Annotated in this window: 36 protein-coding genes; 19 read left to right on the top strand and 17 right to left on the bottom strand. The window is 60.2% G+C overall.

Features of this window, described 5'->3' with window-relative positions:
* Window positions 1-62 precede the first annotated feature (62 nt).
* From pgsA to Q7W83_RS12870, 5 genes are all read right to left on the bottom strand, one after another.
* Window positions 63-623 (bottom strand): CDP-diacylglycerol--glycerol-3-phosphate 3-phosphatidyltransferase, encoded by a 561-nt coding sequence (pgsA, locus tag Q7W83_RS12890; protein WP_150630023.1) that lies wholly within the window; start codon window positions 621-623, stop codon window positions 63-65.
* 32 nt (window positions 624-655) lie between these two features.
* Entirely contained in the window at window positions 656-2,479 is a 1,824-nt protein-coding gene (gene uvrC / locus Q7W83_RS12885; RefSeq protein WP_150630025.1) for an excinuclease ABC subunit UvrC, read from the bottom strand.
* Between the two features lie 2 nt (window positions 2,480-2,481).
* Entirely contained in the window at window positions 2,482-3,123 is a 642-nt protein-coding gene (gene gacA / locus Q7W83_RS12880) for a response regulator transcription factor GacA (protein WP_008015884.1), read from the bottom strand.
* A gap of 126 nt (window positions 3,124-3,249) precedes the next feature.
* Entirely contained in the window at window positions 3,250-3,693 is a 444-nt protein-coding gene (locus tag Q7W83_RS12875; protein WP_150630027.1) for a GNAT family N-acetyltransferase, read from the bottom strand.
* Window positions 3,693-4,451, bottom strand: a complete 759-nt coding sequence (locus Q7W83_RS12870) for a carbon-nitrogen hydrolase family protein (protein WP_473656166.1) — start codon at window positions 4,449-4,451, stop codon at window positions 3,693-3,695. The genes Q7W83_RS12875 and Q7W83_RS12870 overlap by 1 nt, the downstream gene beginning before the upstream one ends.
* Before the next feature lie 628 nt (window positions 4,452-5,079).
* On the opposite strand from Q7W83_RS12870, the gene Q7W83_RS12865 reads away from it, so the two are divergent.
* The 11 genes from Q7W83_RS12865 (at window position 5,080) to Q7W83_RS12815 (ending at window position 19,360) form a co-directional block, all read left to right on the top strand.
* On the top strand, window positions 5,080-6,153 hold the full coding sequence (locus tag Q7W83_RS12865; RefSeq protein ID WP_150630030.1) for a 3-deoxy-7-phosphoheptulonate synthase: 1,074 nt from the start codon (window positions 5,080-5,082) through the stop codon (window positions 6,151-6,153).
* Between the two features lie 227 nt (window positions 6,154-6,380).
* The gene (locus Q7W83_RS12860; protein WP_458377343.1) at window positions 6,381-7,262 is read left to right on the top strand and encodes an esterase/lipase family protein; all 882 of its coding nucleotides are present in this window, start codon (window positions 6,381-6,383) and stop codon (window positions 7,260-7,262) included.
* An 84-nt stretch (window positions 7,263-7,346) separates the two neighbouring features.
* Window positions 7,347-7,628: a peptidylprolyl isomerase gene (locus Q7W83_RS12855; RefSeq protein WP_150630034.1), complete on the top strand. Its 282-nt coding sequence runs from the start codon at window positions 7,347-7,349 to the stop codon at window positions 7,626-7,628.
* Window positions 7,629-7,764: 136 nt separating this feature from the next.
* Window positions 7,765-9,633 carry an extracellular solute-binding protein gene (locus Q7W83_RS12850; RefSeq protein ID WP_150639056.1) on the top strand — a complete coding sequence of 623 codons (1,869 nt, stop codon included), beginning with the start codon at window positions 7,765-7,767 and terminating at the stop codon, window positions 9,631-9,633.
* Entirely contained in the window at window positions 9,633-10,694 is a 1,062-nt protein-coding gene (locus tag Q7W83_RS12845) for a microcin C ABC transporter permease YejB (protein WP_150639057.1), read from the top strand. Before Q7W83_RS12850 ends, Q7W83_RS12845 begins: the two co-directional genes overlap by 1 nt.
* Complete coding sequence (locus tag Q7W83_RS12840) at window positions 10,694-11,716, top strand: ABC transporter permease (RefSeq protein ID WP_473656165.1); 1,023 nt, start codon at window positions 10,694-10,696, stop codon at window positions 11,714-11,716. The genes Q7W83_RS12845 and Q7W83_RS12840 overlap by 1 nt, the downstream gene beginning before the upstream one ends.
* Window positions 11,717-11,730: 14 nt before the next feature.
* The gene (locus tag Q7W83_RS12835; protein ID WP_473656164.1) at window positions 11,731-13,311 is read left to right on the top strand and encodes an ABC transporter ATP-binding protein; all 1,581 of its coding nucleotides are present in this window, start codon (window positions 11,731-11,733) and stop codon (window positions 13,309-13,311) included.
* 141 nt (window positions 13,312-13,452) lie between these two features.
* Complete coding sequence (locus Q7W83_RS12830; protein WP_473656163.1) at window positions 13,453-14,868, top strand: sigma-54 interaction domain-containing protein; 1,416 nt, start codon at window positions 13,453-13,455, stop codon at window positions 14,866-14,868.
* A gap of 284 nt (window positions 14,869-15,152) precedes the next feature.
* Window positions 15,153-16,544, top strand: coding sequence for a GntP family permease (locus tag Q7W83_RS12825; RefSeq protein WP_150630045.1), 1,392 nt, complete (start codon window positions 15,153-15,155; stop codon window positions 16,542-16,544).
* Window positions 16,545-16,551: 7 nt separating this feature from the next.
* Entirely contained in the window at window positions 16,552-17,325 is a 774-nt protein-coding gene (gene hbdH / locus Q7W83_RS12820; protein ID WP_150630047.1) for a 3-hydroxybutyrate dehydrogenase, read from the top strand.
* Window positions 17,326-17,404: 79 nt separating this feature from the next.
* The gene (locus Q7W83_RS12815; RefSeq protein ID WP_473656162.1) at window positions 17,405-19,360 is read left to right on the top strand and encodes an acetoacetate--CoA ligase; all 1,956 of its coding nucleotides are present in this window, start codon (window positions 17,405-17,407) and stop codon (window positions 19,358-19,360) included.
* Window positions 19,361-19,406: 46 nt separating this feature from the next.
* Here Q7W83_RS12815 and Q7W83_RS12810 read toward each other — a convergent pair whose 3' ends face one another.
* Window positions 19,407-20,516, bottom strand: a complete 1,110-nt coding sequence (locus Q7W83_RS12810) for a PilT/PilU family type 4a pilus ATPase (protein WP_150630088.1) — start codon at window positions 20,514-20,516, stop codon at window positions 19,407-19,409.
* A gap of 119 nt (window positions 20,517-20,635) precedes the next feature.
* On the opposite strand from Q7W83_RS12810, the gene Q7W83_RS12805 reads away from it, so the two are divergent.
* Both Q7W83_RS12805 and Q7W83_RS12800 read left to right on the top strand, forming a co-directional pair.
* Window positions 20,636-23,173, top strand: a complete 2,538-nt coding sequence (locus tag Q7W83_RS12805; protein ID WP_473656161.1) for a PAS domain-containing hybrid sensor histidine kinase/response regulator — start codon at window positions 20,636-20,638, stop codon at window positions 23,171-23,173.
* A 64-nt stretch (window positions 23,174-23,237) separates the two neighbouring features.
* Entirely contained in the window at window positions 23,238-23,513 is a 276-nt protein-coding gene (locus Q7W83_RS12800) for a peptidylprolyl isomerase (RefSeq protein ID WP_007898282.1), read from the top strand.
* Between the two features lie 138 nt (window positions 23,514-23,651).
* Here the strand turns inward: Q7W83_RS12800 and Q7W83_RS12795 are convergent, their stop codons facing one another.
* From Q7W83_RS12795 to Q7W83_RS12760, 8 genes are all read right to left on the bottom strand, one after another.
* Window positions 23,652-24,584, bottom strand: coding sequence for a sugar kinase (locus Q7W83_RS12795; protein ID WP_150630051.1), 933 nt, complete (start codon window positions 24,582-24,584; stop codon window positions 23,652-23,654).
* 152 nt (window positions 24,585-24,736) lie between these two features.
* Window positions 24,737-25,954, bottom strand: coding sequence for an amino acid deaminase (locus Q7W83_RS12790; RefSeq protein ID WP_473656160.1), 1,218 nt, complete (start codon window positions 25,952-25,954; stop codon window positions 24,737-24,739).
* Window positions 25,955-25,995: 41 nt separating this feature from the next.
* Window positions 25,996-26,760 carry an IclR family transcriptional regulator gene (locus Q7W83_RS12785; RefSeq protein WP_008033782.1) on the bottom strand — a complete coding sequence of 255 codons (765 nt, stop codon included), beginning with the start codon at window positions 26,758-26,760 and terminating at the stop codon, window positions 25,996-25,998.
* 171 nt (window positions 26,761-26,931) lie between these two features.
* Entirely contained in the window at window positions 26,932-27,321 is a 390-nt protein-coding gene (locus tag Q7W83_RS12780) for a RidA family protein (protein WP_150630055.1), read from the bottom strand.
* 31 nt (window positions 27,322-27,352) lie between these two features.
* Entirely contained in the window at window positions 27,353-28,159 is an 807-nt protein-coding gene (locus Q7W83_RS12775; protein WP_150639063.1) for an amino acid ABC transporter ATP-binding protein, read from the bottom strand.
* The gene (locus tag Q7W83_RS12770) at window positions 28,156-28,818 is read right to left on the bottom strand and encodes an amino acid ABC transporter permease (protein WP_150639064.1); all 663 of its coding nucleotides are present in this window, start codon (window positions 28,816-28,818) and stop codon (window positions 28,156-28,158) included. The genes Q7W83_RS12775 and Q7W83_RS12770 overlap by 4 nt, the downstream gene beginning before the upstream one ends.
* A gap of 9 nt (window positions 28,819-28,827) precedes the next feature.
* A complete protein-coding gene (locus tag Q7W83_RS12765; protein WP_008033038.1) occupies window positions 28,828-29,490 on the bottom strand; it encodes an amino acid ABC transporter permease in 663 nt (220 codons plus the stop codon).
* 52 nt (window positions 29,491-29,542) lie between these two features.
* The gene (locus Q7W83_RS12760) at window positions 29,543-30,391 is read right to left on the bottom strand and encodes a transporter substrate-binding domain-containing protein (protein WP_145314551.1); all 849 of its coding nucleotides are present in this window, start codon (window positions 30,389-30,391) and stop codon (window positions 29,543-29,545) included.
* Between the two features lie 286 nt (window positions 30,392-30,677).
* On the opposite strand from Q7W83_RS12760, the gene Q7W83_RS12755 reads away from it, so the two are divergent.
* From Q7W83_RS12755 to Q7W83_RS12735, 5 genes are all read left to right on the top strand, one after another.
* A complete protein-coding gene (locus tag Q7W83_RS12755) occupies window positions 30,678-31,646 on the top strand; it encodes a hypothetical protein (protein WP_224787795.1) in 969 nt (322 codons plus the stop codon).
* A 455-nt stretch (window positions 31,647-32,101) separates the two neighbouring features.
* Complete coding sequence (wecB, locus tag Q7W83_RS12750; protein WP_150653521.1) at window positions 32,102-33,256, top strand: non-hydrolyzing UDP-N-acetylglucosamine 2-epimerase; 1,155 nt, start codon at window positions 32,102-32,104, stop codon at window positions 33,254-33,256.
* On the top strand, window positions 33,253-35,427 hold the full coding sequence (nfrB, locus tag Q7W83_RS12745) for a cyclic di-3',5'-guanylate-activated glycosyltransferase NfrB (protein WP_150653522.1): 2,175 nt from the start codon (window positions 33,253-33,255) through the stop codon (window positions 35,425-35,427). The genes wecB and nfrB overlap by 4 nt, the downstream gene beginning before the upstream one ends.
* Entirely contained in the window at window positions 35,424-38,588 is a 3,165-nt protein-coding gene (locus Q7W83_RS12740) for an NfrA family protein (protein WP_473656159.1), read from the top strand. Before nfrB ends, Q7W83_RS12740 begins: the two co-directional genes overlap by 4 nt.
* A complete protein-coding gene (locus Q7W83_RS12735; RefSeq protein WP_473656158.1) occupies window positions 38,588-39,466 on the top strand; it encodes a DUF4434 family protein in 879 nt (292 codons plus the stop codon). The genes Q7W83_RS12740 and Q7W83_RS12735 overlap by 1 nt, the downstream gene beginning before the upstream one ends.
* Window positions 39,467-39,580: 114 nt before the next feature.
* On the opposite strand, the gene Q7W83_RS12730 is transcribed toward Q7W83_RS12735, so the two are convergent.
* Window positions 39,581-41,140 (bottom strand): TerC family protein, encoded by a 1,560-nt coding sequence (locus tag Q7W83_RS12730; RefSeq protein WP_150630068.1) that lies wholly within the window; start codon window positions 41,138-41,140, stop codon window positions 39,581-39,583.
* 390 nt (window positions 41,141-41,530) lie between these two features.
* Window positions 41,531-42,397: a LysR family transcriptional regulator gene (locus Q7W83_RS12725; protein WP_150630070.1), complete on the bottom strand. Its 867-nt coding sequence runs from the start codon at window positions 42,395-42,397 to the stop codon at window positions 41,531-41,533.
* 165 nt (window positions 42,398-42,562) lie between these two features.
* Here Q7W83_RS12725 and Q7W83_RS12720 point away from each other — a divergent pair, with 165 nt between their 5' ends.
* Window positions 42,563-44,104, top strand: a complete 1,542-nt coding sequence (locus tag Q7W83_RS12720; RefSeq protein ID WP_150653525.1) for an MFS transporter — start codon at window positions 42,563-42,565, stop codon at window positions 44,102-44,104.
* Between the two features lie 150 nt (window positions 44,105-44,254).
* Here Q7W83_RS12720 and Q7W83_RS12715 read toward each other — a convergent pair whose 3' ends face one another.
* Window positions 44,255-45,901 carry a phospholipase D-like domain-containing protein gene (locus Q7W83_RS12715; RefSeq protein WP_150630072.1) on the bottom strand — a complete coding sequence of 549 codons (1,647 nt, stop codon included), beginning with the start codon at window positions 45,899-45,901 and terminating at the stop codon, window positions 44,255-44,257.
* Window positions 45,902-46,001: the final 100 nt, after the last annotated feature.

Raw genomic sequence — 46,001 nt, 5'->3', positions numbered from 1 at the left:
GTCTTGGTGTGGCGCATTCTATAGAATCCAGAAGCCCCGTCAACCCCTTGATTCAAAAAAGTTTATTTCTTTTCCACGTCGGTCTTCAGATGCGGCCATGCAGCCCGCAAATATTGAACCATGGACCACAATGTCAGGCCCGCAGAGATCAGCAACAAGGCGTACCCCACAAGGACCCAGAACGTGAAGTCCGACGGATTGGCCAGCAGGATCACCAGCGCGAGCATTTGCGCGGCGGTTTTCCATTTGCCCAGGTTCGACACGGCAACGTGAGCACGAGCACCGAGCTCGGCCATCCATTCGCGCAGCGCCGAGACGACAATCTCGCGCCCGATGATGACAGCGGCCGGCAGCGTGAGCCACAAATTACCATGCTCCTGCACCAGCAGCACCAGCGCCACGGCGACCATCAGCTTGTCGGCCACCGGATCGAGGAACGCCCCGAACGGCGTGCTTTGCTCCAAACGGCGAGCCAGGTAACCGTCCAGCCAGTCTGTGGCGGCGGCAAACGCGAAGACCGAAGCGGACGCCACGTAGCTCCATTGGTAAGGCAGGTAGAACAGTAAAATGAAGATCGGGATAAGCAGGACGCGTAGAACGGTAATCAGATTAGGGATATTCATCGGCACAACTGGCTACGAGGTGAGGTGGCATTCTACTCGCTGTGCAGATTTGCATAAATCAACTCTGCGAGCTTTTTACTGATCCCGGGTGCTTTGGCGATCTCGTCGATGCTGGCACGAGACAGCTCCTGCAATCCACCAAAATGTTTCAACAAATCGCGACGACGTGTCGGACCAACCCCGGCAACGCCCTCAAGCGTAGACGTGCGGCGCGTTTTGCCACGACGGGCGCGGTGCCCGGTAATTGCAAATCGGTGGGCTTCATCGCGGATCTGCTGAATCAAATGCAGCGCCGGAGAATCGCCGCGCAAGGTGAATTCGTGGGCGGCATCGTTGAGGTACAAGGTTTCGAAACCGGCCTTGCGCGTCGCGCCCTTGGCCACGCCCAGCAGAATCAGGTCCGGCACCGCCAGCTCGTTGAGCACATCGCGCGCCATGGACAGCTGCCCCTTGCCGCCGTCCACCAGCAGAATGTCCGGCAACTTGCCCTCGCCGTCCTTCAGTTTGCTGAAGCGTCGGGTCAGGGCCTGGTGCATCGCGGCGTAGTCATCACCCGGCGTGACGCCCTCGATGTTGTAACGACGATAATCGGACTTGATCGGCCCTTCGGGGCCGAACACCACACAAGACGCCACGGTCGCTTCACCACTGGAATGACTGATGTCGTAGCACTCCAGGCGCTGCGGCGGCTCATCCAGTTTCAGCACATCGGCCAGGGCCTCGAAACGTGCCGCCACGTGTTGGCGGTTGGCCAGACGCGCGCCCAGTGCCTGTTCGGCATTGGTCACGGCCAATTGCTGCCAGCGCGCGCGCGTGCCCCGAACCCTGTGGCTGATGGTCAGCTCACGACCGCGCAGCTCTTCGATCGCGGCGATCAGCGTCGGGAAATCTTCGTGAACCACGTTGACGATCAGCTCGCTCGGCAAGTCCCGTTCAGGGCTGCTGACGAAGTACTGACCGAGAAACGCGGCCATGACTTCGGCAACGTCTTCTTCAATGCCCACCTGCGGGAAGAAGTTCTTGCTCCCCAGCACCCGGCCGCCACGCACGCTGATCAGATGAACACAGGCACCGCCCGGGTTGACGAATGCTGCGATGACGTCGACGTCACCCGTCCCGCCTTCCATGCTCTGTTGATCCTGGACCCGGCGCAGCAACGAGATCTGATCGCGCAATTCGGCGGCACGCTCGAACTCGAGGTTGACCGCCGCCTCTTCCATGCCGGCGGACAATTCATCGGTCAGCGCATTGCTGCGCCCTTCGAGGAACATCACCGAGTGACGAACGTCCACGGCGTAGACCTCGGGTTCCACCAGCCCCACACACGGCGCCTTGCAGCGTTTGATCTGATATTGCAAGCATGGGCGTGTGCGGTTCTTGTAGTAGCTGTCTTCACACTGGCGAACAAAAAAGGTTTTTTGCAGCAGGCTCAGGCTTTCGCGAATAGCCCCGGCGCTGGGATAAGGGCCGAAATATTTGCCCTTGGCCTTTTTGGCCCCACGGTGAATGCTCAGGCGCGGAAACGGGCCGTCCGAGAGAAACACGTAAGGGTAGGATTTATCGTCGCGCAGCAGGATGTTGTAGGGCGGACGCCATTCCTTGATCAGCGTCTGCTCAAGCAGCAAGGCTTCGGTTTCGTTGGCCGTAATCGTCGTTTCGACCTGGGCGATACGTGCCACCAGCGCAGCGGTCTTCGGTGCGAGGCCGGACTTGCGGAAGTAACTTGACAGGCGATTCTTGAGGTTCTTGGCCTTGCCTACATAGAGCAGGCGAGCCTCACTGTCGAACATGCGATAGACGCCGGGGCGCCCGCTGACCGTCGACAGGAAAGCACTGGGATCGAAGGTGTCAGTCATTTTCAGAGGCTGGCATCAACCATGCCGTGACGAACCGCCAACAGCGTCAACTCGACATCGCTGCTGATCGAAAGCTTTTCGAAAATTCGGTAACGGTAGGTGTTCACGGTTTTGGGCGACAGGCACAGCTTGTCGGAAATGATCTGGACCTTCTGGCAGCCGACAATCATCAATGCGATCTGGATTTCCCGTTCCGACAGGGCATCGAAGGGCGAATCGTTGGTCGGCTGAAAGGATTTGATCGCCAGTTGCTGGGCAATCTGCGGACTGATGTAGCGCTGCCCGGCAAACACCAGGCGGATGGCCTGGACCATTTCCGGCAACCCGGCGCCTTTGGTCAGGTAGCCCGCGGCTCCTGCCTGCAACAACCGTGTAGGAAACGGATCTTCCTCGCACACGGTGACCGCGACGACCTTGATATCCGGATGACTGCGCAACAGTTTGCGCGTGGCTTCAAGACCACCGATACCCGGCATCTTGACGTCCATCAGCACCACATCGGGTTTCAACTCACGCGCCTTGAGCAGGGACTCTTCCCCGGACTCAGCCTGGCCGACTACTTGCAGGCCATCGATGTCAGCCAGCATTCGTGTAATGCCTGTACGAACGAGATCATGGTCATCGACTACTAGCACCCTAATCAAGCAGACACCTCGCGATATGGTCTTATTGAGTTGCCGACACCTTAGCAAAAAGCGACTGGCAGACCTAGCGGCAAGCGTCATATAAAAAGTATCAATACGTCTGGAAAGGCTTGTCTTATGCGTGTTTCAGCGATACGAGGTATCGACATCTCGCTGCATTCTCAGGAAACACTCATCTTTGCCTGCCACTGTCAGGCCCTTTCGCTCGTATAACGCTTTCGCCGGATTATTTTCAAAAACCGTCAGGCGCAATGCCGGGCGTCGCTCCTTGCGCGCCATTGCCAATACCTGATCGATCGCCCAGGAACCGGCACCCTGCCCCCGGAACGCTTCGAGCACATGCAACTCTCGGATGTACAACGCCCTCGCATCTCGACTCAGGCTCACATAACCCAGCCGCCTGTCACCCCGGACGATCAGCCAGTTTTCCCGCCCCGCCCAGGCCACATCGAAAGCCTCGTCCTGCCACAGCAGATCGTGCTGAATGTAATAGCGGAGCATGGTTTTACAGGTCAGTTCACGAGCAAAGTCGAGGTCCCGCGACGTCGCTGGACGTAATTCGAACCCCATCAAGCCTCCGCGACGGCGACGACTCGCCCCGTCCAGCCGTCAACATTGCGGCTTGCAACGACCAGAAAATTGCCAGTGCCGGGTGCGACGGCCATCAACGAACCGTCCGACGCCCAGATGGCGCTGCATCCTGCCGACTCCCAGCCCCCCGTCGCGCCGCCATGGTTGGCCATCAGTACCGCCATCGAGTGCGTGACGGCATAGCCTTGCAACAATGCAGTATCGGGGGCGTAACCGTTTCCGGTGATCAGCACGCCGGCGGCATAAATGTCCGCGCCCTGCTGTGCCGCTACGGCCGCATGGCTGGCGTGGGAAAAATCGGCGCACACCGCCAGGGCGACCGTGTCGTCGCCGAGGGTCAGGGTCGAACCGCCGGTGCCCGGTGAAAAAGCGACTTCCTCGCCGGGATGCAGATGCTGTTTGCTGTAGACACCGAGTGAACCATCGGCGCCCAGTACCAGTGCCCCAATCAACACTGGCGAATTCTCCGACAGACGAATAGGCATCCCGACCACAGTCGTTACGCCGATTTCCTGCGCAAAATCCCGTAGTGGTTGCAGCACAGTGTCCTCCGGAACAACGGCCAGTTCAGCCGCCAGCCCGCGCTCATACCCGGTCAGCGACAGTTCCGGAAACACCAGCAACTGTACGCCCTGCTCCACCGCCGCCTGCATGAAGCGTTGATGCCAGGCGAGATTGGCGGCCAGGTCCCCCGCGATAGAGATCGATTGAGCGGCAGCGATGGTCAGAGGCGTCATGGTTCGTCCTTGCGACGTGGTGTTTTTGTTTAAAGGGCGAGTGTGTCACAACCCTCGACGCACTCAAGCGATAGAAAACGCCACGACTGATCGATAGCAATTTGTGATTGAATCCGTGTACCGGCCTCTAGTAAGCTCGGCGCATCCATCGGAGACAGACCATGTTCAACACCCTCTCACAGCTTCGTTCCGTCAGCGCCCCGCGCTCGGTTGCGGCTGCCCGGGTGAATGACGTCTGCGCTCCGGTCAGCTTTTATTTTGGGTATTGGTTTAGCCACTGGCGCGCCTGATACCCACACGGCGCCCACTTTAAACGGGTCGCCACCAGAGAATTCTCAACCCCCGGTCGGCTTCCCGACCGGGGGTTTTGTTTTTTCAGCCCCGCACTTTTTAGCAACAGCCAGACACTTTGAGGATTTACGAAATGAACTACGCCACTTATTACCGTCACGACAGTTTTACCGCCTGGCGATTTACCAGCCTCCGCTCGGGACAGCCTGCCGCCTCCGATCGGTCACCCACAGGTGGCAAGCAGCACACACACGCAGCCAACCCGGCCAATTGTCGAACACCCCAGTAGGGCCGAGCGCGCGGGAACAAACCCGCCGCCCGCCCAGGAAGCCTGAACATGAACTCGTCCGTATCTGCTTTGCCGCTGTCCACCCTGAGCCCTGCCAATGAAGCGCTGACCCTGCGCCTGCCGAGCTCGTTGCAACTCAAACAGCAACTGCCCCTCAGCAACGCCCTGACCCGGCAAGTCGCTGCCCACCGCGATGCGGTCCGCGCGATTCTCAACGGTGAAGACTCCCGTTTGCTGGTCATCGTCGGCCCTTGCTCGATTCACGATCCGCAGTCCGCCCTCGAATACGCCAGTCACCTCGCCCGCCTCGCCGCCGACGTCAGCGATGAAATGCTCCTGGTGATGCGCGCCTACGTCGAAAAACCCCGCACCACCATCGGCTGGAAAGGCCTGGCCTACGATCCGCACCTGGACGGCAGCGATGACATGGCGGGTGGCCTGACCCTGTCCCGGGAGCTGATGCGCGAAATGCTTCGACTCGGCCTGCCGATTGCCACCGAACTGTTGCAACCGATGGCCGCCGGTTACTTCGACGACCTGCTCAGTTGGGTTGCCATTGGCGCCCGCACCACCGAATCGCAGATCCACCGAGAAATGGCCAGCGGCCTGAACATGCCTGTCGGCTTCAAGAACGGCACCGATGGCGGCGTCGGTGTTGCCAGTGACGCCATGCGCTCCGCTGCCCATCCGCATCGGCATTTCGGTGTCGACAGTCAGGGACATCCGGCGATCATTCAGACCCCGGGCAATCCCGATACCCATCTGGTACTGCGCGGCGGCCATCGCGGCCCGAACTACGATCGCGACAGCGTCGCCCAGGTGAACAGCGATCTACTCAAACTGAAGATCCCGGCCCGGATCATGGTCGATTGCAGCCACGCCAACAGCGGCAAAGACCCGTTGCGGCAGCCGGCGGTGTTCAACGATGTGCTTGAGCAGCGCCTTCAAGGTGATCGATCGTTGATCGGAATGATGATCGAGAGCCATTTGTTCGAGGGTTGCCAGCCGTTGAGCCCGACGATGAAGTACGGCGTATCGGTCACGGATGGCTGCCTTGGCTGGGACGGGACGGAGGCGTTGTTGCGTTCGGCGGCGGATCGGTTGCGGGCGGTACGCGGCTGATAGGCAAATGACATTTCGGAGGTAGGGCATTGCAGAACTCTGCGCTACCTCCGATTAAAGGACGTCCGGACATTCCGAAAAAAGCCTCCTGCTTATTCGAATATTCGTACCTTACCTATTCCGTTCTTCACCCATTTACAGCGGCTTTTTCATACATCGCGCAAACGTCCGAGTGCTTTAGAGTGAGGCCCAAGCACATCCACGAACTCCCGCGAAAAGGTAAGAACATGCAAAGGAATGCAAGCACTCTCTATCCCATCCTGCTGGTTCACGGCCTGTTCGGTTTCGACCGGATCGGCCCGTTCGAGCTCTTCCAGGACATCAAGCAAGCACTGCGCAGCGACGGCGCCAGGGTGTTCATACCTCACCTGTCGGCGACCCACACCAACGAAGCACGCGGTGAACAGCTTTTGGCCCAGATCGAACGGGTGCTGGAAGGCACCGGTGCAGAAAAAGTCAACCTGATCGGGCACAGCCAGGGGGCACTGGCCGCACGTTACGCCGCCGCGATAGCGCCGCAAATCGTGGCCTCGGTGACGTCGGTCAGCGGACCGAACCACGGTTCGGAACTGGCAGATTTCCTGCGTAAGACACTGACGCCCGGACGCCTGCCGGAACAGGCCGCCGAAGCGGTCGTCAGCTTGTTCGCCGATTTCCTGTCATTGCTGAGTGGCAACCCGCAACTGCCGCAGAACGCTATCGCTGCGTTGAATGCGCTGACCACCGAAGGTGTCTACGCGTTTAATGAGAAATACCCCCAGGGTCTGCCAAAAACCTGGGGCGGCAAGGGTCGGGAACGGGTCAACGGGGTTCGCTACTATTCCTGGAGCGGCACGTTGCAAGGGTCCGTTCTCGATGAAGGACTCAATGCACTCGACCCGCTGAACGGGTTCTCACGGGCCTTTTCTCGCTATTTCACCACCGAAGCCGAGCAGAACGACGGCATGGTCGGACGTTTCAGCTCCCATTTGGGCAAAGTGATCCGTTCCGATTACCCGCTCGATCATCTGGACAGCATCAACCAGACAGCCGGTCGGGTACGCAAAGGCATCGACCCGATTGATTTGTATGTGCAACACGCCGAACGCCTGAGAAAGGCTGGCCTGTAAGCATTGGAAGGAACTTTGAGAAGAAATGGACCACTGAATCCGGTAGGCTCCGCACTTTACTGAACATTGAAAGGAGTATTTCCCATGGCTAAAGCCACTGCCCGTCACATCCTGGTTTCCAGCGAAGACAAGTGCAACGAACTCAAAACCCAAATCGAGGCTGGCGCCGACTTCGCTGAAGTTGCCAAAGCCAACTCCACTTGCCCGTCGAGCCGTCAGGGCGGTGACCTGGGTTCGTTCGGTCCGGGCCAGATGGTCAAGGAATTCGACACCGTGGTCTTCAGCGCACCGATCAACGTCGTGCAAGGCCCAGTCAAGACTCAATTCGGTTACCACTTGCTTGAAGTGACCAGCCGTCAGGACTAAGTGATTCGCGAAGTTTCACGCACAACGGCCCGCCTTATGGTGGGCCGTCGTGTTTCGGGTACGTGATACGGCTGGCGAGGGACGCGCCGCTAGCGTACAAATTGCGGTTATCGATTACCCGGCTCTAAGGCTGACAATGCGACTGGCTTTCCCTACTTTGCTGTTCACTGCCGTGGCCCTGTTGTTGGGCGCCGCCGGTGTGAACGCCGCACCGCAACATGCGCTGACCGTCTATGGCGAGCCAGCGAAATACCCTGCCGGCTTCAGTCATTTTGCCTATACCAATCCGCAAGCGCCAAAGGGCGGGACAATGCGTCGCTCGGCGATCGAGATCGGGCATTTCGATCATGTCCTGCCTTATATAGACAAAGGCATCGGCGTGACGCAGATCGACGGTTTGATCTATTCGCCGCTGGCCCAGCGCTCGCTGGACGAGCCTTACACCGTTTATGGCCTGGTAGCGCAGAAGATGGAGCGCTCCGAAGACGGTTTGTCCCTGCGTTTCTACCTCAACCCCAAGGCCCGCTTCGCCGATGGCAAGCCGATCACCGCCGAAGACGTGCGCTACACCTTCGACCTGCTGATGACCCAGGGCAGCCTGCGATATCGCACCCAGTTCGCCGACGTCAAAGGCGTCGAGGTGGAATCGCCGGGCACCGTTCGTTTCGACTTCAAGACCAACGAAAACCGCACCCTGCCCCTCGACATCGCGACTTTGCCGGTATTTCCCGAGCATTGGTGGAAAACCCGCGACTTCGCCAGCGGCGGTGGTTACGAGCCCCCCTTGGGCAGCGGCCCGTACAAGGTGGGCAAGGTCGATTCCGGACGCAGTATCACCTTCGAACGCAATCCGGACTGGTGGGGCAAGGACTTGCCAGTCAGCCGTGGGCTCTACAATTTCGATCACTTCAGCATCGAGTATTTCGGTGATACCGATGTGGCGCGTCAGGTGTTGCGCGGCGGAGCCTACGACTACAACCGTGAATTCTCCGCCACCGGTTATTCCATCGGCTACGAAGGCCCGGCCCTCAGCGACGGTCGCCTGCAAAAGTCGCACCTGGCCAGAGAAGCGCCGCAGTCGGCCCAGGGCTTTGTGTTCAATCTGCAAAATCCGATGTTCCAGGACCGCCGTGTCCGTCAGGCGCTGGTGATGCTGTGGGATTTCGAATGGAGCAACCGGCAGATGATGCGCGACCTCTATATCCGCCAGCAGAGCTTCTTCTCCAACACCGCCCTCGCCGCCCGCAGCCTGCCGGACGCCGCCGAACTGGCGATTCTTGAACCCCTGCGCGGACAGATCCCCGACGAAGTATTTACCAAAGTCTTCGAAGCACCGAAAACCGACGGCAGTGGCGTGATCCGCGACAAACAACTGCAAGCGCTGGATTTGCTCGAACAGGCCGGCTGGACACCCGATGGCGATCAACTGGTGAATGCCGAGGGCAAGCCGCTGAGCTTTACCTTCCTGGTCAGCCAGAACGGCATGGACCGTTTGCTGCTGCCCTACAAGCGCACGCTGAAGCAGATCGGCATCGACCTGAACATCCGCCGAATCGACTCCTCGCAGTACGTCAATCGCCTGATGTCCCGGGATTACGACATGATCGTCACCGGCTACCCGGTCACCACGTCGCCGGGCAACGAGTTGAACAATTACTTTGGTTCGGCAGCGGCAAACGATCCGGGCTCCAACAACTACATGGTGTTGAAGAATCCGGCGGTCGATACGCTGGTCAACGGCCTCGTCCGCGCCACCACCCAGGCCGACATGTTGCGCTACGCCCATGCCCTCGACCGGGTACTGCAATGGAACTACTACTGGATTCCCAACTATTACCCGCCGGGCAGTTCAACCGTGTGGTGGAACCGTTTCGGCATTCCCAGCGTGCAAGCGGCCAATGACGAAGCCATCGAGAGTTGGTGGGAAGTGAGCACCACGCCGCTGACCAATCAACAGATGACTGCCGAACTGATCAAGCGCGGCAAACCCGGAGGGCCGCACTGATGTGGGCTTATATTCTGCGGCGCCTGCTGCTGATCATTCCGACGCTGGTGATCATTCTGCTGGTCAACTTCGTCATCGTTCAGGCCGCACCGGGCGGACCGGTGGAACAGGCGATCGCTCACTTGCAAGGTATCGGCGGGGCCAGCGTGGGCGGCGGTTCCAGCGAGGTCATGAGCGGCAGTTCGCGAGCCAGTCGCGGCCTCGACCCGCAACTGATCAAGGAAATCGAAAAACAGTACGGCTTCGACAAACCGGCGCACGAGCGTCTGTGGCTGATGCTCAAAAGTTATGCGCAACTGGATTTCGGCAAGAGCTTTTTCCGCGGCGCCACGGTCACCGACCTGATTCTCGAAAAAATGCCGGTGACCATTTCCCTCGGGCTCTGGGCCACGCTGATCACCTACCTGGTGTCGATCCCGCTGGGCATCCGCAAAGCCGTGCACCACGGCAGCCATTTCGACATCTGGAGCAGCACCGCGATCATCATTGGCTACGCGATGCCGGCGTTCCTGTTTGCGATGTTCCTGATCGTCGTGTTTGCCGGCGGCACGTCGCTGAACTGGTTCCCGGTGCGTGGCCTGGTCTCGGACAACTTCGAATCGCTGTCCACCGTGGGCAAGATCGCCGACTACTTTTGGCACCTGGTATTACCCGTCACAGCGCTGGTCATCGGTGGATTTGCCACATTGACCATCCTGACCAAAAACTCCTTCCTCAATGAAATCACTCGCCAGTACGTGGTCACGGCACGGGCCAAAGGCATGAGTGAACGCCGCGTGCTGTACGGCCACGTGTTCCGCAACGCCATGCTGCTGGTGGTGTCGGGCATTCCTCAGGCGTTCATCAGCGTGTTTTTTGCCGGCTCGCTGCTGATCGAGGTGATCTTCTCCCTCGATGGCCTGGGTCGCATGAGTTACGAAGCGGCGGTGTCGCGGGACTATCCGGTGGTGTTCGGTTCGCTGTTCATCTTTACCCTGTTCGGCCTCCTGATAAAACTGGTCGGCGACCTGTGCTACACGCTGGTCGACCCGCGTATCGACTTCGCCGCGAGGAACGCCTGATGCTCAAGCTTTCGCCGTTGGCGCGCCGCCGTTTCGAACGATTCAAGAAAAACCGCCGTGGCTGGTGGTCGCTGTGGTTGTTTATCGGCCTGTTTATGCTGACCCTCGCCGGCGAGCTGATCGCCAACGACAAACCGCTGGTGGTCAGTTATCAGGGCTCACTGTACTTCCCGGCCTTCAAGCGCTACACCGAGCAGGAATTCGGTGGGCAACTGCCGTTCCAGGCGGACTACCGCAGCGACTATGTTCAGAAGCTGATCAAAAAGGACGGCGGCTGGTTGCTGTTCCCGCCGATTCCATTCAGCGACGACACACCCAACTATGACTTGAACAAACCCGCGCCGAGCCCGCCGTCGAATGTCAATTGGCTGGGCACCGACGACCAGGCGCGCGACGTGTTGGCGCGGGTGATATTTGGCGCACGGGTGTCGATTCTGTTTGCGCTGATGCTGACCCTTGTCAGCGCACTGATCGGCATCGCCGCCGGGGCGCTTCAAGGCTATTACGGCGGCTGGGTCGACCTGATCGGTCAGCGCTTGCTGGAAGTCTGGTCGGGATTGCCGGTGTTGTACCTGCTGATCATCCTGTCGGGGTTCGTGGAGCCGAATTTCTGGTGGCTGCTGGGGATCATGGCGTTGTTTTCCTGGCTGGCGCTGGTGGACGTGGTGCGTGCCGAGTTCCTGCGTGGGCGCAACCTCGAATACGTCAAAGCCGCACGGGCACTGGGCCTGACCGACCGCAAAGTCATCGTTCGGCACATCTTGCCGAACGCGATGAACGCGACGCTGAGTTACCTGCCGTTCATTTTGACCGGGGCCATTTCGACGCTCACCGCGCTGGACTTCCTCGGTTTCGGCATGCCGGCCGGCAGTGCCTCGCTGGGCGAATTGATCGGTCAGGGCAAGCAGAACCTGCAAGCACCGTGGCTGGGGCTGACCGCGTTTTTCACCCTGGCGCTGATCCTTTCTTTATTGGTGTTTATCGGCGAGGCGTTGCGAGATGCCTTTGACCCTCGATCCTGACGCGGACTGTTGATATGAGTAACAACCTGATCGAAATCCGTGACCTCTGCGTGGCCTTCAGTGGCCAGACCGTGGTGCGTAACCTGTGTCTGGACATCCGCCCCGGTGAATGCCTGGCGCTTGTGGGTGAGTCGGGTTCCGGCAAATCGGTGACCGCGCACTCGATCCTGCAATTGCTGCCCGAGACCGGCACCGAAACCACCGGCAGCATCCGCTATCGTGGCAAGGAGCTGCTCGGCGCCTCTTCGAAGGTGTTGCGGGAGTTGCGGGGCAACCGCATCGCGATGATCTTCCAGGAACCGATGACCTCGCTCAATCCGCTGCACAGCATTGAAAAGCAGATCGGCGAAACCCTGCTGTTGCACAAGGGCCTGACCGGTAAAGCGGCACAGGCACGGATTCTTGAGTTGCTGCACCTCGTGGGTATCCAAAAGCCCAAAGAACGGCTCAAGGCCTATCCGCATCAGCTTTCCGGCGGCCAACGGCAACGGGTCATGATCGCTATGGCGCTGGCCTGCGAACCGGAGTTGCTGATCGCCGACGAGCCCACCACCGCGCTCGACGTCACGGTGCAGCGCAAGATCCTGATCCTGCTCAAATCCCTGCAACAGCGACTCGGCATGTCATTGCTGCTGATCAGCCACGACCTCAATCTGGTGCGCAGCATCGCTCAGCGCGTGTGCGTGATGAAGGCCGGGGAAATCGTTGAACAAGCGCCGTGCGAAACGCTGTTCACCGAGCCGAAACATCCCTACAGCTGCGTGCTGCTCAATGCCGAACCGGAAGGCGAAGCCCTGCCCCGGGACCCACGCGAGAACGTTCTGGAAGTGGAAAATCTTTCCGTGCGTTTTGCCCTGAGCGGCGGACTGTTCCAGCGCAAAACGTATTTGCACGCGGTGGATGGCATCTGCCTGAATGTCCAGCGCGGCAAGACGCTGGGCATTGTCGGTGAATCCGGTTCCGGCAAATCCACACTGGGCCAGGCGATCCTGCGCCTGCTCGATTCCGAAGGCAGTATTCGTTTTCAGGGTGAAGCGCTGGACGGTTTGACACAAAAGCAGCTGCGGCCATGGCGCAAGAAAATGCAGGTGGTGTTCCAGGACCCCTTCGGCAGCCTGAGTCCGCGGATGTCCGTGGCGCAGATCATCAGCGAAGGCCTTGAGGTTCACAGCCAATTGACGGCGGACGAATGCAAGGCCGAAGTGATTCGCGCACTGCAGGAAGTCGGCCTCGACCCGCAAAGTCGCCATCGCTACCCCCACGAGTTCTCCGGCGGCCAACGCCAACGCATCGCCATCGCTCGGGCGCTGGTGCTGAAACCGGCGCTGATCCTGCTGGACGAACCGACCTCGGCGCTGGACCGCACCGTGCAGAAGCAAGTGGTCGCGCTGTTGCGCCAACTCCAGGAAAAGCACGGCCTGACGTACCTGTTTATCAGCCACGACCTGGCGGTGGTGCGCGCCCTCGCCCACGACATGATCGTGATCAAGGACGGCAAAGTGGTGGAAAGCGGTGCCAGCCACGATGTGTTTGATTCGCCGCAGCATCCGTACACCAAAGAGCTGTTGGCGGCGGCGCATCTGCAGTCGGCATAATCCTGTCGTTGAACCGCGTAGCGGCCATCGCGAGCAGGCTCGCTCCCACAGGGGATTTGTGAACGACACAGATCTACTGTGGGAGCGAGCCTGCTCGCGAAGACGCCCGCGAAGACACCAAACCTTTTGGATATGACACTCATGAACACCACCGAAAGCCTCAAGGATTACCAGCGCGTTCGCCTGTTGGCGATCCGCTCCCTGTTCGAGATCATCGAGCAGTCCAGCGAAGGCACGGTGATTGTCGATCGCGACGCGAACATCGTCTGGATGAACGAGCGCTACGCTCGACGCTTCGGTCTCGAATCGGCGGAAGTGGCGATTGGCAAGGCCTGCGAAAGCGTGATCCCCGGCAGCCTGCTACGGGAAGTGGTGCGTACCGGTCGACCGATTCTGCTCGACATGCAGGACACGCCCAAAGAACCCTTGGTGGTGATGCGCCTGCCAATCCACGACGATGCCGGCGTGGTGATCGGTGCGATTGGTTTTGCGCTGTTCGACGAGTTGCGCAGCCTGTCGCCGATGCTCAAGCGCTACATGAGCATGCAGGAGGAACTGGCCTCCACCCGCTCGCTGCTGCGCGCAAGGCAAACCAAGTACAACTTTGCACACTTTATTGGTACCAGCGCCGCCAGCCTCGAAGTCAAACGCCGCGCCCGGCGCAGTGCCAGTGCTGATTCTCCGGTGTTGCTGCTGGGCGAAACCGGCACCGGCAAAGAATTGCTGGCCCAGGCGATTCATGGTGCATCGCCACGTGCGCACAAGGCGTTCGTCAGCATCAACAGCGCAGCGATTCCCGAGGCGCTGCTCGAGGCCGAATTCTTCGGCACCGCCCCTGGCGCGTTTACCGGCGCCGATCGCAAGGGTCGTGTCGGCAAGTTGCAGATTGCACAGGGCGGCACACTGTTTCTCGATGAGATCGGCGACATGCCGCTGCCGCTGCAAAGCAAGCTGCTGCGGGTGCTGCAGGAAAAGGAATTCGAACCGGTCGGGTCCAACGAAGTGATTCAGAGCGATGTGCGGGTGATCGCCGCGACCTCCACCGACCTTGAAGCCGCGATTAAACGCGGCGAGTTTCGCGCCGACTTGTATTACCGCCTCAATGTGCTGCCGATCCAGGTCCCGCCGCTGCGTGATCGCCTCGATGATTTGCCGGCGCTCAGTGAAGCCATCCTTGAGGAGTTGCGCAGTCAGCACGAACTGAACCGCGAGGCGCTGGAGCTGCTGGCTCAACACGCCTGGCCGGGGAACATTCGCGAGTTGCGCAACGTGCTCGAACGGGCGGCGTTGCTCAGTGACAACCTGATGCTGAATGCGCAGGATATCCGCGCTGCGATTGGTACGTTAACGCCGGTCGAACGCACGGCGCCCTCAATGATTGAATCGGTTGTACATGAGACCTTCAGCGAGGCTCGTGAACGATTTGACCGGCAACTGATTGAATCCGCCCTCGCGCAATGCGGGGGCAAGGTGATTGAAGCAGCGGCTCGGTTGGGGCTTGGGCGGTCGACGTTGTACAAGAAGATGGTGGCACTGGGGATTGCAGAGTCTCTATAGAGAGACATGCATCTCCATTGTTAGACAGACCATCGCGAGCAGGCTCGCTCCCACAGGTTGTGCATTTCACCAGAGAAATTCGGTCAACTGTGGGAGCGAGCCTGCTCGCGATGAGGTCACACTGCCAGCACACGTCTCACATCAGAGACTATCAATCGTCCCCTACATAACAAACTCAAGAAATATCCTTATATTTCAATATGTTGCATGTCTGGCACGAAACTCGCTAAAGCCCTCCCCCACACAGCTTCACCCCACAAAAATAACAATCCAGGAGACACACCATGAGTGTGATCATTGCCTTGGCAGCCCTCGCGCTGCTGATGCTCGCGGCCTACCGTGGCTACAGCGTTATCCTCTTTGCCCCGATTGCCGCCCTCGGCGCCGTTCTGCTCACCGACCCGTCCGCCGTCGCCCCCGCTTTTACCGGGGTGTTCATGGAGAAAATGGTCGGCTTCATCAAACTGTATTTTCCGGTGTTCCTGCTCGGTGCGGTGTTCGGCAAGCTGATTGAGTTGTCGGGTTTCTCGCGCTCCATCGTTGCGGCAGCGATTCGCTTGCTCGGCACCCGCCAGGCAATGCTGGTGATCGTGCTGGTCTGCGCCCTGCTCACTTACGGCGGCGTGTCGCTGTTTGTGGTGGTGTTTGCGGTCTACCCGTTCGCGGCCGAGATGTTCCGCCAGAGCAATATTCCCAAGCGCCTGATCCCGGCGACCATTGCCCTCGGTGCCTTCTCGTTCACCATGGATGCCCTGCCCGGCACCCCGCAAATCCAGAACATCATCCCCAGCACTTTCTTCAACACCACCGCGTGGGCGGCGCCGTGGCTGGGTTTGATCGGCTCAATCTTCGTGGTCTGCGCCGGCATGCTGTTTCTGCAGCGCCAGCGCAACAAGGCTCAGACTTCGGGTGAAGGCTACGGCACCGAACTGCGCAACGAGCCGGAAACCGCTGCCGATATCAAGCTGCCAAATCCGTGGATCGCGCTGTCGCCGTTGCTGGCCGTCGGCATCATGAACCTGCTGTTTACCCAATGGATTCCCCAGTGGTACGGCAAGACCCACAGCCTCGCGCTGCCGGGGATGGCTGCACCGGTGACCACCGAAGTCGCCAAACTCACAGCCATCTGGGCGGTTCAGGCAGCGTTGCTGGTCGGCATCATCATGGTGCTGGTGTTCGGCTTCCAGGCGATTCGCGGCAAGTTGGCCGAAGGCAGCAGAAGTGCGGTCAGCGGTTCATTGCTGGCAGCGATGAACACGGCGTCGGAATACGGCTTTGGTGCGGTGATCGCCTCGCTGCCGGGCTTCCTGGTGCTGGCCGACTGGCTCAAAAGTATTCCCAACCCGCTGGTCAACGAAGCGATCACCGTCACCTTGCTGGCCGGCATCACCGGCTCCGCATCGGGCGGCATGAGCATCGCGCTGGCGGCCATGGCCAATGACTTCATCGCCGCGGCCCATGCGGCCAACATCCCTCTGGAAGTGCTGCACCGGGTGGCCGCGATGGCCAGCGGCGGCATGGATACCCTGCCGCACAACGGCGCAGTCATCACCTTGCTGGCGGTGACCGGCCTGACCCACCGCGAAGCCTACAAAGACATTTTCTGTATTACGCTGATCAAGACCCTGGCGGTTTTTGTGGTGATCGGTACTTTCTACGCCACTGGCATTGTGTGAGGTATTCATGACGACTCTTTCGGGCAAGACCGCTCTGGTCACCGGTTCCACCAGCGGCATCGGCCTGGGCATCGCCCTCAGCCTGGCCAAGGCTGGCGCGAACCTGATTCTCAACGGTTTCGGCGATGCCTCGACAGTGATTGCCGAGGTCGAACAGTTCGGCGGCAAGGTCGGTCATCACCCCGCCGATGTCAGCGACCCGGCGCAGATTGCCGACATGATCGCCTACGCCGAGCGTGAGTTCGGCGGCGTGGACATTCTGGTCAACAACGCCGGCATTCAGCACGTGGCGGCGGTGGAAGATTTTCCCGTGGAGCGCTGGGACTCGATCATTGCAATCAACCTGTCGTCGGTGTTTCACAGCACCCGTTTGAGCCTGCCGGGCATGCGCGCCAAGGGTTGGGGCCGGGTTATCAATATCGCCTCGGTGCATGGCCAGGTGGGATCGGTGGGCAAGGCGGCCTACGTCGCGGCCAAGCACGGGGTGATCGGTCTGACCAAAGTGGTCGGCCTGGAAACAGCCACCACCAATGTGACTTGCAACGCAATCTGTCCTGGCTGGGTGTTGACGCCGTTGGTGCAGAAGCAGATCGACGACCGCATCGCCAAAGGGGTTGATCCGCAGCAGGCGCAGCACGATTTGCTGGCTGAGAAACAGCCGTCGCTGGAGTTCGTCACGCCGCCGCAATTGGGTGAACTGGTGCTGTTCTTGTGCAGCGAGGCCGGCAGCCAGGTGCGCGGTGCGGCGTGGAATATTGATGGTGGGTGGTTGGCGCAGTGATTGGGCGATAGACCGTGTAATCGTTCATCGCCGGCAAGCCGGCGATTGGATCTCGAAATAGAAAAAGAAGAGGCAAAAAATGTCCGACATCCTCTGGCAACCTGACCCCAAACGCATCGCCAAAACCCGCATGGAGGCCTTTCGGCGCTTTATCAATCAGCGACATCACCTCGATATCGCCGACTATGCCGATCTGCATGAATGGTCCATTGATCAGCGGGTCGACTTCTGGCAAGCCATCGTCGACTTCTTTGATATCCGCTTCCACGATCAACCCGACGCGGTTCTGATCGAAGGCGAGCACATGCCCAGCGCGCAGTGGTTTCCCGGTGCAACGCTGAACTTCGCCGAGCACTTGTTGCGCCGTCGTGACGATGCCGTCGCCGTGGTCGCCATCGGCGAGAACGGCCAACGCGAACAACTCACCTGGGCCGAATTGGCCGAGCATGTCGCCGGTTTCCAGAACAGCCTGATCGCCGCCGGTGTCGGCCTCGGCGACCGCGTCGCCGCGTGCATGCCGAACACCTGGCAAACCCTGGTTGCCATGCTTGCCACTACCAGCCTCGGGGCCATCTGGTCCTGCTCCTCGCCGGATTTCGGCACCCAGGGCGTCATCGACCGCTTCGGCCAGATCGAACCGAAGGTGCTGATCACCTGCGCCGGTTACCGTTATGCCGGCAAAGACATCGACCAACGCGCCAAGGTCAACGAAATCATTGAACGCCTGCCCTCCCTGCAACAGCTGATCGTGGTGCCTTACGCGCAACCACAGGCGCACGTCGAAGACTTCCATACCCAGGCGAACGTGACACTTTGGGATGAGTTCTACGCACCAGGCGGTGAGCCGGATTTTGTCGCCGTACCCTTCGCCCATCCGCTGTACATCCTCTATTCCAGTGGCACCACCGGCGTGCCCAAATGCATCATCCACAGCACCGGCGGCGTGCTGCTGCAACACGTCAAGGAACACGGCCTGCATTGCAATCTCGGGCCCGGCGATCGGTTGTTTTACTACACCACCTGCGGCTGGATGATGTGGAACTGGCTGGTGTCGGCCCTGGCCGTGGACAGCGCCGTCGTACTGTACGACGGCTCGCCGTTTTATCCCGGTCCGGAGCGCTTGATCGACCTGATCGACGACGAGCGCATCAGCGTGTTCGGCACCAGCCCCAAATACCTCGCGAGCCTGGAAAGCAACGGCGTGAAGCCGCGGCAAACTCATGATCTGGGCAGCCTACAAACGCTGCTGTGCACCGGTTCTGCGCTGTCGCCGCAAAGCTACGACTACGTCTACCGCGACCTCAAGGCCGACGTGTGCCTGGCGTCGATGTCCGGTGGCACCGACATCGTTTCATGCTTCGTGAACGGCAATCCGTTGTTGGCCGTGCGTCGCGGCGAAATCCAGGGCAAGAGCCTCGGTATGGCCGTCGAGGTCTGGAACGATGCCGGTCTTGCGGTCATTGGCGAAAAAGGCGAACTGGTCTGCACCCGACACTTCCCGGCCATGCCCGTCGGCCTGTGGAATGACCCGACCGGGGAAAAGCTGCGCGCGTCTTACTTCAGCCTGTTCCCCGAAGTCTGGGCCCAGGGCGATTACGCCGAACAACTGGCTCACGGCGCGATGATGATCCACGGGCGTTCCGACGCGGTCCTCAACCCTGGCGGCGTGCGCATCGGCACGGCGGAGATTTACCGTCAGGTGGAAAAAGTCCCGCAGGTCATCGACAGCGTGGCCATCGGTCAGCAATGGCAGGACGACGTGCGGGTGGTGTTGTTCGTACGGTTGGCCGAGGGGGTCGAACTGGACGAAACACTGCAACAGCAGATTCGCCAGGTCATCCGCGCCAACACCACGCCGCGCCACGTACCGGCGAAGATTGTCGCGGTGACCGACATTCCGCGTACGATCAGCGGCAAAGTGGTCGAGTTGGCGGTGAGGAATGTGGTGCAGGGCGAACCGGTGAAAAACACCGATGCGTTGGCCAATCCCGAAGCGCTGGAACAATTCCGCAATCGCCCCGAGCTCAACACCTGAAACACGCCCCTTTGCAGGAGCCGGCGCCTGCAGAGGGGGATGTGGGTCAGTCCATCAGGCCCCATTCGCCGGGCGGAGCATGGGGGCCGGGTGACGCGTCGGCATGCAGCTTCAGCCGCAGGCGCAAGTTGTTCACCGAGTCCGCATGTTTCAACGCCTCTTCTTCGTCGATCGCGCCTTCGATCACCAATGCATACAGCGCGCAATCGAACGTCTGCATGCCCTGCTCCGTCGACTTTTCCATGATCCCTTTGAGCTCGTCGAATTCATTGCGCCGTATCAGGTCGCCAATGGTCGGCGTGCCCAGCATCACCTCTACCGCCGCCCTGCGTTGTCCGTCACGGGTGCGCACCAGACGTTGGGAAACGAACGCTTTAAGATGGTTGCCCAGGTCATGCAGCAGTTGTGTCCGCCGTTCTTCCGGGAACAAATTGATAATGCGATCCAGCGCCTGATGGGCGTTATGAGCATGCAAGGTGGAAATCACCAAATGCCCGGTGTCGGCAAACGCCAGCGCGTGTTCCATGGTCTCGCGATCGCGGATCTCACCGATCAGCACCACGTCGGGCGCCTGGCGCAAGGTGTTTTTCAACGCGGCATGAAAACTGCGGGTATCGACGCCGACCTCGCGCTGATTGATGATCGATTTTTTGTGCCGGTGGATGTACTCGATCGGGTCTTCGATGGTGACAATATGGCCGCTGCTATGGCGGTTGCGGTAATCGATCAACGCCGCCAGTGAGGTAGACTTGCCCGAGTCGGTGGCGCCGACGAACAGCATCAGCCCTTGTTTGAGCATCACCGTTTCCAGCAGCACGGGGGGCAACTTGAGGTCTTCGAAGCGCGGAATGTCGAGTTTGATGTTGCGCACCACAATCGACACATCGTTGCGTTGCTTGAAAATATTGACCCGAAAACGCCCGACACCCGCCAAAGAGATCGCCAGGTTCATCTCCAGCTCCCGATCGAACTCCAGTCGCTGTTCGGCGTCCATGATGGACGCGGCCATGGCGGCAATTGCCCCCGGTTTGAACGGCTGGTCAGTCAAGGGTTTGAGCACACCGTCAATCCGTGCGCAGGGTGGCGCGCCGGTGGACAGGTACAGATCGGACCCTTCCTGGCTGGACAGGGTATTCAACAGCGCATCGATTTCCATGGCAAAAAGCACCCGCGAAGCATTCAATGAACAGAAATGACCCAAAAAACCGGTCATTCAGCGCCTACCCCCCTAGGATAGTAGACGCCGCTACACCGACCGACATGCAGGACACCGTGATGAACGCAGCACCCACCCGCAGCGATGCCCAGGCCTTGATTGCCAGACTGGACTGGTCGAGCACCCCGCTCGGCGCCGCCAGTGCCTGGCCGCAGAGCCTGCGCACAGCGGTGGACATCGTGATTCACTCACCGATGCCGATGCTGCTGCTCTGGGGGCCGGAACTCACACAGATCTATAACGATGGCTTCGCATTACTGGCCGGCAGCAAGCATCCACACGCTTTCGGACAACCAACGCACCAGATCTGGCCAGAACTCAAAGACTTTACCGACCCGATTTACAGCGCCGTCCTACAAGGCCAGGTGCGGACCTACAGCGAACAGCGCTTCACCCTGCAACGCGACGGGGATGATTCCGACTTCTGGCTGGATTTGACCTACAGTCCGATCCGCGATGAACGCGCCGAGGTCGCCGGGATTCTGGTCACGGCCATCGAAACCAACGAACGCCGACGCATCGCCCTTGAACTGGAGCAGCGTTCGGCCGCCAGCCTGAAAGCTCAGCGCGAGACCGAGGAACGCCTGCAACTGGCGCTGGCCGCCACCGACGCTGTCGGCACCTGGGACTGGGACATCAGCGAAGACCGCTTCATCGCCGACGCGCATTTCGCCCAATTGCACGGCATCGACCCGCTACTCGCCAGTCAGTTGCCCATCAGTGCTTATCTCGAAGCGGTGCACCCGGAAGACCGATCGATGGTCACTCGCGGCATCAAGCAGTGCATTACCCACGGCAGCGAATACGCCGAGGAATATCGCCTGTTGCAACCCGACGGCCAGTTGCACTGGGTGTTTGCCCGGGGCCGTTGCTACAAGGACCACCATGGCCGGCCGATCCGTTTCCTCGGCGCCGCGCTGGACCTGACCGAACGAAAACACATCGAACAAGCCTTGCGCCAGAGTCAGACCGAGCTGCAACTGATCATCAACGCCATGCCGATCCTGATCAGTTACGTCGACAGCGAAGAACGCTTTCGCCTGAACAACGCGGCGTACCTCGACTGGTATGGCCTGACACCTCAGGAGCTTTACGGTCGGACCATTCATGAGGTGCTGGGGGAAGAAGCCTACGCCTTGCGCGCCGAATACATCGCCGAAGCACTGGCGGGCAAAACCTGCTGTTTCAGCATCAGCACGCCGCATCGTGACGGCGGCACCCGTCAGGCCTTGATGAATTATCTGCCGCGCCACGGGTCGGATGGTGCGGTGAACGGTTTCTACATCTTCGTGATCGACGAAACCGAGCGCAAACAGACCGAAGAAGCCTTGCGCAACCTCAACGAAACCCTTGAGGAACGCGTCGCCGCCCGTACCCAGCAATTGGCCGAAGCCAACCAGCGCTTGCAAAACGAAATGTTCGAACGCGAGCGTGCCGAAGACGCCTTGCGCCATGCGCAAAAAATGGAAGCGGTCGGCCAGCTCACCGGCGGTATCGCCCATGACTTCAACAACATGCTCACCGGGATCATCGGCAGCCTTGACCTGATGCAGCGCTACATCGCTGATGGGCGTGCCGCCGAGATCGGCCGTTTCACCGAAGCGGCGGTGTCCTCAGCCCACCGCGCGGCCGCCCTGACCCATCGCCTGCTCGCCTTCTCCCGGCGCCAGTCGCTGGATCGCAAGCCGCTGAACGCCAACGAGCTGATTCATTCTCTGGAAGACTTGCTCAGCCGCACCAAGGGCGATCACATCGAACTGAAACTGCAATTGACCGATGAAGCCTGGCCGGTCAGCACCGACGTCAGCCAACTGGAAAACGCGCTGCTCAACCTGGTGATCAATGCGCGTGATGCCATGCCTGATGGCGGCGAGTTGCGCATCGAAACCGCCAATGTCTATCTGGACAGCAGTGACATCAACATTCTGGAACCGGTCAAGGCCGGGGATTATCTGATGATCGCCGTCAGTGACAACGGCACCGGCATGACCCCCAAAGTGTTGGCCAAGGCGTTCGATCCATTCTTCACCACCAAACCAATCGGTCAGGGCACGGGGTTGGGTTTGTCGATGATCTACGGTTTTGCCCAGCAGTCGGGCGGCCACGTGAGCTTGTTCAGCCTGCCCGGCCAGGGCACCAGCGTGCGTTTGTTCTTGCCGCGGTTGCAGGGAGTGGACCAGGAAGATGTGCGGTCACCGGTCATCGGCGAGGCGCCCTCCGCGATAGCCGGGGAAACCGTGGTGTTGGTGGAAGATGATCCGGCAGTGCGCATGCTGGTGTTTGATCTGCTCAAGGAGCTGGGATATCGCGCCCACGAGGCCGAGGATGCGAAGACCGCCCTCCCCCTGCTCGAATCCGGTCTGCGGATCGATCTGCTGGTGACCGATGTCGGGCTGCCGGGCATGAACGGCCGGCAACTGGCAGAAATCGCCCGGCAGCACCGTCCCGAGCTCAAAGTGCTGTTCATGACCGGTTACGCGGAAATGGCCACCGAGCGCCAGGGCTTTCTCGAGGAAGGCATGGACATGGTGGCCAAACCGTTTTCGGTTGACCTGCTGGCCAACAAGATTCGCACGATGATCGGCCAACCCGAGTGAGTTAAGGCATAATCGCGCGCCCCGCTGGCCCCCACATAGCCACCACCGTTGCAAGGTACTGCCAATGAAAGCTCAAGCCCGCCATATTCTGGTGAAAACCTCGGAAGAAGCCGAGCAGCTCAAACAACGCATCGCCAAGGGCGAAGCCTTCGATGTGCTGGCCAAGAAATATTCCACCTGCCCGTCCGGCAAACGCGGCGGTGATCTCGGTGAAGTCCGGCCCGGGCAGATGGTCGGCGTGATTGATGCGGTGATTTTCAAAAAGCCGTTGCGGGTGGTGCATGGGCCGATCAAGAGCAAGTTCGGGTATCACCTGGTGCAGGTGTTTTATCGCGATTGATGGGTTGGCTTGAGGGCCTCATCGCTGGCAAGCCAGCTCCCACAGGATTTGCGTTGACCACGCATTGGCGTACGACACAACCCTTGTGGGAGCTGGCTTGCCAGCGATCCGGTGGCGCAGCCAGCGGCCATTCAACCCTTATCGGGGAATCAACGCCCCCGGCACCTGAATCACCCGACTCGCCAACCGATGCCCGGCCTGCGCCGCCTCGACCGGGCTGCCGCCCTTGAGCCGACTGGCCAGGTACGCCGCACTGAACGAATCCCCCGCCGCCGTGGTGTCCACCACCCGCTCGACGCGCTGTGCAGGCACCTCGAACGACTCACCCTCACAGCGAATCAGGCAGGCTTCGGCGCCGCGCTTGAGCACCACTTCCGGCGTGCCCACTTGCTCGTAAGCGGCGAACACTGCATCGCAATCGGAAAAATGGAACAGCGCCTGTTCGTCATCGACAGTCAGCAACGCCAGGTCGATATACGGCAACACGCTGCGATACGCCGCCCGAGCCTCCTCGATCGACGCCCACAGACGTGGCCGATAGTTGTTATCAAACACAATCCGCGCATCGCGCTGCCGCGCTTCGATCAGGGTTTCCAGCAACTTCTCCCGACCTTGCACGCCGAGCACCGCCAGGGTGATGCCGCTGAAGTACAGCACGTCGTAATCCGGCAGCGCCGCGAGAATCGGCGCGGCGGATGGCGTGGTAAAGCAATCGCGAACGGCGGCCTCGTTGCGCCAATAGAGAAAACGCCGTTCACCGGCGGCGTCGGTCTGGATGCAGTACAAACCGGGCAAGCGACCGGGTAAACGCTGGACCCTGTCCAGGCCAATGTTTTCGGCGGCCCAGCTTTGGCACATGGCATCGCTGAAACTGTCATCGCCCAGTGCGGTGACGTAATCCACCGAACCGGCCGTGCCCAGCTCCCGAGACAGGTAGACCGCCGTGTTCAAGGTGTCGCCGCCGAAGCTCTGTTGCAGACTGCCGTCGGCGCGGTGTTGCAACTCGATCATGCATTCGCCGATCAGGGCGATGCGCGGGATGTTGGGGCCGAGGGTGTTGATGGTGTTCATTATTGTGGTGTCTCAGATCGTTCGATGGTGTCTGGGCGGGCCTCATCGCGGGCAAGCCCGCTCCCACAGTTTTTGATGTGACTGCTATTTATGGCAACTCGCAACCCCCTGTGGGAGCGGGCTTGCCCGCGATAGCCGCACCTCGGTTTACCTTAGAAACAGGTTTCCATGGTTTCGATGACATTCAATTGCTCATCCACCAGACACCCCGTGCGCCACTTGTCGAACGTCAGGCACGGGTGCGAAGTCCCGAACGAAATAATGTCGCCCACCCGCAGTTCAACCCCCGGCGCCACGGTCATGAACGCATGCTGATCCATCACCGCCGTCACCTTGCAGGCGCTGACATCGTCGCCCTTCGCCGGCACCACACCGGCCTTGTAACGCAGCAACGGCACCGGCAGGCCGGCGTCATACGCCACGTCGCGCTTGCCCAGAGCGATCACAGCAAAACCCGGCTCCGGCAACGATTGCACATGCGCCCAGACTTCCAGCGCCGGACGCAGGCCTTCGTGCAGGTCGCTGCGACGGTCAAGCACGCAACATTGCGCTTCTTTATAAATCCCATGGTCGTGAGCCACGTAACTGCCCGGGCGCAACACGCTGAGGAAACGGCCGCCAGCGTTCTGCGCTTCGAACGACTCGGCGATCAGGTCGTACCAGGCCGAGCCCGACGCCGTGATGATCGGCTTGCCAATGGCGAAGGCGCCGCTGTCCTGCAACTGCACCGCCAAGCGCACCAGCGAAGCGGCGAACTCACGAATGCCGGTGACCGCATGATCACCATGGATCACGCCTTCGTAACCTTCGATGCCCGTCAGCGCCAATGCCGGTTGGGCGCTGATGGCTTTGGCCAGGGCGATCACTTCGTCTTCGGATCGGCAACCACAACGGCCACCCACCACGCCGTACTCGATCATCACGTTCAGGCGCACACCGCGCGAGGCGAAATACGCGCCGAGGTCAGCGACGTTGTCCGGATGATCGACCATGCAATGGAACTCGAACGTCGGGTCCGCCAGCAGGTCGGCGATCAGCGCCATGTTCGGCGTACCGACCAATTGGTTGGCCATCAACACTCGACGCACGCCATGGGCGTACGCCGCGCGGGTTTGCGTGGCGCTGGCCAGGGTAATGCCCCAGGCACCGGCGCCCAGTTGGCGGCGAAACAATGCCGGAGTCATGCTGGTTTTGCCGTGAGGCGCGAGTTCGGCGCCGCTGTTGCTGACGAACGCCTGCATCCAGCGGATGTTGTGTTCCAGCGCCTCGCGATGCAGCACCAGCGCCGGCAGGCTGACGTCACGCACCAGGTGGGCACCGGTCTGGGCAAAGCCCTTTTCCACGGCGGCAGTATTTGGGGCAGTAGACATGGTCGAACTCCTCACATTTTCGCGGCCGCGAACAGCCGCTGTTATTCGTTGATGCGACGGGCCAGGCGGTTGGCGTTGTCGATCAACACCCGCCGATAGTCGTTGTAATGCGTCTTGGCATCGGCCCGCGGGGCGACGATGCACAGGGTCGCAATGGCCACGCCGTTCGGGTCTTTGACCGGGGCGGCGAAGCAATGGGTAAAGGTGTCGGCGACGCTATCGAAGGAGAAAAACCCGTCGATACCAGCCTGACGGATTTCCCCGAGAAACTGCTCCAGCGGCAGGCGTTCGCCGTTTGGCAGGATGAAGTCGTCGTGATCGATCAGGTCGATGATTTCCTGGTCGCTCAGGTGCGCCAGCAACAGGCGCCCGGACGCGGTCCAGGGGATCGGCGCGTTCTCGCCGATGTCCGAGGAAATGCGGAAATGCCGCTCGCCCTCTTTCATCAATGCCACGGTGTATTTACGCCCGTTGAGCAGGCACATCTGCGCGGTTTCGTGGGTCTGGCTGACGATTTCCTGCAGAGCGTGATCAGCCTCGCGGGTCAGGTCGAAATGACGCAAATGTGCCTGCCCGAGGAAGTACAGCTGACGGCCGAGGTAGACGTGACCGTCCTTGCCCACGGGCTCGAGGATCCGTCGTTCCAGCAGTGAAGCCACCAGTTCGTAGACCGTGGATTTCGGGCTGCCGATGCCACTGGCGATTTCATTTGGACGCAAGGGCTGGCCGATTTCCTTGAGGAAATCGAGGATATCGAACGCCCGGTCCAGACCGCGTGCCCGGCGCTTGATGGTGTCTTCGGTCATGTTTCAAATTCCCATTCAAAGTGCCGGGAGTTTAACCAGAGTGCGGTGGCGACTGTTAGGCCGCCATCGCTGGCAGGCCAGCTCCCACAGGGATGGAGAGTGTGTCTGCAATCTGTGGCAGCCCATAGAATCCTGTGGGAGCTGGCCTGCCAGCGATGGGCGCGACTCGGTTCAGGCCTTTTTCTTGTACGCGACGCAGTCGATCTCGACCTTGCAGTCGACCATCATGTTCGCCTGCACACAGGCCCGGGCCGGCGCGTGTTCAGACTTGAAGTACTCGGAGAACACCTTGTTGAAACTGGTGAAATCCCGCGGATCCTCCAGCCACACCCCGGCACGCACCACATCTTCCAGGCCATAACCAGCCTCTTCGAGAATTGCGATCAGGTTCTTCATGGTCTGGTGGGTCTGCTCGACAATGCCGCCCACAATGATCTCGCCATCCACCGCAGGCACCTGGCCGGAAACATGCAGCCAGCCATCGGCTTCAACGGCGCGAGCGAATGGACGAGGCTGGCCGCCAGCGGCGGTGCTGCCGGTGCCGTAACGAGTAATGCTCATGAGTGTTTCTCCTGATTGAAAGGTGGACGTTTTAAAACCGCGTGTTCTTGAGAAATTCCGCAAGGCGCGGCGATTGCGGGCGTTCGAACAGCTCCTTGGGAGGCCCCTGCTCTTCGATCCGCCCCTGATTCATGAAAACGATCTTGTCCGAGACCTCGAACGCAAAACGCATCTCGTGGGTCACCAGCAACATGGTCATGCCTTCATCCGCCAGGCCCTTGATCACGTTCAACACTTCGCCCACCAGTTCCGGGTCGAGGGCCGATGTCACTTCGTCGAACAGCATCAGGCTCGGGTTCATCGCAATCGCCCGGGCAATCGCTACGCGCTGCTGCTGACCGCCGGACAACTGACCGGGATAGTGATCGCGGCGCTCCAGCAAACCGACGCGCTCGAGCCATTTCTCGGCGAGGGCGACGGCTTCGTCCTTGTGCAGCTTTTTCACCTTGAGCAAACCGAGGGTGACGTTCTGCAACGCGGTCAGGTGCGGGAACAGGTTGAACTGCTGGAACGCCATGCCGGTCATGGCGCGATGACGAGCGATGACTTTTTCCGGGTGGCGGACACGCTTGCCGTTGACCTCGTCATAGCCGATGGATTCGCCATCAAGCACGATCTGGCCGCCCTGGAATTCTTCGAGCATGTTTACGCAACGCAACAGCGTGGTTTTGCCCGAACCGCTCGAACCGATCAGCGTGACCACATTGCCGCGCTGCAGGGTCAGGTCGACGCCCTTGAGCACTTCGAGCTTGCCGTACTGTTTGTGCAGGCCGCGAATGTCCAGCAGGGCCTGAGCGTTTTGAGCATCTTTTACGTTAGAGAGCGAAGGTTGAGTCATGGCAAGGCCACCCGCTTTTCAATGTGCCGGCCGAGTAATTCGATGGCGTAGTTGATGACGAAAAACAGAAATCCGGCGAACAGGTAAAACTCCAGCGTCATGAACGTCCGGGCGATGATCTGCTGGGTGCTGAGCAGCAACTCGGCGACCCCGATCACCGACAGCAGCGTCGAGGCCTTGACGATCTCGGTCGAGGAATTGACCCACGTCGGCAAAATCTGCCGCAGCGCCTGAGGCAACAACACGTAACCGAGCGATTGATAAAACGTCAGGCCAATCGCCTTGCTCGCCTCCATCTGACCGCTGGGCAAAGCTTGCAGAGCCCCGCGCACAATCTCGGCGACGTGCGAGCCGCAAAACAGCGTCAGCCCCAAGGCACCGGCCTGGAACGCACTGATCTGCCAGCCCAGTGCCGGCGCCATGTAGAAGCACGCGAGCACCAATACAAACACCGGCGTGCCGCGAATAATGTCCACATAAAAACGGAACGGCGCGCGCATCCAGAACTTGCCGTAGGTCAGCACCAGACCCGCGACGATACCGACCATCGTGCCCAGCAAAATCGCCAGGGCCGAGACCTGCACACTGGTCAGGAAGCCTTGCCACAACACTTCACGGGCGACCCATAACTCATGCAACCAACTGGGTGATTCGTACATGAGAGCCTCCTATCGGCGGATCGCCAGACGCTGCTCGAGGTAACGCAGCATCATGGCAATGAGGTAACAGGCCGCAACATAGAGCGCTGTGGTCACCAGCCAGGTTTCAATCACCCGGTAGCTCTCGACATTGATCTTGCGCGCGTAATAGGTCAGCTCCGGCACGGCAATCGCCGCCGCCAGCGAGGTGTCCTTGAACAGCGAAATGAAGTTGTTTGACAACGCCGGCAGCACGTTGCGCAGCATCACCGGAACAGTGACGTACGCCTTGACCTGCCACTCGCCGAGACCGATCGCCAACCCGGCTTCGCGCTGGCCCTTGGGAATGCTCAACAGACCGCCACGGAACACTTCGGTCAGGTACGCCCCGGCATACAACGACAGCGTGATGATGAACGACGGGATCTTGTCCAGACGAATCCCCAGGCTCGGCAACGCGAAGTAGATCAACAGAATCAACACCAGAATCGGCGTATTACGGATCACCGTCACATACACCGACGCCATCACCCGAAGCGCGCGATGCTTTGACAGCAAGGCAAACGCCATCATCAGGCCGATCACGCAACCGATGGCGATCGACACCAGCGCCAGTTCCAGGCCCAGGCCGAGCCCCGCCAGCAAGGTGTCGAAATCGCGCCACACGGCGGCAAAGTTCAACTGATAGTTCATGGTCAGCAGTACCTTGAACGGGGCGCGTTACAGGCGCCCCGCTCTCACGGGGTCATTTGAATTCGACGGGGAAACCAATCGCGGGTGTTGGCAAATCGACACCGAACCACTGTTTGAAGGACGCCGCGTAGGTCGGGAATTCAACGCCGGTCATGGCTTCATGCAACGTGGTGTTGACGAAGTTCAGCCAGTCCTGATCGCCGCGCTTAACTGCGCACGCGTAGGTTTGCGGGCTCCAGGCGTAAGCCGGGCTGCGATAGCGGCCAGGGTTCTGCACCATCAGGTACTTGACCGAAGACTGGTCGGTGGCAGCGGCGTCGGCACGGCCGGAGTTCACGGCCTGGTACATCAAATCCACGCTGTCGTATTGATCAACCTTGGCTTTGGGCAGCGCCTGGTGCACGAGTTCTTCGGCGTAAACGTTCTGCAGCACTGCCACGGTCACGCTGTCATTGGCCGCTTTGAGGTCTTCGATTTCCTTGTACTTGCTGTTGGCCGGCAACAGCAGGCCGACGCCTTCGCGGTAGTACGGCAGCGTGAACGCGACCTGTTGCGCGCGGCTGGCGGTCACGGTAATGAACTGGCAACTCATGTCGACCTTGTCGGTCAGCAGGTTGGGAATCCGCGCATCGGACGACTGCACCACGAACTCGACCTTGCTCGGGTCGTTGAACAACCCTTTGGCGACCATCCGCCCGATATCGATATCGAAACCCTGCAACTTGCCGTCCGCTCCCTGGAAATGCCACGGCGCGTTGGTACTGCCCGTGCCCACGATCAGTTTCCCGCGGGCCAGCACGCTATCGAGCTTGCTGTCCGCCGCCTGGGCAACACCCACAGCAGCAGCCGAAGCCGCAAAAAGAAAAACACACGCTTTAAACAAGGAAGGTCGGCGATGCATGGCAAGCACTCCAGGATGATGTGTATTCCGCTATACCGGAACTTGGTATGTAACAACGGAATAGACAGCAGAAAGTGTGCCACAGGTCTGCCCGGAAATCACAGGGCAATTGAAATTCAAATCGAATCAATGGGATGCGAAGATTCCGGCAACAAGTGTTACCGGACTCCGCAAGACATGGGCGCTACCGTTGACCACAGGCGGTGGGTAATTGAGCACCCATTGAGGGCAAGTGAGCGGAAGGTGTCACTGACACCCAGGGAGAAATACCTGGAGAGTAAAGCGATTGCGTGTCGATAAATCCGCTGTCCACTGCTGCAGGGATCGCCCTTCCATAACCAGAGAAGAGTTCATCAAACCGGTTGAAACACTGCCGCACCGCCTCCGCGCCAATGAACTGAATTCGATCAATTACCACGCCAAACAGCCTCGTTTACTGTCATCTTTGACAGTAGACGCCCTGATAAACACTCACGAATACTTGAGCTTCATTGGAATTATGACGGCGGCTAGCCAAGGGAGTTGGGACATGTATACCCGAACGTTGCTTTTCACGGCGGCATTAGGACTTTGTTTGACAGGCTGCAACGTTAAACAGGGCAATAATTCCGTCGCGGCTTCAGAAGAATGCGGAGATCTCGTCAACAGAGGGCTCATTGGTCAAAACGGGCCAGAGGTGTGCGTCACGACGCCCCTGTCAAAAAGTGACACATCCATTTCAGGGAGCGTAGTTGGCGCCGGTTCAACAGGGCCGTTCATGGTCACAGCATTAACCACTGATGGAATCTTGAAACAGGCAAGCACCCTGGCAAATGGTGACTTCACGATGAGTTCGTTGAACCTGCAAAACTTGCCAGGCAAAAACATTTCTTTCTCGGTGTTTGTGAACAATACAAGTTCGCCGGTAACAAATCTGGTCGTTGGGCAAGAGCCCGGCTCCAAGTGTGCAGTAGGCACGCCTGACTATCCTTCTTGTGGCACTCACCCAGGCGCCATTTTCTTCCCGATAAAATCATCTGTCACTGCAATAATCCGCGTTCCCACAGGAGAGGTCTTTGGAGGCGCAGCTCTTCTTCCCTACACTATAGGTTTAAACCCTATTATTAGTTGGAAGCCCGACAGGTATCTGGCTTTTTATAGAGACCTCCCGTCGCCAATAACGCCTGGCGACGAATTAACAATTTTCGCGGTCAACTACCATAACGAATCATTCGCCTACACGGTGAAACAAACTGTTTTGCCAACGAAAAAATAAACGCTGAAGTCGCTAGAAGCAGTCGGAGTACAAGACCATCTCTCGTTGTACTCCACTGCTTCCGCTCAGCGCTGAACAGACCTCTTAACCCTCCCCCAGTTGCCATGCAGGCCCTAGAGCCGCTCGCCCCCAACTTGCTCAAAACTTCTCGCCTGTGAGAATTCCTGGAAAGGTGCCGACAACGTGTCATGCCAAGCGGATTGCCCGTCCTGAAGGACGGTGCTAGCCTCGCTTTTTTTCTCATGCCCTCTTTGGTTACTCCATCCTCGCTACTGGGTTTACAGTGCGATCCAAGAGCCACTTTCGGCGGAGCATCAGTCGCATTTCAGCGACGGCAGTCAAACCTGAAGCCGATTTGGACACACGCCGACTCGGCTGTTTTCATTCATGGTTCAGCAAGCGAAAAGCGCTGCCGGCCTTGAGCCAGAGCCTTGTCACATTCCCAGGAGGGGTCAATGTCTTTCAACATCATGATGGTTTTCGGAACGCGTCCGGAGGCCATCAAGATGGCGCCACTCGCCAGAGTGTTGCGTCAATGGCCAGGGGTCAAATTGAACATCTGCTCCACCGGCCAGCACCGTGAGATGCTCAAGCAAGTACTCGATTCCTTCGAACTGACGGTCGACGAAGACTTGCAAGTCATGACCCAGGGCCAGACCCTCAACGGGTTGTCACAACAACTGCTAATCAACCTCGATCAGGCTTACGAGCGAACGAAACCCGACATCGTGCTGGTTCACGGTGACACCACCACCAGCTTCATCGCCGCCCTCGCCGCGTTCAATCGCCAGTTGCCAATCGGTCACGTCGAGGCCGGTTTGCGCACGGGTAATTTGCGTGCACCGTGGCCGGAAGAAGCCAACCGTCGCCTGACAGGCGTCATTGCCGACCTGCATTTCACACCGACCACCAAGGGCGAAAACAACCTGCTGCGCGAAGGCGTGCCCAAGGCCAACATTGAAGTCACCGGCAATACGGTGATCGATGCGCTGCTGTGGATGCGCACCCATCAGCAGGAAATCCACTGGCACCCTGCCGCCGGTTCGTCGCTGGCGGTGCTTGAAGACCATCGACGCCTGGTGCTGATCACTGGCCACCGCCGGGAAAATTTCGGCGATGGTTTTCGTAACATCTGCCAGGCGCTCGCCGACCTCGCTGTGCGCTACCCGGATGTGCAGTTCGTCTACCCGGTGCACCTGAATCCGCAGGTACAGAAAGCGGTATATGGCGTGCTGTCGGACAAGCCGAACATTTATCTGGTGGCGCCGCAGGACTACCAGCATTTTGTCTGGCTGATGGGTCGTGCGCATTTCATCCTTACCGATTCGGGCGGCATTCAGGAAGAAGCACCCGCTATCGGCAAGCCGCTGCTGGTACTGCGCGACGTCACCGAGCGACCGTCCGTGCTCGAAGGCGGGACCGTGTTGCTGGTGGGCACCGACACCGACCGCATCGTCAAGGAAGCCAGTCGTTTGCTGGATGACGAGGTTCACTTCGAACGCATGAGCCGCGTTCACAGCCCCTATGGCGACGGCCACGCCAGCGAACGCATCGCCACCCGATTGTGTGAGTGGCTAAGCGAGCGCTCGGCGGCGGTTAAAGCGCGATGAGTTTCGGTTTTATCGATTTTTTTGCCTACGTCCTGTTCGGCCTCAAATACCTCGCGATCATCCTGGCGTTTTTGATGTTCCTCCTCGGGCTCGATGACCTGTTCATCGACCTCGTGTACTGGGGCCGCAAACTGGTCCGGCGCTGGCGGATCTATGAAAAATTCAAGCGTGCGGATGAAGAGCGCCTGTACGCCATTGCCGAAAAACCTTTGGCCATCATGGTTCCGGCGTGGAACGAAGTCGGTGTGGTCGGTGAAATGGCGCGCCTGGCGGCGTCGACCCTCGATTACGAGAACTATCAGATTTTCGTCGGTACGTACCCCAACGATGCCGAGACGCAGGCCGACGTCGATGCCGTCTGCCAGCACTATCCCAACGTGCACAAAGTGGTCTGCGCCCGCCCCGGCCCCACCAGTAAGGCCGACTGCCTGAACAACGTCATCGACGCGATCCTGCGCTTTGAAAGCGAGGCGAAAATCCAGTTCGCCGGGTTCATTCTGCACGATGCCGAAGACGTGATTTCGCCAATGGAATTGCGCCTCTTCAATTACCTGCTGCCGGCCAAGGACCTGATCCAGATTCCGGTCTATCCCTATGCACCGGAATGGCGAGGTTTCACCGCCGGGCATTACGTCGACGAGTTCGCCGAGAACCACGGCAAGGACGTAATCGTCCGCGAAGCCATGACCGGCCAGGTGCCCAGTGCCGGGGTCGGCACCTGCTTCAGCCGTAAAGCCATCAGCGCCCTGCTCGAAGACGGCGACGGCATTGCCTTCGACGTGCAGAGCCTGACCGAAGACTACGACATCGGTTTTCGTCTCAAGCGAAAAGGCATGAAATGCATTTTTGCGCGCTACTCGGTGACCGACCCGAAACTGGCGCTCGAACAGCCCTGGGCGTTCGGCATGGACCGTGTGTTTTCCCAAGTGATCTGCGTTCGCGAGCATTTCCCCCGGGACTTTCAGCATGCCATCCGCCAGAAATCGCGCTGGATCGTCGGCATCGTCTTCCAAGGCACCAAGAACCTCGGCTGGAGCCCCACGGGCGTGCTCAACTATTTCCTCTGGCGCGACCGTCGCGGCATGATCGCTTACCTGCTGAGTTTCCTGGTCAACCTGCTGTGCCTCGTGCTGCTGGCGATGTGGCTGATGACGGTGATTGCACCCAACGCCTGGCGCTATCCGTCGATCCTGTCCAACAGCCCGGTGCTCGCGACGCTCTTGTGGCTCAACGGTTTGATGCTGATCAATCGGTTGTTCCAGCGTGGCTGGTTCGTCACCCGTTACTACGGACTGGTCGAAGGCCTGTTGTCGGCACCGCGCATGATATGGAGCAACTTCATCAACTTCTTCGCCAACGTGCGGGCGCTGCGTCAGGTCATGGAAATGGGCGATTCACGCCGCGTGGCCTGGGACAAGACCACCCACGAATTCCCGGCCCTGACCAAGGCCCAGCGCACGCCGCTGGGTCATCGCCTGGTGGAAAAAGGCCTGCTCACCGAAGAACAACTGGAAGCGGCGATCACCAACCCGATTCGCCGGCGTCTGGGCCACGAACTGCTGTTGCGTGAACACATCAACAGCACGCAACTGGTGGAAACCCTCGCCGAGCAGCTGGACCTCGAATGGGCGCCACTGAACCCGTTCAAACTCGACAAGCGCCTGATCGACGCCGTGCCGCGCAAGATCGCCTCCCACTACGGCGTGCTGCCGGTGGCCGAGGAAGGCAAAACCTTGGTGCTCGCCTCGGAAGGCCCGGTGAGCCAGGTCTCCCTCGGCGCCATCAGCCGTCAATTGAAACGCCCTGTGCGCTGCCGTCTCGCGCCGCAGGGCCGCGTCACGTTGGGTATCCGCTACTGGTACGCCAGCCCCCGTCAGAATGAGGAAGTGCACCACATGCTCGAAGTGCTTGAGCGTCATCAAGACGATGAAGCCTTGCTCGAACGCGTCAGCCATCATCAGGTGTTGCTGGGCAATCTGCTGCAAGTGCGCGGCATGGTCCCGCCGAGCCTGTTCAATCAGGCTTTGATCGACTTCGACGCCGAGCACATGTCCTTGGGTGAACACCTCATCTCGCGCGGCATGATCACTCAGGAAGTGCTCGAACAAGCCCTGGTGGACCAGGCCAGCGAACAGCAAGCCGCCTACCGTATTGTCCGGGAGGTCGCATGAAGCCTGATCGTCATGCCCTCCTGATCGGCAGTCTGTTGCTGAGCCTGACAACCAGTTCCTGGGTACAGGCGGAACCGCTGACCGAGTTCGAACAATTTCGCAGTTTCCCCTACATGGATCGCAGCTACCGCGAAGCGAAAAAGGGCAACTGGGCCGAAGTCGAACGGCTGATGCGCCACCTGCTGGCGAAAGTGCCGAAAAACGATGAAGCCCGGGCCCTGCTCGTGGAAGCGCTGGCCAAGCAACGTCGGTACAAGGATGCCGTGCAAGCGCTGCCGGATAACCCGGACAACAACGACGCCCTGCTCAACCTGCGCCTGACCTGGATCGAACAGGATCCTCCGGGCAGCGAGCAGGTAGAACAATGGATCGCTAGCAGCAACCTCAGTCAGCGGGTACGCCTGTGGCAGGCCTATAGCCTGAGCCTCGCGAAATTTGGCGGCGCCGGCAAAGCTCACGATTGGCTGGCGCAACTGGCGCCCAAGGGTGACGACGACATTCTGCACCTGGCCCGCTCAAACTGGTCCGAGCAATTGCGCGACTGGAACGGCACCATCGAGCAACTGGCGCCACTGGCCGCCAGCAAGCAATTGGACGCCGAAGGTTGGCAGCGACTGGCCAACGCCTATGTGCAGAAGCTCGACGAACAGCCTTTGCAGCAATTGCTGCAGCAAGCGCCAACGCCCGAAGCCGCGCGCAAGGCCCGCCTTGCGATGGTCGATCGGGCGATCGCCATGGGCCAGGTGCAACAGGCTCAACGCTGGATTCAATCATTGCCCGCCAGCGACCTGGCGGATCCGGCGCAACGCCAGCGCCTGTGGGAGCTGGCACGGCAGAGCGGCGACGTGCCGACCGTGCAACGCTTGAGTGGCGAATTGCAGCGTCCGTGCCTCGAAACGGCCGAATGGCTGTCCGGTCGCGATCCGCAAGCCGCACTCACACAGTTGCGTGGTTGCCAGCCGAACGACGACCCGCAGACCTGGCTGATCCTGGCCCAGCGTCTGCAAGCCACCGAGTTGCTGCAAAGCACGCGCCTGCCCGAACCCTGGGACAGTCGCCGCCAGGCACGGCTGCTGGACATCTGGCAGGACCAGGGCGAGACCGACAAAGTCATGGCCTGGCTCGCCGGCCAGCCACAGACGGCCGACGTGGTCAAACGCCGGGCCGAACTGACGCAAGCCCTGGGTCGCACTACTGAAGCCGCGACGCTCTGGGAGCGGCACTACCAGCAGACCGGCAACGTTGGCTCGCTCAATCAGTCGACGTATCTGGCGCTGAACGCCGGTCAGCGCGAACACGCGCAACAGTTGCTCGAACGCGCCTATGACCGTCATGCCGGCAAGTTACCCATTGGCCTGCTGCAACGGCTGGCGGGGCTCTATGCCGCGTCGACGCCGACCCCGACGCAGCAGAAACGCATGGTGTCGCTGCTCAATCGCGTCGATCCCGCCACGCGCGGCCAACTGCTGGCGCAACTGGCCGAGAAAGGTCAGTGCGATGCGGTGAAACAAGCCATTGACGAACATCCGCAGGTCGCAGGCGACTACCGGGCATTGGGCCGTTGTGCCATGCCGGACCGGCCCGGTGAAGCCGTCGTCTACTACCAGACCGCCGAAACACTCGGCGACCGTGGCAGTCGTCTGCCGCTGGCGTATGCGCTGGAAGCGGCCGGTGATTCGTCGGGCGCCCTGGCCATCTGGCGCAGCCTGCCGGAAGCCGAACTGAGCGATAACGCCAAACTGACGGCCAGCCGCAGCGCCCTCACTGCGGGCGACACTCAGGTAGCAGAACGTTACTGGCAACAGAGTCGCGCACGGGGTGCCAATGAGTGGGCGCTGGGTGCGGCGATTGCCGACGCGCGCGGTGATCATGTCGACGCCATGCAGCGTCAGCGTTCAGCCTTGCAGCAGGCGCCGGATGCCGGGCATTTTTACGCAGCGTCGGTCACCGCACAAAAGGCCGGCGAACGGGAGCAAAGCACCGCATGGCTCGCCGAAGCCGTGCGCCGCGAGCCAGACAACCCGCGTTTTCGCGCCGATTACGGCATGCGCCTGGCCGGGGCCGACACCCGGGAACAGCGCGCCCACGCCATCCCTTATCTGCAAAGCGCCACCCGCGATTTCCCGGAAGACTATCGCCTCGGCGAAACCCTGGCGCTGCGTTATGACGAAGTCGCCAACAGCGCGGCGGCGCGTAAGGAATTGCGTCGGGTCATCGATCTGGAACAGCACCCGGTGGCCGCCGACGATGAGGACGGCAGCATGGAAGCCAGGCGTTATCGCCAGCGCCGCGCCCACGAAACCCTGTCGCGGCGCGACAGCCGCACGCTGGCCAGCACCTGGTCACCGGCCGGAGTCTCGACCAACGACAGTTTCCGCCCCAACGGCACCCTGCGCGACACCTCACGACGCGCCACCTCACAGAACGTACAAGTGGCGATCTGGGACCATGCGCTCGGCGAAGAGCCAAGTCGCGCCGGCAGCGCGTTGGCGGTTTATGGTCGCGTACTGCTCGGCGGTCGGGGCCGGTCGAGTTACGGCGAATCCCTCGGCACCGGCGTGGGTCTGCGTTACAAGCCCTGGGGCACGGCGAACATCAACTTCTACGGCGAGCTCTACAAGCAGAGCTCGTTTGATAGCAACGACAATCAGCACCTGAGCCTCGGTCAATTGCTGATTCCTGAAAAACTCGCCGACCAGTTCAACGATCACCGCCAGGACGGCCACACCAGCACCGATTACCTGCTGCGCGCCACGGCCTCATTTTTTGATCAGGGACGATTCCGCAACGATTGGCGCATCGATGAAAACGATTGGGAGGAGCGTTCGCTCTATCTCGACGCGGCGTGGTGGACCAAGGCTGGTGATCACCAATGGCTGTCGCGCTTCCAGCAAGGCCATACCTGGAAGCTGCCGTTCAACGGCGCACAAACCGTTATGCCGTACGGCTTTCTCGAGTTCGCCAGCCAGGACCCGAACAATGACTGGCGCCAGGATCTGCGCACCGGTATCGGCCTGCGCTGGCAATGGTGGTTCGACGACGACATCTACAACGCTTATCGCGCGCACCTGACGGTTCGTACCGAGTATCAACAATCCCTGAGCGGCAACCTGTATGAAGGCGGCAACGGTGTGTTGCTGGGTGTGGAGTTGAATTTCTGATGACGCGTTTTCTCCTGGTTTTTTGCCTGTTGCTGAGCAGCACAATGGCGCGCGCCGATGAGCGAATTTTTTACCAACCCCTGAACGTCGACGCCAATCTGAACCAGGCGCAATGGCAACGGATCTGGCAAGACAGCGCCAAACACGGCGTGCAGACGGTCATCGTGCAATGGACGGCGTACGGTGATTCAAACTTCGGCGGCGTCGATGGCTGGCTCGCCACCAGTTTGAAACTGGCCCACGAGCAAGGCCTGAAACTGGTGCTGGGCCTGAGCATGGACCCGGCCTATTACCAACGCATCGATGAGCTGGACAGCGCCGGGCTCGCAACGTATTGGCAGGCGCAACTCGGGCAGTCGCTGGCTCAGCAACAGCGACTGCGCCAGGACTGGAAACTGCCAGTGAGCGGTTGGTACCTGCCGATGGAGCTCGACGACTTTCACTTCCTGGCGGTCGATCGACGGCAGACCCTGCAACGCCAGCTCGAGGATTTCGCCGGCAAACTGGACGCACCGCTGCACGTCAGCGCCTTCACTGCCGGCAAACTTGCACCCCAGGTAAATGGCCAGTGGCTGGGAGGCCTGGCGAACGCGGGTGTTCACGTGTGGTGGCAGGATGGCGCAGGCACCGGGCGATTGCCTCCACTGGTGCGTAACGGCTACGCCGGCGCACTGCCCTGTCCGGTCGGTATCGTGCGCGAAGCGTTCCGGCAAGTCAGCGCCGAGGGCCAAGCGTTTCGCGCGGAGCCGGCCAACCCGCACGCCACGTCGGCAGGTTGCCATCCGACGGCGGTGTTTTCCCTGCGGTATCGACCGTGGGGCAAGGTAATTCTCGACAACCAACGCAAGCATCAGGTCGGCGATGTTTCAGAACATTAGGGGAAGGATCGGACGGCCTTTCATCAATAGGGTTTGAGTCGCTTGGAGTCAGCCATCGCGAGCAGGTCGAAACATCGCACCTGCTCGCGAAGGGCCCTCAAATCCAGTGCAGAATCACCCGCCGACCCGCGTCAGAAACACCCGCGTCACCCGCCGTTCCTCAACCGCCATCACCGTCATGCGCCAGCCTTCCCACTCATGGCTGTCGCCAATCATCGGCAGACGATCCAGCAAGCTCACGACCAGACCCGCCAAGGTCTGATAGTCCTCGGTCGGTTCCGCGGCGAACCCGGTGCGCTGGCGAACCCGCATCAGGTTCAACGCACCATTGACCCTGAACCCGCCCTGCTCTTCCACCACATCCGGCCCTTCGATTTCGCTCGCGTCGGGTAGCTCACCGGCAATCGACTCAAGAATGTCGGTCATGGTCAGCATACCGACGAAGTCACCGAACTCATTGACCACAAAGGCAATGTGCGTCGAGGCTCTGCGCATCTGCTCCAGGGCGTTGAGAATCGAATAACTGTCCAGCAAGTTGATAGTCTTGCGTGCCAGGTGTTCGAGGTCTGGCTCGTTGCCAGCCAAATAGTCCTTGAGCAATTCCTTCTTGTGCACGAAGCCCAGCGGCTCATCCACCGCACCGTCGCGAATCAACGGCAGGCGCGAGTAGGACGAATGCATCAGCTGTGTACGAATGGTTTCTGCGTCGTCGGACAGATCGATGTGATCGATGTCGGCGCGGACCGTCATCAACGTGCGAATCGGGCGCTCGGCCAGTTGCAGCACGCCGCTGATCATCACCCGCTCGCGACGGTCGAACAGCTCTTCGCTCGGCGCCTCGCCGTTGTCGAGCAAGTCGGCGATCTCTTCGCCGACCTCCTCTACCGCCAGTTTCCGACCACCCAGCAAACGCAGGACGGCGTGAGCCGTGCGCTCGCGCATCGGTCGCAATCCCTGCATGGACTTTTTGCGGCGGGCCCGGGCGATCTGGTTGAACAGCTCGATCAGGATCGAGAAACCAATGGCCGCGTACAGGTAGCCCTTCGGAATGTGGAAGCCCAGACCCTCAGCGGTCAGCGCGAAACCGATCATCATCAGGAAGCCCAGACAGAGCATGATGACCGTTGGGTGGGCGTTGACGAAACGGGTCAGCGGCTTGCTGGCGACGATCATCAGGCCGATGGAGATGATCACCGCGATCATCATGACCGCCAGTTCATCGACCATGCCCACGGCGGTAATGACCGCGTCAAGAGAGAACACCGCGTCGAGCACCACGATCTGCGCGACGATCGGCCAGAACAGCGCGTAAGCCGTGTTGGACGAGCGCTGGCCGACATGGCCTTCGAGTCGCTCGTGCAATTCCATCGTCGCTTTGAACAACAGGAACACACCACCGAACAACATGATCAGGTCACGACCGGAGAAACTGTGCTCGAACACTTCGAACAGCGGCTGCGTCAGGGTCACCAGCCAGGAAATACTCGCCAACAGGCCCAGGCGCATCAGCAAGGCCAGGGACAAACCGATGATTCGCGCACGGTCACGCTGCTCCGGCGGCAGCTTGTCCGCAAGGATGGCGATAAACACCAGGTTGTCGATGCCGAGCACCAGCTCCAGCACGATCAACGTCAACAGGCCCAGCCACGCGGTGGGGTCAGCTATCCATTCCATAAAAACGTCTCGATCTCTTCAGTGAATTCAGAATGCCGGGCACGGCAAGGCGCGGCGCAGAGGCCGTGGCGTTGCAATGTCAAAGCTGGTCAGAAGGCGAAAGACCGGGTGTTTCGCGTGCATCAGGCGCGCACGGTGGCGCCGGGAGGAAGGATAACTGGGAGGCTCCGAGAGGGTGTTCATGCAAGTCCTGAAAGGAAAAAGGCCTTGGAGCGTACAGGCGAAAGTAACTTTTCCTACAGCCAGAAATCATTACAAAATCTGTACACCTCTGGATTGCCGTTGTCCCGACCGCCGCCTTCGCGAGCAGGCTCGCTCCCACAATGGATCTTCGATGATCAAAAAAAGGGTCGCGAAAGGCGGTTCAATGTGCGAGCGAAGCTGTTGCTTTTAGCGGTTTTTCACCCGCTCGATGTATCGCACCACCGCCGCTGATTTCTCGAACCGCCGATAGACCAACGATAACCACGAACTCGCCTCACACCCTTTGATCGACCGGTAAACAACACCCGGCAACCCGACATGCCCGACCACCGACTCCGGCACCACCGCCACGCCCTGCCCCAGCGACACCAGCGCCAGCACGGCCACCAACCCGCCCGGTTGCGCCCCGAGCTTCGGCGCAAACCCGCCCTCGGCCGCGACTTGCAAGGTGCCGCTGATCTGCTCCGGCAGGATGAACCTCTCCCCCTTCAAATGCTCCGGGCTGATCTCGGGCAAACGGCACAGCCACGACTCACTCGACAGCGCCAGCACAAAACCTTCAGCGTCGAGGCGAATGGCTTCCAGCCCTTCGGGCAACGTCAGGGGTGAGCGCACGTAACCGATATCGAATCGACCTTCGAGCACCATCGCCGGCAAAGTCGCCATCGGACTTTCGCGCACGTTGAGGCTGACGTCCGGACATTCGCGACTGAACGCTTGCACCTGCTTCTGCAGCAGCCCCGAGTACACCGCAGAGGCCACGTAACCCAGTTCGATATGACCAATATCCCCTCGCCCGGCACGCTGGGCATTGCGTTGGGCGTATTCAAATTGGCGCACCGTCGCCTCGGCTTCGATCAGCAGTGCGGCGCCCGCTTCGGTCAGGCTGACTTCACGGGTCTGACGCACGAACAGCCGCGTGCCGAGCTCGTTCTCCATGTCCTGGATCTGCCGAGTCAAGGTCGGCGGTGCGATACCGAGTTGTTCGGCGGCGCGAGTGAAGTTGCCTTGTCGGGCAACGGCCAGAAAGTAGCGAAAATGCCGTATGTCCATCGGTGGATTAGCTCAAAGGTAATGAAGTGCCGGTTTTCGGCTAACGAAGCCTGTCAGCGGGCGCGATAAGCTCATTTGGCAATCACAGTAGAGAGCCCACACCATGAACGTCAAACCTCTTATCGCCGTTATGACCATCCGCATTGCGCAAAAGGCAATTCGGTCATGAGCCGCGTCAATCCGCGCCTCACACTGTTGACAGCCTCTGGCGTCTGTTCGTTGATCGTCCTCGACACCAACATCGTCGCCGTCACCTTGCCGACGATTGCCCGGGACCTGGGCGCCAACTTTGCCGACATCGAATGGGTGGTCAGCGCCTACATGCTCGCCTTCGCCGCCCTGTTGCTGCCGGCTGGCAGCATCGCCGACCGCTTCGGCCGGCAGAAAACCCTGCTCTGTGGCCTGGTCATTTTCATTCTGGCGTCCATCGGTTGCGGCGCGGCACCCAACGCGTTGTTTCTCGACATCGCCCGGGCGATCAAGGGTGTCGGCGCGGCGTTGCTGCTGACCTCGGCACTGGCCTCTATCGGCCACACCTTTCACGATGAAGCGGAACGGGCCAAAGCCTGGGCTTTCTGGGGCGCGTGCATGGGCGTGGCGATGACCGCCGCACCGACCATCGGCGGGCTGATTACCGAGTACATTGGCTGGCGCTGGATCTTCTACCTGAATTTGCCGGTGGGCCTGTTCCTGATGGTCATGGTCTGGCGTGCCGTGCCGGAGTCTCGCGACCCCCAATCCGCACGCCTCGATCCGTGGGGTAGTCTGGCGTTCAGTGGCAGCTTGCTGTGCCTGATCTGGGGCCTGATCGAAGCCAACCGGATCGGCTGGAACAACCCGAGCACTTACGCCCGACTGATCGGCGGCGCGCTGTTGCTGGGGTTGTTCGTCGTGATCGAGCGGATGCAGCGGCGGCCGATGGTCGACCTGCAACTGTTCAAACATCCGCGCTTCATCGGCGCCTTGCTGGGCATGTTTGCCTACGCCGGTTGTGCTCAGGTGATGATGACGTTGCTGCCGTTTTATCTGCAAAACGGCCTGGGTTTCTCGGCCATCGCCTCGGGGCTGGGCATGTTGCCGTTTGCCCTGACCATGTTGATTTGCCCACGGATCGGCGTGCGCCTGGCCAACCGTCTTGCCCCGGCCACGCTGATGGCGACCGGTTTGAGCCTGGTCGGCATCGGCAATCTGCTCAGTGCCTGGGCGGTCAGCAGCGGCGGGTACCTGCCTTTCGCGCTGGCGATTGCCGTCACGGGCGCCGGTGCCGGGCTGCTCAATGGCGACACGCAGAAAAACATCATGGCCTGCGTGCCCAGGGAACGCACCGGCATGGCTTCGGGCCTGAGCACCACCATGCGCTTCAGTGCGATCGTGTTGGCGATCGGCGTGTACGGCGCGTTGCTGTCCAGCCATGCCGAGCAGTTGTTGCGCGCAGATTTGTCGGCACAAGGCGCGCAATGGCTCGCCCAGACCCAAGGCATCGCGTCGCGGGTGGTGGCCGGTGACATGCCGGCAGCGCTGGGCCTGGTGCCGGAAGCCGCGCGCAGCGTGATCGAACCGTTGGCCCGAGAAGCGTTCGTCGGCGGTTTCAGTCTCTTGCTGTGGGTCGCCGGTTTGCTCGCACTGCTGGGGGCGCTGGTGGTAGGCACGTTGATGCGCAATCCGATTCCGGCCCCATCGGCGGCCACCATCAGCGCAAGGGCTTGAAGGACGCCAGCACCCGCTCGGCATTGGCATCGCAGCCCATGCCGTCGGGCGAGCTTGTACATGGGCCGGCGTGCGCGCCAGTATCGTCAGGCGATGGGCAAGTCATCGCAGATCCGTGCAAAAACCGCGGTGCCCCGTTGGACACACTGTTTACCGCCCGGAAAAACGCAATCTGGAGAGCTGCCGCAAATCCCCCGCCAGGTAATAATCATTGGTCCAGCTGTCATCCACCTTCAACGGCTGGACCTGTTTGAGTGCCAGCTTCTTGGCAAAGTAACGAAAGCGGTAATGCTCGTAGAACCGCAGCAACTCCAGACCATAACGGTCGGCCAGATCGGTATCGCCGCGCACGATCAGGTAGTTCTCGTCATTGCCGTTGCTGGCCGCAACGCTGAGGTTGTGACTGCCGCTGATGATCGTCGGCGCGTCGCTGGTGAAGTCGGTGACCACGGCTTTGGTGTGCACCAGCAGGTTGCCCTTCTGGCCTTTCATGTTCTCTCGGAGCCAGCCTTCCAGCCCGGTGTTGAGCAGCGCAGTCGCGGCGAATTCGGCACTGCGGTCGGCGTGAAAACCGGTGATGCGGCTGGCGGTGTTTTGCAGGCCATATCGCAAAATGTCGTCTTGGGGCTGGCCGAGCAGCGCGTTGAGAATGTCGTCGGGCAAGGCGAACGCGGTGACAAACAGTACGTCCTTTTTCGCGGCGGTGATGATCTCGACAAACTCGCGCAAATCACCCAGCCCCGAACGCGGAGAGAACCCGACGAACAACGGTTGCTGCGGGTCCATCGGGTTGTGTTGCGTGAGCCATTGCCGGGTGGCGCCGACATCGGCCGGTGTCGCCCAGACCTGCTCGAAGGTCTGCAGATAGCTGGCGCTGATGCGCACGTCGTCCAGCACATGCACCACGTTAGCCTGGCGATAAACGCCATTGGGCGTGAAGTTGGTGCTGCCGCACAGCACCGCTTCGGGCTGATGCTGGCCGGCGCCGTCGAGTCGGCTCAGCACCATGAATTTGTTGTGAAAGATGTTGTGAGTGACGCGCCCGCGCTTGTTCGCCGCCGGGATTTTTTCCAGGCTGGCCTGGTTGATCGCGGTGTCATCATCGTCAGGTTGTGCGTGATACAACACGCGAACCTTCACGCCCCGTTCGAACGCCGCGTTGACGGCATCGACGATCACCTGCAACTCGTATTCGTAAATGGCAATGTCCAGTGCCCACTGACCATCCAGCGCCCGTTCGATAAACCCCAGCAAGCGCCCGAGCAGACCATTTTCCAGCCATTGCCGAGGGGCATCGGGCCAGGCTTCGATAGGCAGGTTCTTGTTGGCGCTGATCAGCGCGTCGAGCTCGGGAAACTTGCGCTGGAACGCCTGACTCGCGGCCACGGCGCGGTTGAAAATCACACTCTGATTGTGCGGCAGGCCATTATCGGACGTGACGGTCACTTCCAAAGATTCACCCAGCTGCGGTGCCTCGGCGCTGCCATAGGCGAGGTGGATTCGGTAATGGATCGTCATCCCCGGATTGACCGCATAATCGGCCCAGCGAAATTTCTGCAACGGCGCGAGGTCGCTCGGGGTGGCGTGAAACTGCGGGAACGTATGCGCCTTGTCCGGGAACGTCAGGCTATTGAACAGGAACAACCAGGGCTTGCTGCCTTGCTGCTTTTCGATGGCGAAACCCAGCAGGCCTTGGCGGCGGGATTCGGCCAGGTCCATGGCCAGCAGCACGCCATTGGTGCCCGCGTAGGCTTTGACGCGAAAATCGTCCTGACTGTTGGTGACGAGAACACGCATGCTTCACTCCTGTGAATGGCGGCTTTCAGAGCATAGGGCAGCGCTGCGGGTTATGGGGACAATGCGGTAACCGAGTGGATGCTATCGCGGGCAAGCCCGC

The organism is Pseudomonas sp. 300 (assembly GCF_055803035.1).
This window is presented reverse-complemented; position numbering and strand designations above follow the sequence as displayed.

Excerpts from the sequence above, each read along its gene's own strand:
- Q7W83_RS12720 (WP_150653525.1), top strand. The coding sequence starts at position 42,563 with ATGAGCCGCGTCAATCCGCGCCTCACACTGTTGACAGCCTCTGGCGTC.
- Q7W83_RS12875 (WP_150630027.1), bottom strand. The coding sequence starts at position 3,693 with ATGGGGTTCGAATTACGTCCAGCGACGTCGCGGGACCTCGACTTTGCT.
- Q7W83_RS12870 (WP_473656166.1), bottom strand. The coding sequence starts at position 4,451 with ATGACGCCTCTGACCATCGCTGCCGCTCAATCGATCTCTATCGCGGGG.
- Q7W83_RS12850 (WP_150639056.1), top strand. The coding sequence starts at position 7,765 with ATGCGACTGGCTTTCCCTACTTTGCTGTTCACTGCCGTGGCCCTGTTG.
- Q7W83_RS12815 (WP_473656162.1), top strand. The coding sequence starts at position 17,405 with ATGTCCGACATCCTCTGGCAACCTGACCCCAAACGCATCGCCAAAACC.
- Q7W83_RS12835 (WP_473656164.1), top strand. The coding sequence starts at position 11,731 with ATGAGTAACAACCTGATCGAAATCCGTGACCTCTGCGTGGCCTTCAGT.
- Q7W83_RS12845 (WP_150639057.1), top strand. The coding sequence starts at position 9,633 with ATGTGGGCTTATATTCTGCGGCGCCTGCTGCTGATCATTCCGACGCTG.
- Q7W83_RS12725 (WP_150630070.1), bottom strand. The coding sequence starts at position 42,397 with ATGGACATACGGCATTTTCGCTACTTTCTGGCCGTTGCCCGACAAGGC.
- Q7W83_RS12760 (WP_145314551.1), bottom strand. The coding sequence starts at position 30,391 with ATGCATCGCCGACCTTCCTTGTTTAAAGCGTGTGTTTTTCTTTTTGCG.
- Q7W83_RS12800 (WP_007898282.1), top strand. The coding sequence starts at position 23,238 with ATGAAAGCTCAAGCCCGCCATATTCTGGTGAAAACCTCGGAAGAAGCC.
- Q7W83_RS12790 (WP_473656160.1), bottom strand. The coding sequence starts at position 25,954 with ATGTCTACTGCCCCAAATACTGCCGCCGTGGAAAAGGGCTTTGCCCAG.
- Q7W83_RS12740 (WP_473656159.1), top strand. The coding sequence starts at position 35,424 with ATGAAGCCTGATCGTCATGCCCTCCTGATCGGCAGTCTGTTGCTGAGC.
- Q7W83_RS12785 (WP_008033782.1), bottom strand. The coding sequence starts at position 26,760 with ATGACCGAAGACACCATCAAGCGCCGGGCACGCGGTCTGGACCGGGCG.
- Q7W83_RS12775 (WP_150639063.1), bottom strand. The coding sequence starts at position 28,159 with ATGACTCAACCTTCGCTCTCTAACGTAAAAGATGCTCAAAACGCTCAG.
- hbdH (WP_150630047.1), top strand. The coding sequence starts at position 16,552 with ATGACGACTCTTTCGGGCAAGACCGCTCTGGTCACCGGTTCCACCAGC.
- wecB (WP_150653521.1), top strand. The coding sequence starts at position 32,102 with ATGTCTTTCAACATCATGATGGTTTTCGGAACGCGTCCGGAGGCCATC.
- uvrC (WP_150630025.1), bottom strand. The coding sequence starts at position 2,479 with ATGACTGACACCTTCGATCCCAGTGCTTTCCTGTCGACGGTCAGCGGG.
- Q7W83_RS12830 (WP_473656163.1), top strand. The coding sequence starts at position 13,453 with ATGAACACCACCGAAAGCCTCAAGGATTACCAGCGCGTTCGCCTGTTG.
- Q7W83_RS12730 (WP_150630068.1), bottom strand. The coding sequence starts at position 41,140 with ATGGAATGGATAGCTGACCCCACCGCGTGGCTGGGCCTGTTGACGTTG.
- Q7W83_RS12770 (WP_150639064.1), bottom strand. The coding sequence starts at position 28,818 with ATGTACGAATCACCCAGTTGGTTGCATGAGTTATGGGTCGCCCGTGAA.
- Q7W83_RS12855 (WP_150630034.1), top strand. The coding sequence starts at position 7,347 with ATGGCTAAAGCCACTGCCCGTCACATCCTGGTTTCCAGCGAAGACAAG.
- Q7W83_RS12865 (WP_150630030.1), top strand. The coding sequence starts at position 5,080 with ATGAACTCGTCCGTATCTGCTTTGCCGCTGTCCACCCTGAGCCCTGCC.
- Q7W83_RS12795 (WP_150630051.1), bottom strand. The coding sequence starts at position 24,584 with ATGAACACCATCAACACCCTCGGCCCCAACATCCCGCGCATCGCCCTG.
- Q7W83_RS12825 (WP_150630045.1), top strand. The coding sequence starts at position 15,153 with ATGAGTGTGATCATTGCCTTGGCAGCCCTCGCGCTGCTGATGCTCGCG.
- Q7W83_RS12780 (WP_150630055.1), bottom strand. The coding sequence starts at position 27,321 with ATGAGCATTACTCGTTACGGCACCGGCAGCACCGCCGCTGGCGGCCAG.
- Q7W83_RS12810 (WP_150630088.1), bottom strand. The coding sequence starts at position 20,516 with ATGGAAATCGATGCGCTGTTGAATACCCTGTCCAGCCAGGAAGGGTCC.
- nfrB (WP_150653522.1), top strand. The coding sequence starts at position 33,253 with ATGAGTTTCGGTTTTATCGATTTTTTTGCCTACGTCCTGTTCGGCCTC.
- Q7W83_RS12735 (WP_473656158.1), top strand. The coding sequence starts at position 38,588 with ATGACGCGTTTTCTCCTGGTTTTTTGCCTGTTGCTGAGCAGCACAATG.
- Q7W83_RS12805 (WP_473656161.1), top strand. The coding sequence starts at position 20,636 with ATGAACGCAGCACCCACCCGCAGCGATGCCCAGGCCTTGATTGCCAGA.
- pgsA (WP_150630023.1), bottom strand. The coding sequence starts at position 623 with ATGAATATCCCTAATCTGATTACCGTTCTACGCGTCCTGCTTATCCCG.
- Q7W83_RS12840 (WP_473656165.1), top strand. The coding sequence starts at position 10,694 with ATGCTCAAGCTTTCGCCGTTGGCGCGCCGCCGTTTCGAACGATTCAAG.
- Q7W83_RS12765 (WP_008033038.1), bottom strand. The coding sequence starts at position 29,490 with ATGAACTATCAGTTGAACTTTGCCGCCGTGTGGCGCGATTTCGACACC.
- Q7W83_RS12715 (WP_150630072.1), bottom strand. The coding sequence starts at position 45,901 with ATGCGTGTTCTCGTCACCAACAGTCAGGACGATTTTCGCGTCAAAGCC.
- Q7W83_RS12860 (WP_458377343.1), top strand. The coding sequence starts at position 6,381 with ATGCAAAGGAATGCAAGCACTCTCTATCCCATCCTGCTGGTTCACGGC.